Source organism: Isoptericola sp. NPDC019571 (genome assembly GCF_044389385.1).
In the GTDB taxonomy this organism is placed as follows: Bacteria; Actinomycetota; Actinomycetes; order Actinomycetales; family Cellulomonadaceae; genus Isoptericola; species Isoptericola nanjingensis.
This window is the reverse complement of record NZ_JBIRXZ010000014.1, coordinates 1-57,671: the sequence shown is the minus strand read 5'-3', so window position 1 is coordinate 57,671 and position 57,671 is coordinate 1. Positions and strand designations below refer to the sequence as shown.

Below are 57,671 nucleotides of genomic sequence, written 5' to 3'. Positions count from 1 at the left end.
GTCGCGATGGTCGTTGAGGTCCAGCCGGCCGCTCGCGGCGGGCCTCAGCTGCCAGTCCGTGCAGGCCTGCAGCAGCCGGGCGTTGAGCGGGTCGAAGGTCGAGAGCGCCGCGCGCACGACGGCGGACGCGCGCCCGGTCGGGTCGGCAGCGAGCTCCGCCGCGAGGCGCCGCTCCCCCTCGGCCCGACCGCGCTCGGTGAGGGACCAGCCGCCGGTCCCGGCGAACTCCGCCCAGGTCACGTGGCCGAACGCCTCGAGGTCGAGCAGGTGCTCGCGGGCGACGTCGACCGTGAGCCCCGACCGCCTTGCGACGGCCGCGGCGTCCGCCGAGCCCCGCACGCGGACGGCGTGCAGCACGAGGAGCCCAGGCTCCGACACGCGGCTCACGGCGCCTCCCCCGCTCCCGCGGACCTCGCGACGAGCCGGTCGAGCCGCTGCTGCACCGCCTGCGGGGAGCCCAGCCCCAGCGCACCCGCCATCCGCCCCCAGGTGTGACCGGCGGCGCGCGCGGAGAACAGGGCCGCCGTCTCGAGCTGCTCGGCCTCGGCGCGCGCGGCGGGCACCAGCGCGAGGGCCGCGAGCGCCCCCGCGGCATCCTCCTCGGCGGTGAGCGTCCCGCCTGCCGAGCGCCACAGGTAGTGCCGTACCAGGTCCGTCGCCGACGGCGGCACCGCGCCCGGCTGCCACGGGCGCGAGGTCAGCTTGTCCGCGCCGAGGCCGAGCAGCACGCGCCGGGCGCGCGCCTCGGCGTCGGCGTCACCCTGGTCGCGCTCGTGGTCGGCGGCCTGGCCGGCGGCACGGTCGGCGGCACGGTCGTCCGGGCGGGTCTTGCGTTCCATCCCGCGACCGTGCACCATCAACGAACTGTTGTCAATGATGTGTTGATGTCGCGCCATGGCGGCGGCGAGGACGAAGGTCAGGGGACGGAGGTGCGGCATGGACACCGTCGTGCCGCTCGACGCCGCGACGGCGGCGCACGGCGCCAAGGCGGCCGGCCTGGGCGCGCTGCGGCGGGCCGGGCTGCCGGTACCGGTCGGTGTCGTCGTCCCGCCCTCGCTCGAGGATGTCGACCTGCGGGCCGCCGTCGACGGGGCGCTCGACGCGCTGGGGCGGCGCTCGGCCGTGGCCGTGCGGTCGTCCGCGACGGACGAGGACGGGCCCAGGGCCTCGGCTGCGGGCCAGTACGAGACGGTGCTCGGCGTCACCGGCGCGAGCGACGTCGTCGCGGCGCTGCTCGCCTGCCGAGCGTCGGCCGCCGGGCCGCGGGTCACCGCCTACCGGGCGGCGACGAGCGGCGCACCGGCTGCCGGAACACCCGCCGCCGACGTCGCCGTCGTCGTGCAGCGGCTGGTCGACGCCCGCGCGGCGGGGGTGCTGTTCACCGGCGGCGGGCGCACCGTCGTCGAGGGCTCCTGGGGGTTGGGCGAGAGCGTGGTGCAGGGCACCGTCGACCCCGACCGGTGGACCGTCGTCGCCGGGCGCGTCGTCGAGCACCGCACCGGCGACAAGCGCACCCGCGTGGACCGCTCCCCCGGCGGCACCAGGACCCGCGACGTCCCGGCGGCGGACCGCGACCGCCCCTGCCTCGACGACGACGCCGTGCTGCGCCTCGCCGCGCTCGGGCGACAGGTCGCCGACCTGCGCGGCGGCCCGCAGGACGTCGAGTGGGCGGTGGACGATGCCGGCACGGCCTGGCTGCTGCAGGCCCGCCCGGTCACGGCCGCCCTCCCCGTCGACCGCTGTGAGCGGGAGACCGGCCCTGATCGAGGGGCAGGACGGGGCCAGGCTCCCGCTCACAGCGACGACGGGGTGCTGCGGGGCACCGGGGCGAGCGGCGGCCGGGCGAGCGGGCCGGCGCGGGTGGTGCGCGGACCGGACGACTTCGGCGCGGTCCGGCCCGGCGACGTGCTGGTGTGCCGCGAGACGGACCCCGCGTGGACGCCGCTGTTCGGCGTCGTCGCCGCCGTCGTCACCGAGACGGGTGGGCTGCTGTCGCACGCGGCGATCGTCGCGCGCGAGCTGCGGCTGCCCGCCGTGCTCGGCGTGCCCGCGGCGACCGACGCCCTGCGCGACGCCGGCGCGGTCGTCGTGGACGGCGACGCGGGGACCGTCGCGCGCCCGTGACCTGGGCACGGGCTGGACATCCCGTGGACGCCCGCGCGCCGTCGTGGAACCATCCCGCCATGACCACGACGACGCCGGCGACGCCGCCGGCGCTCCCGGCCACGCCCGGGCCTCCCGTCGAGCACGCCCTCGACCCGTTCACGCCCGACCGGCCGCCGGCGGCGTGGGGCCTGCGGGTGCTGGCGGCGCTCCTCGACTCCGCGCTCGTGGCGGCGGTGGCCTTCCTCGCGACGGGCGCCGCGCCGACCCTCGCCGCGCTCCCGGGCCTGGGCGAGCCCGGCGGCGACGGCGGCGCGGGGTGGACCGCGGGGACCCTGCTGGCGCTCGGGGCGCTCCAGGCGTACACCGGCATGACGCCCGGCAAGCGGGTGGCCGGCGTTGCGGTGGTCGACGACCGCTCCGGCCGGCCGATCGGGCTGCCCGGCACGGTGCTGCGCTGGTTCGCGCACGTCCTCGACGCGATCGTGCTGATCGGCTACCTGCGCGCGGCGTTCCGAAAGGACGGCCGCACCTTCGCCGACTCGCTGCTCGGCACCGTCGCGGTGCGCACGACGAGGCCCGAGCCGCACCCCCTCGTCGCGCGACTCCGCACGGCTCGCGACACGCACGCGCCGTGGCTGCGCTGGCCGCACCGCGTCACCGCCGTCGCCGCGTTCGTGCTCTGCGTGCCCGCCGCCGGGATGAGCCTGCTGGTGGGCGCGGGCTCTCAGACCGAGGGGCCCGTCGTCGTCGGGTCCTGCCGGCTCACGGACGAGAGCGTCGACGTCTCGGCGTCGGCGACGATCGTCGCGCAGCGCGCGGAGAGCTGGGAGTCACGGCTGGGCATCCACCGCAACGCCACGACGACGTGGCGCCTCGGCGCGCGGTGGACCGTGCCCGCCGACTGGCCGACGCAGCCCACCGGCACCCCCACCCTCGAGGCCCGCGCCGCCGACGACGAGCCCGCTACGACCGTCCCTGACGACGGCGACCCGCTCTGGGCCGACGGATCCTGGCCGGAACCGGCGCAGGACGCGGCCGGCGGCACGCCCACGACGCTCCGGTCGGAGACCCTCGTGACGCACGACGAGCTCGCCGAGGGGTGGGCCGCCACCGTCCTCGACGGGGTCGGCGAGTGCGGCACGGCACTCACCCTCCCGTTGGACCCCGACCTGGCGCCGTGACGCGACGTCAGGGGCGGAACCTCGTCTGCCCGTGCGGCGACTTGGCGAACGCGAGCACCTTGTCGGTGACGACCCGGTAGACGAGCGCGCGCTGGCCGTGCGGGTCGAAGGACTCGTCGTCGTTCTCGAAGTCCCAGGCGTCGCCGTACTTGGCGCGGAAGCCGTCGGCGAGCCGGCGGAGCTCCGGCTCGCCGGTCGCGCGGACGACGACGCCCTCCACGACGACGTCGAGCCCGGCGTCCCACTCCGGGGACCCGATCGTCACGGCCACATGCGGGCTGTGTGCGAGGTTGTGGGCCTTCTGCTCGCCGGGGCCGGTGCAGAAGACGAAGCCGTCGTCGGTCCACAGCCCGACGAGCGGCGTGACGTGCGGGCGGCCGTCCGCCCGGACGGTGACGAGCCGGTACAGGGTCGCGGCCGTCAGCGCGGCCTCGACCTCCGGCCAGGGGGTGGGCGCGGTGGCCTCGCTGAAGCGGGCGTCGAGGGTTCCGGTGGGGGTCATGACAGGACAGACCCGCCGGGCCGACGGAACTCGTCGGCCCGGCGGGTCCGGGATCCTGCGGCGGTCGACTCAGCGGCTGTGCGCCGACACGTCGCCCATCGTGGTGGTGGCGCGGATCGCGACCTGGACGTCGCCGCCGCTGTTCGTGATCGAGTTGTTGATGCGGCCCAGCGTCGTGCCCGCGTCGAGCGACGCGGTGACGCCGGACGCGACGCCCACGGTCACGTCGCCGGCCTGGGTGCTCAGGTCGAGCGCACCCTGCACGGCCTCCTCCACGCGGAGGTCGCCCTTCGCGGTGCTCAGCGTGCCGGGGCCGGTGAGCCGGCCGACGGTGATGTCGCCGGCCTGCGTGGCGAGGCGGGCGCTCGCCGCCTCGTCGATCTTGACGTCACCGTGCGCGGTCTCGACGACGACGGCGCCCAGGCGCCCGACGCCGCGCAGGGGGGCGCTCGCCGCGGTGACCTCGACCGCGGACCCAGCGGGCAGCTGCACCGTGACCTCGACAGAGCCGGAAGGCCCGAAGGCCCGGTGCCCGTCGGGCGCCGCGACGCGCAGGACGCCGTCGGCGTACGCGACGGTGGTCTGCTCGGCGGCCTCGACGTCGCGGCGCTTCGAGGCGTCGGCGGGCCGCACCTCGACCGCGGTGTCGGACCGGTCGGCGGCGACGAAGGTGAGGCGCCCGGCCGGGACGTCGACGACGGCGGAGACGGGGGCGGGGGTGGCGAAGTTCTGCATCGTTCTCAGCTCCTGCGATGGTCGGTGCGGTGACTTTCTGACATGCGAAACGCTACGTTGCGTTCGTAGATCGGGCAAGAGCAATGTTGCATCAGACGACCGTTTGCGCAGGTCACAATGCCACTATCGTTGCACCAGGCCTGAAAATCAACGCAACCACCGCGCTTGAGCCCGTTGCACCTGACTCGAAGTGAACGTAACGTGGCACCCGGCCCGACCCCGGGCCCGACCCCAGGAGGACGCCATGCCGGGAGGCCGGCTCACCGCCCAGGAGCGCCAGCAGATCGCGCTGGGCCTCGCCGACGACCTCGCGTACGCCGAGATCGCCCGCCGGCTCGACCGCCCGACGTCGACCGTCACGCGCGAGGTGATGCGCAACGGCGGCCCCGGCGGCTACCGCGCCGACCTCGCGCAGCGCGCCACCCAGCAGCGCGCGCACCGTCGTCGTCCCGCCTCGCCGCGCGCGACGTCCGGCTCGGGGGCCGCGACCGACGACGCGGCCCTGCGGGAGTACGAGGAGACGTTCACGACGCTGCTCATGCAGTCCGGCCTCCCCCGCATGTCCGCGGCCGTGCTCACGCGGCTGTACGTGGCGGACTCGGGCAGCCTCACCGCGGCGGAGCTGGTCGAGAGGCTGCAGGTGAGCCCGGCGTCGGTGTCCAAGGCGGTCGCGCTGCTGGAGAACCTGGGGCTGATCCGCCGCGAGCGCGAGGACGGGCGCCGCGAGCGCTACGCCGCCGACGGCGACGCCTGGTACCAGTCGATGATCGCCGCCGCGCGCTCCAACGCCGCGCTCGCCGCCACCGCCCGGCAGGGGGTCGACGTCCTGGGCCGCGACTCCGCCGCGGGCGCGCGCCTGGAGAACATGGCCCGCTTCATCGACTTCGTCGCCGACAGCATCACCCGCGCGGCCGAGCAGGCCCGCGACCTGCTGCACACCGGCCCGGCTACTTGATCGCGCCCATCGACAGGCCGCGCACCAGCTGCTTCTGCGCGATCCACCCGGCGAGGATCACCGGCAGCGACGCGAGCAGCGCGGCGGCGCAGAGCCGCGCGAGGAACAGGCCCTCGCTCGTCATCGTCGAGACGATGAAGATCGGCACGGTGGCGGCGCGCGACGCGGTGAGGTTGAGCGCGAAGAAGAACTCGTTCCACGCGAAGATCACGCAGATGAGCGCCGTCGCGGCGATGCCGGGCGCGACCATCGGGATGAGCACGGACCGCAGCGTCTTCATCAGCCCCGCGCCGTCGACGGCGGCCGCCTCGAGCACCTCGGCGGGGATCTCCTGGAAGAACGACCGCATCATCCACACCGCGATCGGCAGGTTCATCGCCGTGTACAGCACGACCAGTGTCCAGATGTTGTCGAGCACCTTGAGCTGCCCGGCGATGACGTAGATCGGCACGATGACGGCCACGACCGGCAGCATCTTGGTGGAGATGAAGAAGAACAGCACGTCACTGACCTTCTCCACCGGCCGGATCGACAGCGCGTACGCGGCGGGGATGCCGAGCAGCAGCACGAGGACGGTCGAGACGCCGGTGGCGATCGCCGAGTTCGCGACGTACGTGCCGGACTCCCCGACCACCGCCTGGAACTGGTCGAGCGTCGGGGTGAAGAACCACGTGGGCGGGTCGGACGACGCCTGGTTCTCCTGCTTGAACGCCGTCATCGCCATCCACAGGACGGGGAAGAAGAACCCGAGCGCGAGGATCCAGGTGAGGGTGGTGAGCAGCCCCCCGGTGACGCTGCTCCGGCCTGAGCGGCGCGCGGCCGCGGACGGGGCGACAGGCGTGCGCGGGGCCGTTTCGGTGGCGGTCATGCTCACTCCTTGACGTCGAAGCTGCGGAAGATGAGCCGCAGCGCGGCGGAGGCGACGATGATCGTGGCGATGACGACGACGACGCCCATCGCGGCGGCCTGCCCGACGTCGAAGCCGAGGAAGGCGCGCTGGTAGATGTAGAACGGCAGGTTGGCGCTGGCCGTCCCGGGGCCGCCGGCGGTCATGAGGTAGATCTGGTCGAACGTGTTGACCACGTAGATGATCCCGAGCAGCACGCCCAGCTCGATGTACCGGCGCAGCTGCGGCAGCGTGATCGACCCGAAGGTGCGCCACCAGCCGGCGCCGTCCATCGCGGCGGCCTCGAGCACGTCCTTCGGCTGGGCCTGCAGCCCGGCCAGGACGAGCAGCATCATGAACGGCGTCCACTGCCACACCAGGGCCATGAGGATCGCGACGATCGGGTACGTGGAGGTCCAGTCGACGGGGTCGATGCCCACCAGCCCGAGCGTCCAGTTGAACAGCCCGTACGTCGGGTTGAGCATCGCCATCGACCACAGCACCGAGCTGGCCACGGGCATGATGAGGAACGGCGTGATGAGCAGCGTGCGCGCCACGCCCCGGCCGCGGAACGGCCGGTCGAGCAGGATCGCGAGCACGATGCCCAGCACCATCGCGACCAGCACGCAGCCGAGGGTGATGACCACCGAGTTGAGCGCCGTCTGGCGGAACACCGAGTCGCGCGCGATGTCGAGATAGTTCGAGAGCCCGACGAAGAGGTCGGAGTCGGGGCGCAAGAGGTTCCGCGAGTGCAGCGAGTACCAGATCGTCACGAGGAACGGGATCTGCGTGACGACGATCGTGAAGACCAGCGCCGGCAGCAGCGGCCCGCGGCGGCGCCACCGCTCGGCGCGGGAGTACCGGTGCTTGTCCGCGCGGGCGGCGCGCTGGGCCTGCGCGCGCCGCAGGTTCCCGGCCTGCGTGGTGACGGCGGTCATCGCTCGTTCTCCCTGCGGTACGTCTCGGCGACGGTCTCGGCGTACTGCTGCGACTGCTCCAGCGCGTCCGCCACCGACTTCTGCCCCGCGATCGCGGCCGACATCTGCTGCCCCACGCGGGTGCCGAGATCCTGGAACTCGGGGATGCCGACGAACTGGATGCCCGGGTACGGCACGGGCGCCACCATCGTCTTCTCCTGGGTGGCCTCGCTCATCGCGGTGAGGGTCGCGTCGGCGTACGCCTCCGAGACCTCCGCGTACTGCGGGATCTCGTACGTGGACAGCCGGCTGCCGGGCGGCACCCGCTCCCAGGAGAGCGTGGAGCCGACCAGCGTGATGTAGTCCTTGTCGGTCATCCACGACACGAAGTCCCAGGCGGCGTCCTTGTGCTCGCTGGTGGACGGGATCGCCAGGGACCAGGAGTACAGCCAGCCGGCCGCGTCGGTCTCGCTCACCGGCGCGGGCACGTAGCCCGTCTTGCCCGCCACGGTCGACGACGCCGGGTCCTCGATCGACGAGACCATCGACGTCGCGTCGTACCACATGGCCGCCTGGCCCTGCGCGAACCGGGTGAGGCAGTCGCCGAAGCCGGAGGTCGCGGCGCCAGGCTGCCCGTACTGCTGCACGGTGTCGACGTACGTCTCGACGGCCTCGCGCACCTCGGGCGAGTCGAGGCGGGCGTTCCCGCCCTCGTCGAACCACTGCCCCCCGTAGGTGTTCATCACGGTCGTCATGGGGGCCATGACCTCGCCCCACCCGGCCAGCCCGCGCAGGCAGATGCCCGCGAAGTCCTGCGACGGGTCGTGGAGCTCGGCGGCCAGCTCGCGGACGTCGTCCCAGGTGGGACGGTCCGGCATGGTGAGGCCCGCCTGCTGGAAGAGGTCCTTGCGGTAGGCGAGGAACGACGACTCGCCGTAGAACGGCACCGAGTAGAGGTCGCCGTCCACCGACAGCGCCTCCCGCACGCTGGGCACGAAGTCGTCCGGGTCGTAGCCCTCGGTGGCGTCGGCGTACGGCTGCAGGTTCTCGATCCAGCCGTTCTCGGCCCACATCGGCGTCTCGTAGTTGGAGATCATCACGACGTCGAACTCCCCGCCGCCGGTGGCGACGGACGCGGTGATCTTGGCGCGGGCCTCGTTCTCCGGCAGGGACACGAAGCGCACGTCGATGCCGGGGTGCTCCTTGCGGAACTCGTCCTGGAGGGAGATCGCGTCCTGCATCTGCGGGTTCGAGACGATCGCCACGACGATCTGCTCGCCGTCTCCCCCGCCGACGGCGCCCGCCCCCGCGCAGGCGGCCAGGGAGAGCCCGAGGACGGCGGCGCCGGCCGCGGCGGCGAGCCTCCGGGTTCGTGGTCGGAACATCGCTGTCCTCACGTCGTCGGTCCTGTCGGTGTATCTCGACGAGCTCCGGCGCGCACAGATGAGATGCGGCGCTGCGCTCATCTGTATGGACAGTAGTTCGTGATGCTCACGTGAGCAAGGACCGAGCGCTCAGAGTGGCGCGGCGGCCCGACCTGCGAGGAGGATGATCCCGTGACCGACGCCGAGCACGCCCGCCTCCTCGTGGAGGTCAGCCGCGACTACTACCTCGACAACCGCTCCAAGGTCGACATCGCGTCCGCCCGCGGCATCTCCCGCTTCCAGGTGGCCCGGCTGCTCGCCGAGGCGCGCGAGAGCGGCGTCGTACGGATCGAGATCTCGCCGCCCGCCCACCTGGACGCCGGCCGCGCCCGGCGCCTGGCCGAGCGCCTCGGCGCGCGCGAGGTCGTGATCGCCGGCGCGGCCGGCACCCCCGGCGCGACGCGCGAGTCGGTCGCCCGTGCGCTCGCCGGCGTCGTCTCCGCGCACGTGCGCGAGGGCGCGACCCTCGGCGTCTCCTGGTCCCGCACGATCGAGATCGCGGTGCGCCACCTCGATCCCCTGCCCGCGTGCGACGTCGTGCAGCTGGTCGGCGCGCTGCCGGTGGACGGGTCGGGCGACTCGCTCGACATGATCCAGGGCTTCCGCCGGATGCCGGGCGTGCGCACCTGGCCGGTCTGGTCGCCGCTGCTCGTGGCCGACCCCGGCACGGCCGCCGGCATGCGCCGGCAGCCCGAGATCGCCGCCGCCCTCGACCGCGCCGACGGCCTCGACGTCGCCGTCGTCGCGATCGGGGCGTGGACGGCCACCGGATCCACCGTGTTCCCCCAGGTCACGGGGGACGAGCGGCGCGCCGCCACCGCCGCGGGGACCGTCGCCGAGTGCTCCGGACGGCTCTTCGACGCCGAGGGCCGCCGCGTCGTCACGCCGCTCGACGCCCGCGTGGTGGGCGTGACCTTCGACCAGCTCGTCCGCACCCCCGAGGTCGTCACCGCCGGCTACGGGCGCGAGGCCGCGCCCGGCCTGCGCGCCGCCGTCGCGGGCGGCATCGCCACCACCGTCGTGTGCGACGACGCCGCCGCGGGCGCGCTCGAGGAGCTGGTGGACGCGTCCGCCGGGTAGCGCCGCCGCTGTCCCGATTGCGGGCATGACCTGCGCCGTCGAGCCTGGGGGTGACCGAGGAGGCCACCATGACCGAGTCCGGCGAGCACCAGCCCGAGCGTCGCGCACGGGCGGACGACGACGCCACGCACGACGTCCCCGACACCCCGCGCGCGCCGTCCGACGCGCCGAAACCGTCCTGGGGCCGGGCCCTCAAGGGCACGGTCCGTGAGTTCGGGGCCGACCAGTGCACCGACCTCGCCGCCGGGCTGACGTACTACGCCGTCCTGGCGTCCGCGCCCGCGCTGCTGGCGCTGGTGTCGCTGCTGGGGTTCGTGGGGAACCCCGAGAGCGCCCTCAAGTCGATGCTGAGCACCCTCGAAGAGTTCCTCCCCGAGGACATGATCGGCATCGTCGAGCCGCTCATCGAGAACGCGGTCGGCAACACGGGCGCGGGGATCGCCCTCGTCGTCGGTCTCGTGCTCGCGCTCTGGTCGGCGTCGGGGTACGTCGGGGCGTTCGGCCGCGCGATGAACCGCATCTACGACGTCGAGGAGGGGCGCCCGGTCTGGAAGCTGCGCCCGGCGATGTTCGCGCTGACCCTGGTGGTGCTGATCATCGCCACCGTCGTGGTCGCGAGCCTGGTGCTCTCCGGGCCGATCGCCCGGTCCGTGGGCGAGGCGATCGGCCTGGGGGACGTCGCCCTCACCGTGTGGGGCATCGCGAAGTGGCCGGTGGCGCTCCTGCTCGTCGTCGTCGCCGTGGCGATGCTGTACCACTTCACCCCGAACGTGAAGCGGCCGCGGTTCCGCTGGCTGAGCGTCGGCGCTGTCGTCGCCATCGTCGTGACCGCGATCGCGTCCGCGGCGTTCGGCTGGTACGTCGGCAGCAGCTTCTCCAACTACGGCTCGTACGGCATCCTCGCCACGTTCATCGTGCTGCTGCTGTGGCTGTGGATCGTCAACCTCGTGCTGCTGTTCGGCGCCGAGCTCGACGCCGAGGTGGAGCGCAGCCGCGAGCTCAACGACGGCATCGCCGCCGAGGAGAACATCCAGCTCCCGCCGCGCGACACCAAGGCCAGCGACAAGAAGGCCGGCAAGCGGCGCGACGCCGTCGCCGAGGACCGCGCGGTCCGCGAGGCCGCCGCCCGCGACCGCGCGGCGGACTGAGCGCGGCCGACCGAGCGCGGCCGGCTGACGGACGCCTCCGGGGCTCAGCCCGCGACGAGGCCCTCGACCGTCGCGCGGGCGCCGAGCGTGTGCAGCGAGTCCAGCGCGGCGGTGTACGCCTCGACGAACCGCGGCTCCGACGCCAGGTCGCCGAAGAGCTCCTCGTCGCGGACGAACACCAGCGGGTCCTCCCGGTTCCTCGCCGCCGCGGCCTTCAGGCGGTCCGCGAGGCGGTCGACGATCTCGATGGGCTCGCCCTGCTCGTCCACGGCCTCGTCGTACCGCGCCCACGCGGCGACGACGGCCGCGGACCGGTGCACGTCGCCGCCGGAGGCGAGGTTCGCCCGGATCACCGGGACGAGCCACTTGGGGATGCGGTCGGAGGACTCGGCGCACAGGCGGGCGAGCGTGTCGCGCACGTGCGGGTTGGCGAACCGCTCGATCAGCGTGGCCTCGTACTCCTCGAGGTCCACGCCCGGCACGGGCAGCAGCGTCGGGGCGCCCTCGCGCGCCATGTAGTCGCGCAGGAAGCGCACGAACGTCTCGTCGGCGCAGACCTCGTGCGCGTACCGGTACCCGGCCAGGTAGCCCAGGTAGCACAGGGCCTGGTGGCTGGCGTTGAGCAGGCGCAGCTTCATCAGCTCGTACGGCTCGACGTCGTCGACGAGCTGCGCGCCGACCTCCTCGTACGGCGGGCGCCCGTCCGCGAACCGGTCCTCGACCACCCACTGCGTGAACGGCTCCGCCACGACCGGCCACGCGTCGTCGACCCCGAACCGCTCGGCCACCATGGTGCGGTCGTCGTCCGTGGTGACGGGAGTGATGCGGTCGACCATCGAGTTGGGGAACGGGACGTGCTCCTCGATCCACCCGGCGAGCTCCGGGTCCTTGAGCCGCGCGAACGCGGCGAACATGCGGTGCGCGACGTCGCCGTTGCCCTGGATGTTGTCGCAGCTCTGCACGGTGAACGGCGGGACGCCGCGGTCCCGGCGGCGGCGCAGCGCCTCCGTGACCAGCCCGAACGTCGTGGCGGGCACGGCGCCGGGCTCCAGGTCCGCACGCACGGCCGGGTCGTCGGCGTCGAACTCGCCCGTCACCGGGCTGACGTTGTAGCCGCCCTCCGTGACGGTCAGCGACACGATGCGGATCTCCGGGGAGGCCATCGTCGAAAGCACCGCCTCCGGGTCGTCCGGCGCGAGCAGGAAGTCCACGATCGAGCCGATGACGCGGCCCTCGAGCGTGCCGTCGGGGTGCTTGAGCACCAGCGTGTACATCCCGTCCTGCGCGGCGAGCGCGTCGCGCATGCGGGCGTCGTGCGGCAGCACGCCGACGCCGCAGATCGCCCAGTCGAGCGCCTGGCCGGCGTTCATCAGCCGGTCCAGGTACATCGCCTGGTGCGCGCGGTGGAACCCGCCGACGCCCAGGTGCACGATGCCGGCGCGCAGGCGGCTGCGGTCGTACTGCGGGACAGCCAGGTCGTCGCTCGCGAGCGACTCCACGGTCTCGGCGCTGAGTGCGGTCATGGTGCGTCCTTGCTCCGTCGGGTACGGGAAGGACCAACGTAGCAAACGAGCACTGCGATGGTCACAGATGAGCGCGGGAATGCCATCACCGCGGCCGGTGCCCCGTCCGCGCGTCGACCATCCGCGCGCCCGTGAGGACACAGGCGAGGCCGCGCCGGTCGCCGGTCGCGACGACGCCGACCAGGGCCGCGAGCGCCACCACGTTCTGCAGCGCCCCGGCCCACGCGTTCGACGCGTCGCCGGGCGGCACCGCCTCCACGATCCCCAGCACCCCGTACAGGCCGAGCACGAGGTACCCGCGGGCGAGGCGCCGCGCGAGCGGACCGCGTCGCAGCGCCCCCGCGCCGTCGGGCCATCGCGGCTCCAGCCACACCGCCCGCTGCCCCAGCGACGCGCCCGAGCCGACCCACGGCGGCAGGAGGAAGACCACGACGGCGGGCACCACCGTGCCGAGCAGCACGTCGGGCCACGTCGTCGCCGACGAGACGTCCCGACCGGTCGCCAGCACCCCCACCCGGTAGGCGAGCTGCAGCGCCGCCCCCAGCGCGAACGCGGCGAGCAGGTCGGTGACCATCCCCAGGACGCGGCGCCAGAACGTCACCGGCCGCGGCTCCAGGCGCGCGGCGGCGAGCTCGCGCGCCTGCGGCATCCAGCGCAGCACGACGGGTGCGACGAGCGCGCCGAGCAGGCCGCCGAGCGTGTTGGTGAGCACGTCGTCCACGTCGGCCACGCGGTAGGAGCACGGGATGATCCCGAGGATCCCGGTGTACTGCACCGTCTCGATCGCGACCGACGCGACGAGCGCGCTCAGGGTGGACCCGGCCACGCCCCACCCGAGGTATCGCCGCGCCAGCACGCCCCACGGCACGAAGAGCAGCACGTTGAACGCCACCTGCAGCACCGCGGCGCTGCGCAGCGTGGCCAGCAGCCCGAGGCCCGCCGTCTCCCGGCGGACGTCGTCCAGCGAGTGCAGGGGCACCAGCTCCGCGCCGGGGACCCCGTGCGCCGCGCACCACGCGGCCAGGTCCCCCGACGGCAGCGGCAGCAGCGTGTACGCGAGCAGCGTCACGACGTACACCGCGAGCGCCGCGGCGCCGAGCACCCGCCGCGCGTCGAGCCGCCCGTATCGTCGCTGCTGCACCAGCAGCACGGGGATCAGCACCCCGAGGAACACCAGCACCCCGAGGCCGACGCCCACCGCGGCCGGCCATGTCCATCGATCGATCACGCCGCCGACGGTAGGCGGCTACGGCTGGGTCAGCGCGCTCAGATCGCCGATCGTGCCGTCGAACACGTTCATGTCGATGTGCTCCTCCTCGCCGGCGTAGCCGGGGAGCGTGTCGCGGTCGGAGTACTGCCAGAACTCCCAGTCGCGGCGCGGCAGGTCGGGGGTGGAGGCGACGGACCGGATCCACAGCGGGTACCGGTCGTAGTCGTCACCCAGGTAGTCCGCCCGGATCTGCTGCGTCGTGTAGAGGATCGGCGGCACGCCGTAGTGGTCCTCGAGCGCGTCGAGCATCGGGTCGAGGATGCCCCGGAGCTCGTCGACCGTCGGCGGGTCGGCCGCGAAGTCGCCGTAGTACTCGACGTCGACGACGGGCGGCAGGGTGCCGCTCTCGGCGGGCACGACGTCGATCATGTGCGCCGCCTGGTCGGCGCCGGGGCTCTCGAAGGAGAGGAAGTGGTAGGCGCCGACGAGCAGGTCGGTGGCGCGGGCTCCCTCCCAGCTCGCCGCGAACCGCTCGTCCTCGTGGGCGGAGCCCTCGGTGGCCTTGATGAACGCGAAGTCCAGGTCCTGGTCCGCGAGCACGGGCCAGTCGATCTCGCCCTGGTAGGCGGACACGTCGACGCCGCGCACGGCGTACCGGTCGGCAGCCAGGCGGTTGGGCCAGAGCACCCCGTTCCACACCAGCAGCGCCAGCACGCCCAGCAGCACGACGACGGCCCCGACGGCGACCGCCAGCGCACGACGACCCCGACCTCGCCCTGCTCGCTCGCCGCTCATCCCGCTGATGATCCCCGATCACGCCCACGCCGGGCCACCACCGGGCCGGTCGGACGGCGCGCGCCGCGACGCGGCCCGCGGAATGATGCCCTCATCCGAGGTGAGGAGACGCATGACCGACGCCACCGACCAGGCTGCGGCGCCGCCGTCGACCACCTCCCCGGCGCTGCGGCTGCTCCGCACGGCGAGGCGTGCCCCGTTCACGCTCGGGATCGTCGCGCTGATGCTCGTGCTCGGCGTCGTCACCGGCGCCCTGTGGTCGCCGTTCGAGGACCACCCGTGGTTCGCGAACGTCGCGTTCGGCGCCCCGGCGTTCGCCGACGGACGGTGGTGGACGCCCGTCACGGGCTCGCTGTTCGCCCTCGAACCGTGGGAGTACGTGGCTGTCGCCGGGGTCTTCCTCCTGCTCGTCGGCTGGACGGAGCTCCGCCTCGGGACCCGGCGCGCGGTCGTCACGGCGGTGACCTGCCAGCTCGTCGGCGTCGTCGGGACCGCCGGCGGTCTCGCCCTCCTGGCCCGGACGGGCTGGGACTGGGCGGAACGTCTGGCGCAGGTGCTCGACGTCGGCTTCAGCGCGGGGGTCGTCGGGGCGGTGACCGTGACGGCGTTGAGCCTGGCACCGCCGTGGCGCTTCCGGGCGAGCGCCCTGATCGCGATCTACGTCCTGGCCGCCCTCGTGATCTGGGGCGGGATCGCGGACGTCGAGCACGTCGTCGGCTGGGCGGCCGGGCTCGTCGTCGCCCGCCCGGTGCTGGGAGCGAGGCTGGGGCGCGGCACACGCGCCGGGCGCCTGCAGCGCGACCGGGCGACGGCCGCCGGCTACTTCGCGATCTCGGCCCTGATCGTGGTGCTCACGAGCTTCGCCGCCGGGCCCAGCGAAGGACCGCTGGGCGAGGTCGCCAGCAGCGGCTGGCCGACGGGTGTCCTCGCCGTCGCGGTCGACCTGGTCCTCGCCGTCGGCCTGCTCCGGGGCAGGAGGTCGTGGTGGCGGCTGGCCGTGGCGCTCACGCTGCTCGGGGTGCTCGGCGAGGCGCTCTTCGCGCTGGCCGCGTCCCTCGCGCTGCCCGAGGAGCTGCCGCTCGTGCTGCTCATGCTCCTGCTGGACCTGGGTGCGCTGGCGCTGCTGGTCGTCCGGCGGTCGTCGTTCCGCGCCCGCCGGCACGCGCGGCCGTCGGCGGGGGCCCGGCTGGACCAGGACGACGCGCGCGCGACGCTCCGCCGGCTCGGGGCGGGCCAGCGGCTGGCCTGGATGACGACCTGGGACGGGCTCGAGCGGTGGACGCCCGAGGGGCAGGACGGGTACGTCGCCTACCAGGCGCACGCCGGCGTCGTCGTCGTCCTCACGGACCCGGTCGGCGACGGGCCGGACGGCCGTGCGGAGCTGGTGGACGCCTTCGTGGGGGCGGCGTCGACGGCGGGCGCGGGGTCGTGCTTCTTCTCCGCGAGCGAGGAGGTCGCGGAGATCGGGCGATCGCGCGGCTGGACCCTCGTGCCGGTGGCCCAGGAGGCCGTGATCGACCTGCCGGGCCTGGAGTTCCGGGGCAAGAAGTGGCAGGACGTGCGCACGGCGCTCAACCAGGCCGCGAAGCAGGGCATGGAGCACCGGCTGGTGCGACTGGTCGACGAGCCGCCCGAGACGCTCGCGCAGGTGCGGGCGATCTCCGAGGCGTGGCTCGGCGACAGCGACCTGCCGGAGATGGCCTTCACGCTGGGCGGGGTGCGCGAGGCCCTCGACCCGGAGGTGCGCGTGGGGCTCGCGGTGGACGGCGAGGGTCGGGTGCACGGCGTGACGAGCTGGCTGCCCGTGCACGCACCGGACGGGCAGGTCGTCGGGTGGACGCTCGACGTCATGCGGCGCGCACCGGACTCGTTCCGCTACACGATGGAGCTGCTCATCGCGTCCGCCCTCACGACGTTCCGGGACGAGGGCGCCCTGGAGGCATCGCTGTCCGGCAGCCCGCTCGCCCACGGCGACCTCCCCTCTCCCGGGGGCCTCGACGCCGTCCTCGACCGCCTCGCGGAGCGCCTCGAGCCCCTCTACGGGTTCGAGTCCCTGCACCGTTTCAAGATGAAGTTCCAGCCACGGAACGCTCCGCTCTACCTCGTGGTGACCGAGCCCGCGACCCTCCCCCTGGTGGGACTCGCCCTCGTGCGGTGCTACCTGCCCGACGTGCACGCGCGCGAGCTGGTCGCGGCCGCCCGGTCGTCCCGCCGCTGAGCGCGCGGCGCACGGCGTCGCCCGTCACTTGATGCCCGTGGTGGCGATGCCGCGGACCAGGAACCTCTGACCGAAGAGGAACACGAAGAACACGGGCAGCAGCGACACGATGGACATCGCGAACATGGCTCCCCAGTTGCTCTCCCCCTGCGAGTCGACGAACAGCCGCAGCGCGACCGGCACGGTCATCATGTCCGTGTCGGTGAGGTAGATGAGGGCGCTGAAGAACTGGTTCCAGGTGCCGATGAACGTGAAGATCGCCGTCGTCGCGAGGGCCGGCGTCATCAGCGGCAGGATGATGCGCAGGAAGATCCGCGCATGGCCGGCGCCGTCGATCCGGGCGGCCTCGTCCAGCTCCTTGGGCAGCCCCCGGATGAACTGGACCATGAGGAAGATGAAGAACGAGTCGGTCGCGAGCATGTTCGGCCCGACCAACGGCCAGAACGTGTTCACCATGCCGAGCTGGGAGAACAGCACGTACTGCGGCACCAGCGTGACGTGCCCCGGCAGCATGATCGTGATGAGCATGATCGCGAAGAGCAGCGTCTTGGCGGAGAACCGCATCCGCGCGAACGCGTAGGCCGCCATCGAGCACGAGACGAGCGTGCCGAGCACGGACCCGAGCACCACGACCGCCGAGTTGAGCATGTAACGGCCGAAGGGGTGGCTGAGCGCGTTCCACCCGTCCGGGTAGTGCGACAGGTCGACGTCGCTCAGCCACAGGCCGGGCTGGCTGAAGATGAGGTCGTCCGGCCGCAGGGACGAGACCACCATCCACAGCAGCGGGTAGATCATCACGGCGCCCGTGACGATCAGCACGAGGTGCTTGAGGACGCTCCGCACGGGGTGGGAGGAGCGCCGACGTCGCGCGGCGACCGGCGCGGGCTCCTGGGGGGCCGGGGCCGTCTCGACGTCCCGCTGGATGGTGTCAGTCATCGTAGTAGACCCAATACTTCGAGGCGATGAAGTTGACGGCGGTGAGGGCGCCCACGATGAGGACAAGCAGCCACGCCATCGCGGAGGCGTAGCCCATCTCGAAGTCCTTGAACCCCGTGTTGTAGAGGTACATCGTGTAGAAGAGCGTCGAGTCGGACGGGCCGCCGATCCCGCCCGAGATGATGAACGCCTGGGTGAACGACTGGAACGCCCCGATCGTCTGCAGCACGATGTTGAAGAAGATGATCGGGGTGAGCATCGGCATGGTGATGCGCCAGAACTGCTTGGCCTTGGTGGCCCCGTCGACGGCGGCCGCCTCGTAGTACATGGTCGGGATCTGCCGCAGCCCGGCGAGGAAGATGATCATCGGCGACCCGAACGTCCACACGTGCAGCAGGATGATCGTGCCGAGCGCCGTGTCCGGGCTGGAGATCCAGCCCATCCCCTCGATGCCGAAGAGGCCGAGCACCTGGTTGACCAGGCCGGTCGTGCCGAAGATCTGGCGCCACAGGATGGCGATGGCCACCGACCCGCCCAGCAGCGACGGCAGGTAGAAGACCGAGCGGTAGAAGGACAACCCGCGCATGCCCCGGTTGAGCGCCACCGCGATGAAGAGCGCCACGGCGAGCTGGAGGGGCACTCCCACGACGACGTAGGTGAGGGTCACCCGGAGCGACTGGTGGAGGCGGTCGTCGGTCAGCATCCGGAGGTAGTTCTCCAGGCCGACCCAGTTCGGGTCCTCGAGCAGGTTGTAGTCGGTGAACGACAGGTAGAACGACGCGATCATCGGGCCTGCCGTGATGACCACCAGCCCCAGGAGCCACGGGAGCAGGAAGACCAGGGCCGCCTTGTTGTCCCGTCGCGCCGCCTTCCGCTCACGCGGGTCCAGGGGGCGACCGCCTCGCTTCAGCTTCGAGAGCTCGGTGATCGCGCTCATCCGGACGAGCCCGTCTGCGCTGTGGAACGATTCATCGCGTGGACCTCCTCGACCACGGAGCGCTGCGCACCAGCGCGCAACTTTTGGGGTAACCGTTGACCACAGTATCGAACTCTTCGTAGTCTGGGAAGCGCCTTCCCGCTCGCCGACGCCGACCGTCGCGAGCCTTCCAGGGGACGGGCTGCTCGTACAGGGAGGTACGACCCCATGCAGAGACTCAACTTCAGGACGACCGTCGCGACGGCCACCGCCGGCCTCGTCGTGCTGACGACCGCCGCGGGCTGCGCCGTCGACCAGCCCGGCGCCGACGCCGCCCCCTACGACCCCGACGAGGAGGTGACGATCACCTTCGCATGGTGGGGCGGGGAGGAGCGCAACCAGATCACGAAGGAGGCGATCAAGGGGTTCGAGGAGGATCACCCGAACATCACCGTCGATACGCAGAGCAGCGACTTCGGCAGCTACTGGGACATGCTCGCGACGCAGGTCGCCGGCGGCGACGCCCCCGACCTGATCACGATGGGCGGCTCCTACCCGAGCGAGTACGCCGGCCGCGGCGCGCTGCTGGACCTCGGCACGGTGTCCGACTACCTCGACACCTCCAAGGTGCCGGCGGACACGCTCAAGATCGGCGAGATCGAGGGCACGCAGTACACCGTCCCGTCCGGCGTCAACGCGCTGGCGGCCTTCCTCAACCCGGCCGTCTTCGAGGAGGCCGGGGTCGAGCTCCCGGACACGTCGACGTGGACGTGGGACGACTTCGCCGCGATCACGCAGCAGCTGTCCGACCAGAGCCCGAAGGGCACCTACGGCACCGTGCCGTTCGCCAACTCCTCGCTGCTCGACGCCTGGGCCCACCAGCACGGCGAGGCCATCTTCGCCGAGGACGGCACCGTGGGCGTGAGCCCCGAGACCGTGTCCGCCTGGTTCCAGCTCTGGTTGGACGCCCAGAAGAACGGCGCCACCCCCGAGGCCAGCATCTTCGTGGAGGACTCGACGGCCGTGCCCGAGCAGTCGCTGTTCGGCACCGGCAAGCAGGGGATCGCCTTCGCGTGGAGCAACTTCAAGGCGGACGCGCTCGGCGACTCCGTCGTCGAGGCGAACCTCCCCGGCGAGGCCGAGGCGGTCGGCAACCGCGTCGGCTCCACGATGGAGTACGCCATCACCTCGAAGACCGCGCACCCCGAGGCCGCGGCGATGCTGCTCGACTACCTCGTCAACGACCCGCGCGTGGTCGACGCGGTCGGCACGGACCGCGGGGTCCCGGCGAACGCGGAGGTGCGCGACCACCTGCGCGAGAGCCTCAGCACCGTGCAGCAGAAGGAGGTCGACCTCATCGACGAGATCGCCGCGTCCGACGCCGGCGCGCGGATGCCCGCCCCCGAGGGCGCCAGCAGCACCGGGGACATCTTCACCCGGCTGATGCAGGACGTGCTCTTCGAGCGGACGACGCCGGACGACGCCGCCGAGCAGTTCATCTCCGAGGTCGAAGGCTCGCTGAAGTGACCGCCCCCGGCGTCGCCCTCGTCGGCGGCCACGGCTACGCGACCCGCCACCTGGAGCACCTGCGGGGCGCCGAGCGCTCCGGCCGGGCCCGGCTGCTCGGCGTCGCGGACCCTCGCCCGCCCGAGGACGACGCCGGCGGCGTCCCCTGGTTCGACTCGCTCGCCGACCTGCTGGACGCCGGCGTCGAGCCCGACGTGGTGGTGATCTCGACGCCGCCGCACACCCATGCGCCCCTCGCGCTGCGGGCGATCGCGGCCGGAGCGGACGTCTACGTGGAGAAGCCGCCGGTCGCGTCGTGGGCGCAGTACGTCGAGCTCGAGCGGGCCGCGCGCGACGCCGGCCGCGTCGTGCAGGTCGGGTTCCAGAGCCTGGGTTCCGAGGCCCTGGGGATCATCGAGGACGCGCTCCGCGCCGGCGAGATCGGCGACGTGCTGGCCGTCGGCGCCGTCGGGACGTGGTCGCGCACGATCGGCTACTACGACCGGTCCCCGTGGGCGGGCAGGCGCGTCCTCGACGGCGTCGACGTGGTGGACGGCGTGTCGACCAACCCGCTCGCGCACGCCGTCGTGACGGCGCTGCGCCTGGCCGGCGCCCGGCGCGCGGACGACGTGCTCGACGTCGACGCCGACCTCTACCGCGCGCACGCGATCGACGCCGACGACACGTCCGTCGTCCGCGTCCGCACGGCCAGCGGCGTCGCCGTGACGCTCGGCCTGACGCTGTGCGCGCAGGAGCAGACGGCCCCGGTGATCCGCGTGCGCGGCACCCGCGGCACGATCGAGCTGAGCTACACCACCGACGAGCTCACGGTGGACGGCGTCGCCGGACGGCGCACCCTCACCGCGGGCCGCGCGCACCTGCTCGACGACCTGCTCGTGCACCGCGCGACGGGCGCGGACCTGCTCAGCCCCCTGGCCGACTCCGGCGCGTTCATGCGCGTGCTCGAGGCAGTGCGGGTGGCCGATGCGCCCCGCCAGATCCCCCCGGAGGCCGTGACCTGGACGGGCTCGGGCCGCGACCGGCGACCGGTCGTGCACGACGTCGACGCGATCCTCGCGCGGGCGGTCGTCGCGCAGGCGACGCTCGCCGAGCTGGGCGTGCCGTGGGCGCGGAGGCGACCCGCCCTCGACGTGCTCGACGTGGGCGGCGTGCCGGTCGCCGAGCTCCGCGACGGCGCCGACGTGGCGCCGATCCTCTCCCCGCGGCCCTACCTGCACCCGGTCTCCACCCTCGACGGCGTCGTCGTGACCGACCACCTGCCGGCCGACCACGCCTGGCACCTCGGCGCCGGCCTGGCGATCCAGGACGTGGGCGGCACCAACCTCTGGGGCGGCCGCACGTTCACGGCGGAGGACCGCGAGTACGTCTGGCGGGCCGACCACGGGCACGTGCGCCTCGACCGGCACGCCCGCCACGGCGGCGTCGCCGAGCAGTCGCTGACCTGGTGCGACCCCGCGGGCGCCGCCCTGCTGACGGAGCACCGCCGGTGGGAGGCGGCCCCCTCCCCCGACGGCTGGTGGCTCGATCTGCGGACCGAGCTCCGCAGCGCCACCGGCTCCCCAGTCTCCCTCGGCGGCCCCGGCAGCAACGGCCGGGCCGGCGGCGGCTACGGCGGCTTCTTCTGGCGCATCGCGCCCTGCACCGACGTCCACGTGCGGACCGCGGACGCCGACGGCGAGCAGGCCGTGCACGGCACCACGTCTCCGTGGTTGGCCTGGACCGCCACGTTCGCCTCGGGGCCCGCCACGCTCGTCGTCGTCGCCGCGCACGACGACGACACGGACCCGTGGTTCGTCCGCTCCGCCGGCTACCCCGGCGTCGGCCTCGCGCTCGCGTGGGATCGCCGCACCACCGCGCCGGTCGACGAGCCCCTGCGCCGGCGCGTCCGCGTGCTCGTCGCCGACGGCGTCCTCGACGACGACCACGTCGCGCGGCTCGTCGCCGACACCCTGGCGCGCGACCTCGCGCCCGCACCGCTCGCCGCCCGACCCGCCTGAAGGGGCCCCACCGTGCACTCCCAGCCCATCGACCGGCGCGCGCTCGTGCGCCGGCACGACATCGTGCAGACCGCCCTGGACCCGCGCAGCCCCGTGACCGTCGGGAACGGCGAGCTCGGCTTCACCGTGGACCTCACCGGCCTGCAGTCGATGCCCGGCGAGTACCCGGTGCACAAGCGGGGCCACGAGCCCGACCGCGACGACCCGGGCACGCTCCTCGGCACCCAGACCCAGTGGGCCTGGCACTCGATCGCGGGCGAGCGGGAGTACGCGCTGGAGGAGACCACCCGGCGGTACGAGGTCGACGGCCGGCTCGTGCCGTACGTCGAGGAGAGCCGCCGGGACACGCCGGGGTACGACGCCACCCGGTGGTTCCGAGCCAACCCGCACCGCCTCGACCTCGGCCGCATCGGCTTCGTCGCGGTCACCAGGGACGAGGACGACGGCGAGCCCCTCGTCGCGCTGCGCCCGGCTGACCTCACGGGCACCCGCCAGGTGCTCGACCTGTGGTCGGGGACGGTGGACAGCGCGTTCTCCCACCGCGGCGTGCCGGTGCGGGTGCGGACCTCCGTCCACCCGACCCGCGATCGGATCGGCGTCACCGTCGCGTCCGCCCGGGCCGCCGGGCTCGCCATCGCCGTCGACTTCCCCTACGGCTCGTCGGACTGGCACAACGCCGCCGACTGGGACTCCCCCGACGCCCACTCCACGTCCGTGACGCCCGTGCCCGGCGGGTGGCTCGTGGAGCGGCGGCTCGACGACTCGACCTACCGGGTGCACGTCGCCGCCGCCGGCGCAGAGCTGACGCACGTCGCGCCGCACCGCGTCGTCCTGCGGCCCACGGCCGACGACGTCGACGTGGCCGTCGAGCTCACCACCGACGGGCAGGGCGACATGGTGCTGCTGCCCTCCCGGGCCGGGCACGCGGACACCGCGGCTGCCGCAGGCGACGCCCAGGAGGTGCACCGCGCCGCGGCCGCGCACTGGCGGGACTTCTGGGAGTCCGGCGCGGCCCTGCAGCTCGCGGGGACCGACGACCCGCGCGCCCGGGAGCTCGAGCGGCGCGTCGTGCTGTCGCAGTACGTCACGGCCGTGAACAGCGCAGGGTCCCTCCCGCCGCAGGAGACCGGGTTGGTGTGCAACTCGTGGCGCGGCAAGTTCCACCTCGAGATGCACTGGTGGCACGCCGCGCACTTCCCGATGTGGGGCCGCCCCGAGCTCCTCGAGCCGAGCCTCGGCTGGTACCGGCACGCCCTGCCGCTGGCCCGGGACACCGCGCACGCCCAGGGCTACGCCGGGGCTCGCTGGCCCAAGCAGCTCGGCTCCGTGCTGCGCGAGACGCCGAGCTCCATCGGCGTCCACCTCGTGTGGCAGCAACCGCACGTCGTCTACCTCTCCGAGCTCGTCCACCGGGTCACCGGCGACGACGCGTTCCTGCGCGAGCAGGCCGAGGTCGTCTTCGCGTCGGCGGAGTTCATGGCCGACTTCGCCCAGAGGGGGACGGACGGGTTCACGCTCGGCCCGCCGCTCGTGCCCGCGCAGGAGAGCTACGCGGCAGAGCGAGCCCGCCTGTCGAACCCGCCGTTCGAGCTGGCGTACTGGCGCTGGGCGCTGCGCACCGCCAACGCGTGGCGCGAGCGGCTGGGCCTGCCGGTCGAGGAGCGGTGGGCCGAGGTCGCGGAGGGCATGATGGCGCCGCACGTGCGCGACGGCGTCTACACCGGCGTCGACGTCGAGCCGTACACGATCCGGACCGACCACCCCTCGATGCTCGGCGCGCTGGGCATCGTCCCCGACGTCGGGCTGATCGACGCCGACGTCATGCGCGCCACCTACCTGGACGTGCTGCGCGACTGGGACTGGACGTCCACCTGGGGCTGGGACTACCCCATGATGGCGATGACGGCGACGCGCCTCGGCGAGCCCGGCTGGGCCGTCGACGCGCTCATGGACGCGGCGGGCAAGAACGTCGTGCTGCCGAACGGGCACAACCACCAGACGGACTCGCTGCCCCTGTACCTGCCGGGCAACGGCGGCCTGCTCGCCGCCGTCGCGCTCATGGCGCGCACCCACCTCGACGGCGGGGCGGGGTTCCCCGCCGGCTGGGACGTCCAGCTGGAGGGGTTCCCCGCCACGGTCTGACGCCGGTCACCGCCGGCCCGGGCGGCGCCTCACGGCGAGCCGGGCAGGGTGACGGCCCGCAGCGGGGCCGACGGCTCCGACGTGCCGGCCGCGTTCACGGCCACCACCCGGTAGGTGTACGCGGTGCCGGGCTCGAGGTCGCGGTCGTAGGTGGTGTGCACCTTCGCGACGCCGACCTCCTGCGGATCGCCGCCGGCCTCGGACCGCAGCACGCGGTACTCCGTCGCGCCCCCGCCCGAGGTCCAGACCAGGCCCGTGGACGTGGCGCCCTGGAGCCCCACGCGCAGGTCGGTGGGCGGCGCGGGCACGGGCAGCGGCACGGTGAGGCTCGCGCTCCGCTCCGACTCGCCCAGCTCGTTGACCGCCGTGACGGCGTAGTCGTAGGACGCCACGGAGGCGCCGATGGTGTCGTCCTCGTACGCCGGCTCGGTGGTCGTGCCGACCAGGGCGAACGCGCCCCCGCCGTCACGGCGGTACACCTGGTACGTCTCGGCGCCCGGCACGGGCTCCCAGCCCAGGGCGAACGCCGCGGCCGACACCTCGGTGGCCTGAAGCCCTCCCGGGGCCACGACCGGGTCCAGCGGGCCCGACGTCGCGGCCGTGACGGCAGAGGACGGCTCCGACTCCCCGCCCGGGGAGACCGTCGTCACGGCGTAGCGGTACGACGACGACGGCTCGGCCGTGTCGTCGGTGTACGACGGGTCCGCCACGTGGCCGAGCAGCTCGAGCTCGCCGCCGTCGGCCGGTGCGCGGTAGACGCCGTACGCGGTGGCGCCGTCGACGGCGGACCAGCCCAGGTCGACGGAGTAGCTCCGGGCGGCACCGACGGCGAGGTCGCCCGGCGCGGGCGCCGTCGTGGGCCCCGAGGTCACCAGCGCGCTCACCGCGGCCGACGCGTCCGAGGCCCCGCCGGGTCCGACGGCCGTCACCTGGTACCGGTACGGCACCCCGGCCTCGACGTCGGCGTCACGGAACGAGGTGTCCGCGGTGGTCCCGACCACCCGCATCGCCGGCTCGGACGACGACGCCCGGGCGACCAGGTAGGCGGTCGCGCCGGCGGAGCCGGTCCAGGAGAGGTCGACCCCGAGGCCTCCCGCGGCCCCCGACGACTCGGCGCCGAGGTCCGCCGGCGCGGCGCTCACGGGCTCGTCCGCGCCCGGCACGGGGTCCACGGCGACGACGTAGTTGAGGACGGTGCCGCCCGCGTTGGCCCCGGTGACCACGTGCGACCCGGCGGGGAACCGCGCCTTGAAGAGCTTCCACGACCCGCCGTGGTCGTCGGCGACGGTGAGGTCCGTGGCCTCGTAGCGGTCGGTCAGCCAGGCGGGGCGCGGGGAGATGCGCGCGTCGTGCGCGACCCAGACGTCCGCGTCCACGGGCAGGAAGAAGGAGAGCAGGTCGTCGTTCGTGGCGGCGCGCGACTCGACCGCCGACCGGACCCACTCGAGGCCCTGGATCTCCGTCGGCACCGACGTGAACCGGTAGGCCTTGCTGCCGGTCGTCCGGTCCCCGGCGACGAAGTCGCCCACCTGGAGGTCCTGCTGGATCGACCACAGCGCGGCGTTGGCGGCCCCGTTGGTGCTCGAGTCCGTGACGACGGCGCTGCGGATCGCGTCGCCCTCCAGCGGCGCGGCCGGCGCGGCCTCCGGGGCCTCCGGCGCCGGCGGCTCGAAGGCGTCGCCGGACCATTCCACCGGGGTCAGCGGGTAGCCCTTCGGGAAGCCCGGCGCCGCGAGCTCGTTCAGGTACTCCTCGAGGTTCGTGTACCCGTCGCCGTCGTCGTCGCCGTTGCGGTCCTCCGGGTCCGCCGGGTCGAGTCCCCGCGCGAGCTCCCAGTCGTCGGCCATGCCGTCCCGGTCCGCGTCCGTCGCCGGGGTGCCCTCGTCGAGCTCCGGGTACCCGCCGACGTCCGACTCGTCCCCGATGATGGCGCCGGTCTGGTGCCGCACCTCGTCGGCGACGCGCGCGTCCACCGCGTCGCGCGCGACCGAGGCGCCCGCGTGGTCGAGCGTCAGGTCGAGCGCGCGGCGGGGGCTCTGGGTGTGCACCGGCGGGTACTCGAAGCGCTCGGGCACCCGGACGGCCGGGCGGGCGGCCTCGATCATCCCCGAACCGGTGTCCCGGCCGTTCAGGACCCCGTCCCGGTTGCTGTCGATCCGGTTGTCGTCGAGGAACACCTGGTAGTTCTCGTTGCCCCGCACGACCGCCGCGGTGGGGTTCGCGGAGTTCACGCCGGCGACGAAGTAGTTGCCCACCACGTTGCCGTACCCCTTGGTGCCGGACTCGCCGCCGGCCACGTAGGGGAAGTCGCCCCAGTTGTAGACGACGTTGTTCACGAAGTCCATGACGCCCTTGGTCTTCGGGTTCCGGTCGTTGTTGTGGGCGTAGAGGTTGTGGTGCATCGAGATGGTGTTCATCTCGACGAGCCCGCCCATGGAGTGGGTCAGCCGGCCCTCCGACATGATCGACCACTGCACCGTGATGTTCTTCGACCGCGGGTCGTCGTAGTCCTTGCTCTTGATCGAGAGGACCTCGTCGCCCGCCCAGGAGAACGACGAGTGGTCGACGATGACGTCCTGCGAGTCCTCGATGTACATCGCGTCGTCCGTCGAGGCCGAGCCGAGCCGGAACCGCATGTTCCGGATGACGACGTCGCTGCACTCGACGAACCGGACGGTGTTCCCCTTGATGGTCACGCCGTCGCCGGGCGCCGTCTGGCCGGCGATCGTGATCCCGTGCTTGTCGCGCGCGACGATCTGCGGGATCGTCACGTCCCCCGCGACGTCGAAGACGATCGTCCGCGGCACGTCGCCCGCGGTGGTGAGCGCGTCGTGGAAGGTGCCCGGGCCCGTCAGCTCCTTGCTCGTCACGTGGTAGACCTCGCCGCCACGTCCTCCCGTCGCGGCGTACCCGAACCCCTCCGCGCCGGGGAACGCCGGCAGGGCGTCCTCGCCCGCCGACGCCGGTGCCGCGGGGACCAGGACGGCCAGGGCCGCCGCCAGTCCGGCGGCGGCCGCCACCGCGGATCGTGCTGCTGACCGTCGTGCCCTCATCGTCCGTACCTCTCTGTACGTGCGCAACATTGTGGGAATGCGGTTTCCTGAACGTAGCGCCGACGTCCGTGCACGTCAACAGGAACGACGAGGGGTGAGGAAAGGGTGGGAGGGCTTGCGGGTCAGAGACCGGACGTCGTCGAACCGCGCGGCACGAGCTCGCACGGCATGGCGACGACCCCGGGCTCGAGGCCGCCGCCCGCGAGCGCACCGTGCAGGAGCCGCGCCGCCTCGCGGCCCATCTCCTCGAGCTTCATGTCGACGCTCGTGGTGCTCGGGTCGGAGTTCCACACCAGCGGGCCGAAGTTCTCGTAGCCCACGACCGCCACGTCCTCGGGGACCCGCACGGACTCCCGCCGCAGACGGTCGATGACGCCCAGCGCGATGGCGTCGGAGTCGCACACGACCGCGTCGACGGCGCCGGCCCCGACGTCCTCGAGGATGCGGAGCATCGCCGCCCGCCCCCACAGGGCGGTCCGCGGGCCGTCGGCCAGGTCGGCGACGAGCCGCAGCCCCTGGGCCTCCATGGCCTCGGCGACGCCGGTCCTGCGGTCGGCGGCCACCCGGTACTGCGGCCGGCCGCTGACGTGCGCGATGCGGGTCCGCCCGAGCCCCGCGAGGTGCTCGACCTGGAGGCGGCCGCCCTGGGCGTCGTCCACGACCAGCGAGGCGTCCCGCGGGTCCCGGGACCGGCTGTGCACGTAGACGACCGGGACGGGAAGGTCCTCGCCGACCGGGTCGCGCTCCTCGGTGCGCCCGCCCACCACGATCAGCCCGTCGACCCGGCGGTCCAGCAGGGCGTTGAGCTGGTGCCGCTCGCGCAGCCGGTCATCCCGGGCGTTGCAGAGATGCACGAACGAGGAGTACGAGCTCAGGCCGTCCTCGAGCCCGTCGAGGATGGGCAGCGAGAACCGCGACTCGAGGTCGGCGGCCAGCACCCCCACCGACGTGACCGGCTGCCGCCCGGGCCCGCTGCTGGCGACGAAGCCGAGCTCGCGCGCGCTGTCCAGGATGCGCCGTCGGGTGGCGGCGGAGATCCTGCCGCGACCGTTGATGGCCTTCGACGCCGTCGACATCGACACGCCTGCGGCCTCGGCCACGTCCGCCAGCCTCGCACGATGTCTGCGCACGCCAACGCTCCTTTTCGTCCACGCACCACCTGGAAGCGTTCCCGCTGAGGACCCGACCGTACTGCACACGGGAACGCGCAGCCGTCCGACCGCCGGGGCCGCGTCCGGGAACACCAGGCGCCGCTTGCGCGTTATGTCACAAGATTCACCCGCACCATGAGGAGCACTCTTGCGACGCATCCCCCGAAAGGTCGAGGTCGAGCACGAGCCGGGGAAGTTCACCCGGTACCTCCGGCACGACAACGGCGAGGGCTTCGTCTCGCCGCACGCGAGCGTCCACCCCGACGCCACCATCAGGCCCGGCGCGTACGTCGAGGCCGGCGCCCGTGTGGGCGCGCACGCCAAGGTGGGCCGGTTCAGCTGGGTCGACGTCGACGCCGTCGTCGGGCGCGGAGCCCGCGTCGACGAGAACGTGCACGTCGGCGTCCGCGGCGTCGTCGGCGACGACGCCCGGGTCGGCTCCGGCACCCGCCTCGGCACCGACAGCCGCGTCCCGTCCGGCGTCGTCGTGCCGCCCGACGCGATCGTCCCCGACGGCGAGACGGCGCACGGCGAACGCCGGCGGAAGGACTTCGGCACGGCCGCCTGACCTGCGCCCCCGCGCCTCCCACGACACCTCGACGTCCCGCCGACCGGCCTCGCCCGGCCCCGGCGGGACGTTGCTATGGTGGCCGGTTCATCGACCCACCTGGAGGCGAGTGGAGGTGAACTCCCGTGGCCAAGAACTCGAAGAAGCAGCCGGCGCTCTCCCTCAAGGAGAAGCGGGCGCAGAAGCGCGAGAGAACTGCCGAGACCACCGTCAAGGCGCGTAAGCGATAGACCGTTCGCGAGCGGGCCGGCCGTCCCCCGACGGCCGGCCCGTTCGCGTTCCCGGTGGCACGGCGGCGCCCGCGCGGGATGATGCTCGGGACCGACCCGAGGAGAACCGTGCCCCACCATGACCCCGAACCCGCCACGGAGACGGCGCGGCCCTCCGGCGACGGCGTGCTGCGGCTCGGACGGATCGGGTGGGCGGTCGTCGGCATCGCCGCGGCCGCGGTGGTGGTCTACGCCGCCGTGTCGGCGATCAGCGGGCTCGCCGTCCCCCTCGTCGTCGCCGCCGTGCTCGGCGTGCTGCTGCACCCCCTGGTCGACCGCCTGGAGCGGCTGGGGCTGCGGCGCGGCCTCGGCTCCCTCGCCGTGCTGGTCGCGTTGGGCGCGGTCCTCGGGGGCGCCGTCTGGGTCACGGCCGACGGCGTCGTCGACCAGGGAGCGGAGATCACCGACCGGCTGGGCAGCGGCCTCGACACCCTCCAGCAGCAGCTCGCGGGCACGACGCTCGACCTGTCCGGCGTCGACCTGAGCGAGACGACGAGCTCCCTGGCAGGCGGCGTCGCCAGCCTGTTCGGGAGCGTGTTCTCCAGCGCCGCGGCGTTCGTCGTCGGCACGTTCGTCGCCGTCTTCTTCCTCTTCTACGTGATGGCGGACTGGCCCCGCATCGAGGAGTTCGCGGCGCGCCACTCGTCCGTCCGCGGCACGCCCGGCCGCGTCGTCGTCGACGAGGCCACGGCCACGCTGCGCCGCTACTTCGGCGCGCTCACGACGTCGAGCCTCGTCACCGCGGTGCTCATCGGGCTGGGCGCGGTCCTGCTCGACGTGCCGCTGGCGTTCTCGATCGCGCTCGTCACCTTCGTGACCTCGTACATCCCGTACCTGGGCGCGATCTTCTCCGGCGCGTTCGCCGTGCTCATCGCCCTGGGGTCGCAGGGCCCGACGTCGGCGCTGATCCTGCTCGCCGTCATCCTCGTGGTGCAGAACGTCGTGCAGACGCTGATGCTCACCAAGCTCTCCTCCGACCAGCTGCGGCTGCACCCGATCGTCAACCTCGGCTCGACCATCGTCGGCGCCGTGCTCGCCGGCCTGCTGGGCGCGATGCTGTCCGCGCCCGTGACCGTCATCGTGCGCGACGTCCTCGGCCACGCCCGCAGGACGGACGCGGCCGAGGACGTCACCGACCTCACGACGGGCTGACGCCCGGCGCGTGTCAGGGGGTCGTCTGCTTGCGCCCGCCCATCCCGGCGACGATCGAGACGCCGATCACGGCCAGGACGATCTGGAAGAGCAGCTCGATCCAGTCGATGCCGCCCGTGTCCTTGACGTCGAACAGGCTCGCGATCCACGTGCCCAGCAGGGCGGCGACGATCCCGATGAGGATCGTCACGAGGATCGAGATGTTCTGCCTCCCCCGGACGAACAGCCGGCCCAGGGCGCCGATGATGGCGCCGATGATGATCGCGGTGATGATGCCCGAGATGGTCACGGTGGTGCTCCCTCCTCGACGACGGCGCAGGTCGCGCCCGCAACGAAGGTACGGCGGACCCCCGCTGCTCGCCCCCCGAACGCCGACGGCGCCGACCCTGTGACCAGGGCCGGCGCCGTCGCGGGCGTCCGTCGGTGCGGGCGTCAGTCCTGCTGTCGGCGCCGGATCCCGACGAGGATCACCCCGCCCGCGACCAGCAGGACGGCGAGGCCGACCCACAGGGCGATGTCCGCACCGGTGGTCGGGAGCCAGCCGCCCCCGCCGGTGTCGCCGTCGCCGCCCGGGGGCGGTGGGGGCGGGTCGAACGTGTTCGTCACCGTCAACGACGCCGGGTCGGCCGCGATGGTCACCGCGCCCGGGTCGCCGTCGCCCACGGTCGAGACCGTGGACGACGCCGCGCCGCCGTCGTCCGTCTCCGTCACGACGCACTCCGCGCCGATCGGGAGCCCGGCGTAGGTGACGGTGTCGCCCGCCGCGATCTCGCGCGCCGCGCCGCCCGGGATCTCGATGTCCTCGCCCTGGAACGTGCAGGCGAGGGTCACCTCGAACGGCCCGACGTCGTACGCGTCACCCTCGAAGTCGACCACCTTGTCCACCGCCAGCGAGCCGACGTCGAACGTGTTGGTCACGGTGACCACCGCCGGGTCGGCGTCCGCGCCCGGCACCACGACCTGGCCCGGGTCGCCGTCCTCGACCGTGGTCGAGATCGTCGTCTCGGCCGCACCGGCGGCGTCGGTCTCGGTGACGAGGCACTCGGCGCCGACCGGCAGCCCGTCGTACGTGGCCGGTTCGTCCGGCGTCACCGTCCGCGTCGCGCCGTCCGGCACCTCGATGTCCTGCCCCTCGAACGTGCAGGCGAGCGACACCTCGAACGGTGCGGTCACGAACTCGGCGGCATCACCGTCCACCACCTTGTCGACCTCGATCGAGCCGAGGTCGTAGGTGTTGGTCACCGTGGTCTCGACCGGGTCCTCGAACGTGGCGTCCCCGTCGATCGGCACCGGGTTCGGGTTGATCGACGACGAGGTCGCACCGCCCTCGTCCGTCTCCGTGACGGTGCACGAGTCGTTGTCCTGGAGCCCGAAGTAGACCGCCGGGAACCCCGGTCCGAACCGCCGGTCCGGGCCGCCCGGGATCACCTCGACCGGGCCGGTCGCGGGGTTTGTGCACTCGAGCGTCACCGCGTACGGCAGGTCGCCGTAGGCCTCCTGCACGGCCGCGATGTAGTCCGGCACGTCCTCGATGGACTCCGGCGGCTCGGGCAGCTCCGGCATGTCCGGAGCGAAGTCCGCTCCATCGCCGTCCACCACCTTCTGCACTAGCAGCGGGGCCGTGTCGAAGGTGTTCGTCATGCCCACGGTCACGGTGGTGGGCTCGCCGTCGGTGGCCGGCGGCACGGTGATGTCGGCCGACGGCGGGTTTTCCGGGTCGCCGCCCGGGAACTCCACCGGCTCGGCGTCGTCCACCGTGACGGTGGTGGACGACGCCCCGAACGTGTCCGTCTCGGTGAGCGTGCACTCCGAGCCGACCGGCAGCCCCTCGTAGACCGCCGGGTCGCCGGGGACGAACTCACGCGTGTCGCCGCCGGGAATCGTGAGCTCCACGGGGTTGCCCTCGTCGTCCTCGCCGTAGGTGCACGCGAGAGTCACCTCGAACGGCCCGGGCCCGTACAGCGCCCCGAGCCCGGCGAGGTCCTTGTCCACCTCGATCGTGCCGACGTCGAACGTGTTGGTGATGACCACCTCGGCGGGCTCGTCGGAGTCCACCGTCACCTCGTCGGGCACGACGACCGCGCCGGTGGCGCCGGCATCATCGGTCTCCTCGATCTCGCACACCGCGCCCTCGGGGAGATTCGCGATCTGCGCGTCGAGCGGCCCGGCGCCGCCCAGCACCACCGTGCTGTCGTACACCGTCTGCGGCCCTGTGCCGTCACCGTCGTCGAAGGTGCACACCACCTCGATGTCGAACGGCCCGGTGCCGTACTCCTCGGCGCCCTCGCCGTCGACCACCTTCTGCAGGTTGATCACGCCGACGTCGTAGGTGTTGGTCAGGGTCACGGCGTTGCGCGGCTGCCCGACGATGTCGCCCGCGAGCGTGAGGTCTGCCGAGACGCCGTCCGTCACGACCGGCTCGCCGAGCGGGCCGTGCTGCACGGTGATGGTCGTCGACGACGCGTTGCCCGCGCCCGTCTCCGTGACCGTGCACTCCGCCCCCACGGGCAGGCCGTCGAACTCGACGGAGTCCCCGTCGTCCAGCTCGAACGTCATCGGGTCGTCCGGGCCGTAGCCGTCGGCGTACACGGGCTCCCCGAGGAACGTGCACTCGACCGTGCCGTCGAACGGGCCGAACACGATCGGCTCGCCGTCCTGGTCCACCGCGTCGCTGACGACCTCCTTGTCGATGACGATGCTCGACAGGTCGTAGCGGTTGATCGCCGTGATGGTGGTCGGGTCCTCCGGGTCCTCGCTGTCGATCGTCACGGTGCCGACGATGAGCTCGCTCTGCCCGGCGTCCGCATCCTCCGTGATGGTGCACTCGGCGCCGTACGGCAGGTTCGGCACGATCGTCGGCGTGCCGGGGACGACCGTGATGGGTATCGGGTCGAGCTCTTCCTCCACCCAGGTGCCCACGCCGGACGTGCACTGCACGTTGAGCTCGAACGAGTCCGGCGCGTACTGCGCGCCGTCGCCCGTGACCAGCTTGTTCACCTCGAGCGGGCCCGACGCCGTCGCGACGCCCACCTTGGTGCCCTCGGCGGACAGGGAGTTGATCCGGTCACCAGCCTGGGTCACGACGACCCCGGACGCCGCGGCCGAGTTGAAGGCGATCGACCGGTCGCCGGCCTCCGGCACCTCGGGCGGAGTGGTCGTCGTCCCCTCCAGCGCGAGCGAGCTGCCGGGCCGGAAGAGGTTCCCGTCGGCCATCGTGATCACGGCCTTGAACGCGGTGATCTCCTCGTACGTCTCGTCGGGAGTGTCCGGGGTGAGCTCCGCCCACCCGCCGGCGGTCGGGTCGTCGGAGCAGACGGGCTCGTCCACCGGGTCGGTGAGGTCTTCCGCGCAGTAGTCGTCGACGAGCGTGTAGTAGAACGTGGTCGTGCTGCCCGCCGGCGCGTCGACCACCTCGGGCGGGAAGTTCGGGTTGAGGATCGGCTCCCACTGCGACCCGCGCGCCGAGCTGCTGGTCGGGTCGGACGCGGTGTCTCCCGGCGTGGGCATGCGGTCGTAGATGACCACCTTGTCCATGGGCAGGTTGCCGACGTTGTCGACGCGGATGCGCCAGGTCTCGTCATGCCCCGGCGGGATGACCGGGGTGCAGGGGTAGGCGTAGAACTCCGGGTCGCCGGCCGGCTCGACCGGCTCACAGTCCTCGGCGCCCACTCCGCCCGGCGGCGGCTGACCGGGGTCCACGATGAAGCCCAGCGGGTACTGGTCGTCCGTCGCCTTGACGTACTTCGACTCGGCCAGCACACCCGACGGGATCGGCGTCACGTCTGCGTCCGCCTCGCACGCGCCCGTCTCCTCGTTGATGCGACCGGGGATGGTGGTCCCGTCCTCACCGGACTGGGCCTGGCAGACGTCCCACGGTCGGTCGCCGGTCACGCCCGCGGTGTTGTTGACCACCGTGTTGGCGGGCAGCGTCGTCCGGAAGATCACCTGCACGGTGATCGTGTAGACCTGGCCGACCTCGAGCACGGTGCCCTCAGGGAAGGTGAAGGTCAGCCCGGCGATGTTGCCGTCGCGGTCCACGGTCACGTCGTCCGGGTCCGTGGGCATCTGCGGCCCGTTGGGCTGCCCGGGAGGAGCCGTGCCCGGCTCGGTGAGCGCGTAGCCGTACGGCTCGGCGACGTCCGCGAGCCGGAGCTGGGGTCCGTCCGGGTCCGTCGGCATCGGGTCGTCGATGATCACCGGGTCGTAGATGGGCCGGTTCCCGACGTTCGTGACCGTGATGTTCATCGGGAACGCCGTGCCCGGCGGCTCAGTGCCGTCCTGGATATCGGAGTTGAAGTCCTTGACGATCTTCACGCCGTTCTCGGCGTGCTCATAGTTGATCGTCGCGGTGGCGTCGTCCTCGCCGCTCACCGGGATGGGATTCTCCGGGTCCTCGGGGTTGAAGACCAGGTCGGCGCCCGTCACCGTGGACGTCACATCGTTGGTGGCGACGCCTGGCGCGTCCTCGCCCGGCGCCGGGTCGTTCGCCTCCAGGTCGGTCGGCACCAGGGTGTCCGGGTCGGAGCGCAGCGTGTCGCGCACCTGCACCGTGAGGTGCACCCGCTGGACGGGGTTGGCCGGGTTCTCCCAGATGCTGCCGTCCGCCTTGGTGAACGTGAACCGCAGGCCGACCACGGCCGTCGGGTCCACGCCGGCGGGGAGCGCGAAGGCGCCGGAGGGCACCCCGTTCGTCCACGTGCAGCCGTCGAACGTGTCGCTCGCCTCGTCGTACGTCCCGCCCGTGCAGGCGTCCACCTGCACCTGGTCGATCGGGCCGGTGAACGTCGTGTCGGCGAAGTCCACGAAGTCGTACTGGTTCCAGAAGCTGCCGTCCACGTCGGTGAGCGTCATCTCCACGGCACGGGACGGGCCGGTCGGCTGCCCCGTGATCTCGAGGACCGAGGTCGGGTTGGTCTCCGCGTCGGAGCCCGGTTCGGTGATCGTGGCGGGGGTGAACGACTTGGTCTCCTCCATGGTGATCTCCGCGTCGCGGAGCTCTACGTCCGCGGTGTCCCACGCCACGGGATCGTCGGCCGTCGTGCCCCCCGGGTCCGAGACCTGGGCGCCCGCGCTGTTGGGCACGGGGTTCGGGTCGTGGTCCACGGTGATCCGGTCACCGGTGTACCGGTCGAACTCGCGCAGCTTGAGGGTCATCTCCAGGACGCCCTGGTTGTTGCCCGACTCGGTGGAGGCGATGCGCCCGTCGAAGGCGACCTCGACGCCGATGACGTCGGCGAGGTCGTCGACCGTGAGCGCCTCGGCGCCGGCCTCGTCGTAGTCGGTCGTCGTCCCGTCGACGGTCGTCAGGGTCACCGTGGTCGTCTCGGTCCCCTCCGGCGGCACGACGTCGATGATGTCCGTCAGCGTGAACGCGTCGAACGGGTTCGTGCCCGGGGCGACGAGGGGTTCGACGACGTTGTCGTCGTTGGCGTACGACGGTTCGGCGATCAGCAGCTGGTCCACCCGCGCCACCGAGTTGTTCGACCCGGTGATGGTCACGTTCGTCGTCGGGAAGTCCTCGTACGGCGTACCCTCCGGCGGCACCGACAGCGGGCCGCCGGTCCACGCCTTGTCGATCCCGACGTTGATCGGTTCATCGATGATCAGGACGTCGTCGGCGTCGGTGTCGGTGCGGGTGACCGGGTCGCCGCCGTCCGGCGGGTTGAAGGTCGCCGTGCCCCGCGCGGTGTTCGTCACCAGGCCCGGGTCGTCCGGGTTGTTGTAGATCTCCCCCTGGTCACGGCCCAGCGCCGGGCCGCCGCTGCGACGGTCGTCGCGGAGCTGGAAGGTCAGGTCGAGGTGGCGTCCGTCCGCCTGCGTGGAGCGGGCCACGCCGTCGCCCTGGGCAGGCACCGTCGGGTCGGCCGGGAACTGAGCGCGGCTCGGCGACTCCGTGTACGTCAGACGCACCGACGTCGCGCTCTCCTGCTCGTCGGCCGTCAGCGTGTAGCCCGGGAAGGTCCCGTCGCAGGCCGTCGGGCAGGGGTCGCCCGACGCCTCGACCCACGCGCCGTCGATGAACAGCTCGACGCTCTCGATCTGGTCGTACTGGATCAGCGGGTCGACCGATCCGTCGATCGCCTCGACGCGCGTCAGGTTGAAGGCGTCGTAGTACGAGTCGGCGATCGCGGGGTCGTCGGCGGCAACCGGATCGGCGATGTCGCTGATCACCATCGGGTCCACGTTCTCGAACCCGTTGGTCGACCAGGTGATCTGTGCGGTGATCTCGTCCTGGGTGCGGGCCCGCAGCGTGTAGGGCTCACCGGTCTGGCCGTCCGGGGCGAGGAACGTCTTGTCCATGAAGTCGAGGTCGCCCGGGCCCACGGGCACCGGGAACGGGTCGACGGTGTCGCATCCCTCGACCGGGTCGGTCGGCGCGACCGTGCCCGAGGACGCGCTGGAGGCGCCGCAGTTCTCGATCGGGTCGTCGGCGTCCTCCGGGCCGGTGTAGGCCGCGATGAAGTTCGGGGACACGCTGGTGCCCGGCGGGATGCCCTCGCCCGTGTTGTCGTCATAGACGAACTGCACGCCCTGGGCGTCGGCCGGCAGGTCGCAGTTGACCGTCGCGGCGCCATCGGTCGGCCCGCAGCCGGGCGCCTCGACCCACTCGGAGCCGTTCCAGTAATTGATCGTGAGCGTCGTTCCGGCGGGCACATCCGTGGAGCGGACCGAGGTCGGGACGAAGTTGTCCCAGAACTCGCCCGGGTTGCTGGGGTCGGTCGGGTCCTGGACGACGATCTGGTCCGCGTTGGTCGTGGACCCGTCCTCGCCGAACGGCAGGAGCTGGGTCGGCAGGCCGATGACGACCGTCTGGCCGGGCAGGGCCGGGATGGTGGACGGCGAGATCGACTTGGTCGTCTCCGTCGCGAGGCGGTCCGTCAGCGTCTCGAGCGTGTCCTCCGCCGTCTCGGAGTCGTTGGGGATCTCGGCCGTGATCTCGTTGGGGTGCAGGACGTTGTCCTCGTCCTGGTCCGGGTCGGTGTCCGCCGTGAACGGGATGGTCGCCTCGGCTCCGGTGACGATGTTGCCGGTGTACTCGACGGAGAACCCGACGACCTCGCAGCCGGCCGGCGGGTCCGGCAGCGTGTCCTCTGCCTCGGCGGGGATCGGGTCGGTCGTCGTCCCGTCCGCGCAGGTGAACGTGACGCTGGCCGCATCGGCGTCGTTCGGCCACACCACGCCGGCACCGGCGCCGTCCGTCCCCCACCCGGTGAACGTGATCGGGTCGTCGCCCTCGAACGGGCTGTCCGTACCCGGCGACGGCTCCGTGATGGTCATCTCCGTGGTCGGGTCGCCGTCGTTGGTCGCGCCCAGGGTGACCGTCGTCGGGTCGCCCGCGCTCACGACGGCGGGGTCGAACGACTTGGTGGGCGTCACGCTGTTGTTCGGCGGGGTGATGACGTAGGTGTCGCTGGCGGCCGTCGGGTCGGACTCCTCATCGCCGTGGATCACGTTCGACGAGGTCGTGTTGGTGATCGTCGTCGTGTCGGTGAGGTCCGTGACGGCGTCGGTCTGCTCGACGTCGATCGGGATGGACGCCGAGCCACCGATCGCGATGTCGCCGTCGAACTGCACCGTGAAGCCCTCGACGTTGCAGTCCGCCGGCGGGTCGGGCAACGTGTCGGGCGTGGTGGTCGTCTGCGGCTCCGCGGGCCCGTCGGCGCAGGTGAACGTCACCGTGGCCGACTCAGCGCCGTCGGGCCACACGACGTCACCCCAGCCGGTGAAGCCGAGGTAGACGAACGGGTTCGGGTCGGTGCCGTCCGTGGGCTCGACGATCACCAGCGAGTCCACCGGGTCGTTGGACGTGTTGGTGCCGCCGATCGTCATCGTCGCGGGCGTGCCGGGGCTAGCGATCGCGCCGTCAGGCTCGATCGACTTGGTGGTCTCGGAGTCGAGGACCAGCGGCACCTCCGGGACGATGTCGTCGGTCGCCGAGTTCGGCTCCGAGTTGTCCGAGTCGACGGTGGCGGTGTTCGTGATCGACTCGCCGTTCATGCTGTACGGGATGTCGTCGGCGATCACCGCCGTGATGAGGATCTGCGACTGCTGCCCGTTGTCCACGCTGTCGGCCGTGTAGGTCACCGTGTCGGTGTCCGTGTCGACGTCGATCGCCGGGTTGACCGTCCCGGCGCCCGGGCTCTGGATCGACGCGCTGACGAGCTCGACGTAGTCCGGCAGCGGGTCCGTCATCGTGGTCGGCACGCAGGGGTCGTCGTTGGGGTCCGAACAGGACACCGTGACCACCCACGTGACGGTCTGGCCCGGCTCGTACGGACCGGTGCTCGTCTCCACCTTCTGGATACCCCACGACGCCGCGGACGCCGACGTCGCCGGGATGATCGCCCCCGCGAGCCCCAGCGCGAGCACGCCGAGAACGGACCAGCCGCGCCGGAGCCTGCCCCCTGCGTGCGCGACGCTGTGCCTGCCGGCGTGACGGGCCACACCTCGACCCGTTGAACTGCGACGATCCACCATCAGTGCCCCTCCACACATCGGTGCAAACCGCCCGCGCGCGACGCTGTGCGCGAGCACCACCAACGACGATGTCAGACATCGGGCGACTTGGCTCGGCGAACGACGGTTCCTCACGATGGTCTCCAAAGCCCGGTTTTCCGGGCCTCGGTCTGCGCTCGCGAGCGGCGCGCCGTGCGGCGACAGTCGAGGTGAGAGCGTCGGAGCGCGACGAAGGAGTCGACATGGGCCGGGCGAGGACACGACACGGGCGTACGGTGCCGGGCACGACGGCGGCACTGGGCGCGACGGCGCTGCTGCTGGCGGGGTGCGGCGAGGCCAGCACCGACGCGATGGGGGACGACACGACCCAGACCTGCCAGGACCTCTCCGCATACACGGACGCCCTGCGAAACCTCGCGGGCACCCTGGGCCCCGACGCGACGGTCGCGGAGGTGCAGGCGGCGCGCGATCAGGCGCAGGAGGCCCAGGAGACGCTGGAGGAGAGCATCTCCCAGGTGAGCGACGACCGCACGGACGACATCGCCCGCTCGTGGGACGCCCTCGTCACGGCGTTCGGCCAGGTCGACGACGACGCCACCCTCGCCGAGGCGGCCGATTCGCTCAAGGACGAGGCACAGGGCGTCGTCGACGCGACCTCGTCCGTGCGCGAGGACCTCGACTGCAGCTGACCGCCTACCCCTCGCGGCCCGGCCGGAAGCGGTAGAGCAGACCGCCGACCAGCGTGAGCAGCGCGGCGAGCGCGAGCAGGGTGCCCACCCACCCGGCGCCGGTCTGCGGCAGGAAGTCCGGCGGGGTCGTCCCCCCTGCGTCCGGGGGCTGCGGCGCGGGCGCAGCTCCGGGCGGTGTCACCGTCGTCGTGGTGGAGCACCCGTCGTCGCTCGTGCAGGAACCGCCGGAACCGTCGGGCGTCACGACGTTCGTCACGGTGCCGTCGCCCTCGTCGGGGTCGTCGATCCGCAGCGCGTACGTCACCGTGACGGTGCCGTCGACGTCGAGCGGGCCGCGCCACTGCAAGGTCGGCGCGGTGTACCCGAGCTCGCCCGCACTCGCCGACGGCGTGCCCTCCGGCGTCGCGTCGTCGAGCACCTCGGTGAGGTCGTCGGTGAAGCCCGCGGGCACGTCGTCCGTGAACGGAGCCGCGCCGGTCGAGGACACCGTCACCGTGTAGGTCACGACGTCGCCGGGACCCGCCTCGGTGACGTCCACCGCCTTCGCGACCTCGAACGCCCGGATCGGCGTGATCACTTGGCAGCCGGCCGGCATCTGCGGGATCGCCGTCGAGACGCCAGCGGACATCCCGCCGCCGTCCGGCATCACGACCGGGCAGTTGGACTCCTGCGGCCCGAGCACCGCGTTGGCCAGCGTCCCGTCCCCGGACAGCGGGTCGTTCACCGTTACCGAGTACGTGACGGTCGCCGTCTCCCCCGCCTCCAGTGCACCGGACCACGACAGCTCCGGCTCCGCGTACGACACGTCACCCACGTCCGCGACCGCGTCTCCGTCGTACGTCGCGTCGTCCAGCACCTCGGTCAGGTCGTCCGTGAAGAACGCCGGGTCCTCGGCCGTGTAGTCGGCGGTGCCCGTGTTGGACACCTCGATCGTGTACGTGACGGTGTCACCCACCGTCACGGGCCCCGAAGGGTCCGCCGTCTTGAGGATCTCCAGGTCCTTGACCGGGTCGGGCTCCACGCAGTCGGGATCGGCGGTCGCCGGGTCCGGTGCGAGGTCCGTGCAGTTCGACTCCTCCGGACCGACCACCACGTTGTACAGCTCGCCGCCGCCCGTCGGCGGGTCGACCAGGGTCACGGAGTAGGTGATCGTCGCGACCTGCCCCGGCTCGAGCGCACCGCTCCAGCTCAGCGTCGGCTCCGCGTACGACGTCGTCCCGACGTCCGCGCTCGCGTCGCCGTCGTACGTCGCGTCGTCCAGCACCTCGGACAGGTCGTCGTCGAACGACGCCGGGTCGTCGTCCGTGTACGCCACCTGGCCGGTGTTCGTCGCGGTCACCGTGTACGTGATCGTGTCGCCGGGACGCGCTCCCTCCGCGCCGTCCGACGACTTGACCAGGCGGAGGGCTTGCACCGGCACGTCGGTGGTGCAGCTCGGGTCGTCCGACCCGTCCGCGCAGCTCGACTCCTCCGGGCCGACGACGGCGTTGGTCAGCGTGCCGTCGCCGGACACCGGGCTGTTCACCGTCACCGAGTAGGTGATCGTCGCCGTCTCGCCCACGGGCAACGGGCCGGACCACGACAGGGTCGGCTCGGCGTACGTCACCTCGCCGACGTCCGCGCTCGCGTCGTCGTCGTAGACCGCGTCGTCCAGCACGTCCGTCAGGTCGTCCGTGAAGGACACCGGCTCGACGGCCGTGTAGTCCGCGCCTCCCGTGTTCTGGACGGTCACGGTGTACGTCACCGTGTCGCCGGCCAGCACCCCGCCCGCGGGGTCGGCCGACTTCGTGATCTCCAGTGCCCGCACCGGCACCGGCACATGGCAGTCCTCCTCCGTGCCGTCGTCGCAGTTGGACTCCTCGGGCCCCACCACGGCGTTGTCCAGCGTCCCGTCCCCGGACACCGGGTCGTTCACCGTGACCGAGTACGTGACCGTCGCCGTCCCGCCCGCCGGCAGCGCACCGGACCACGACAGCGTCGGCTCGGCGTAGGACACGTCGCCGACGTCCGCCGTCGCGTCCTCGTCGTACGTGGCGTCGTCCAGCACCTCGGACAGGTCGTCGGTGAACGTCGCCGGGTCGGCGTCCGTGTAGTCGGCCCCGCCGGTGTTCTCCACTGTCACCGTGTACGTCACCGTGCCGCCGGGCAGCGTCTCGTCCGCCGGGTCCGCCGACTTGGTGATCTCCAGCGCCCGGACGGGCAGCTCGTTCGTGCACTCCGGGTCCGCGGGGTCCTGCTCGGGGTCGCAGTTCGACTCGGGCGGCCCCACGACGGCGTTGTCCAGCGTCCCGTCCCCGGACACCGGGTCGTTCACGGTGACCGAGTAGGTGACCGTCGCGACGTCGCCCGGCGCCAGCGCGCCCTGCCACGACAGCACAGGCTCCGCGTAGGACACCGCACCGAGGTCCGCGGTGGCGTCGCCGTCCCAGGTCGCGTCGTCCAGCACCTCCGTGAGGTCGTCCGTGAACGACGCCGGGACGTCCGCCGTGTACGCGACCTGGCCGGCGTTCTCCACCGTCACCGTGTACGTCACCGCGTCGCCGGGCAGCACCTCACCGGTCGGTTCCGCCGCCTTGGTGATCTCCAGCGCGCGGACCGGGTTCGGCTCCACGCAGTCCGGGTCCTCACTGGCCGGGTCGGTGCAGTTCGACTCCTCGGGCCCGACGACGACGTTCCGCATCTCGCCGTCGCCCGTCGGCGGGTCGTCCACCGTCACCGAGTACGTGATCGTCGCGACGTCCCCGGGTGCGAGCCCCCCGCTCCACGACAGCACGGGGTCGGCGAACGTCGCCGTGCCGACGTCCGCGGTCACGTCGCCGAAGGTCGCGTCGTCCAGCACGTCCGACAGGTCGTCGTCGAACGTCGCCGGGTCGGCGTCCGTGTACGTCGTCTGTCCGATGTTCTCCACCGTGATCGTGTAGGCCACCGTGTCGCCCGGCAGCGCCTCGCCCGTGCCGTCGGACGACTTCACGACCTGCAGCGCGCGCACCGGCACGTCAGTGCCGCAGGCAGGATCGTCGCTCCCGTCCGCGCAGCTCGACTCGTCCGGGCCGACGACGGCGTTGGTCAGCGTGCCGTCACCGGTCAGCGGGTCGTTCACCGTCACCGAGTATGTGATCGTCGCGACGTCCCCCGGCGCCAGCGCGCCGGACCAGGACAGCTCGGGCTCCGTGTAGCTCACCTCGCCGACGTCCGCGCTCGGCGTCCCGTCCCAGGTCGCGTCGTCGATCACCTCGCTCAGGTCGTCGGTGAACGTCGCCGGGTCGTCGTCGGCGTACGGCGCACCGCCCGTGTTCTCCACCGTGACCGTGTACGTCACCGTGCCGCCCGGCAGCACCTGGTCCGCGGGAGCAGAGGTCTTCGCGATCGTGAGGTCGCGCACCGGCACGTCCGTGCCGCACCCGTCCTCCGTGCCGTCGTCGCAGCCCGACTCCGGCGGACCGACGACCGCGTTGGACAGGACCCCGTCGCCGGAGACCGGGTCGTTCACCGTGACGGAGTAGGTGATCTCCGCGACGTCACCCGGCGCCAGTGCCCCCGACCACGACAGCACGGGCTCCGCGTACGACACCGCACCGACGTCCGCGGTGGCGTCGCCGTTCCACGTGGCGTCGTCCAGCACCTCGGTGAGGTCGTCCGTGAACGTCGCCGGGTCCAGAGCCGTGTACGGCGCGCCACCCGTGTTGGTCACCGTCACCGTGTAGTCCACCGTCTCGCCGGCCAAGACCTCGCCCGCCGGGGCGGAGATCTTGGCGACGGCGAGTGCCCGGACCGGCACGTCGGTGCCGCACCCGTCCTCCGTGCCCTCGTCGCAGCCCGACTCCGGCGGGCCCACGACGGCGTTGGTCAGCGTCCCGTCGCCCGTCGGCGGGTCGCCCACCGTCACCGAGTAGGTGATCGTCGCGACGTCCCCGGGCGCGAGCGCCCCGGACCACGACAGCTGCGGCTCGGCGTACGTCACCTCCCCGACGTCGGCCGCCGCGTCGTCGTCCCAGGTCGCGTCGTCCAGCACCTCCGTCAGGTCGTCGGTGAACGTCGCCGGCTCGTCGTCGGTGTACGGCGCCTGGCCCGTGTTCTCCACCGTCACCGTGTACGTCACCGTGCCGCCGGGCAGCACCTCGCCCGCCGGGGAGGAGACCTTGGCGATCGAGAGGGCCCGCACCGGCACGTCGGCGGTGCACTCCGGGTCGTCCGAGCCGGGCGCGCAGTTCGACTCCGGCGGACCGACGACGGCGTTCGCTAGCTCGCCGTCGCCCGTCAGCGGATCGTCCACCGTGACCGAGTACGTGATCGTCGCGACGTCGCCGGGTGCGAGAGCTCCGGACCATGCCAGCTCCGGCTCGTCGTACGTCACCTCGCCGACGTCGGCCGCCGCGTCGTCGCCCCACGTCGCGTCGTCCAGCACCTCCGTGAGGTCGTCCGTGAACGACGCGGGGTCGTCCGCCGTGTACGTGGTCTCGCCGGTGTTCTCCACCGTCACCGTGTACTCGACGGTGCCGCCGGGCAGCACCTCGCCCGCCGGGTCGGCCGTCTTGGTGATCTCCAGCGCCGGGACCGGCAGGTCGTCGTTGGTGAACGTGCACAGCACCGCCGCGCCGACGCCGTCCGCGCCGGCGGGGGGCATCGTGAACTCCCCCTCCGTGCCGTCGCCGGAGGCGACCACGGAGTCGTCGATCTGGTTCACGCACTCCCACGCGGTGGTGTAGTTCGCGAGGTCGGTGGTACCGGCCGCCGTCTCCGTGACGGTGTACGTCTCACCGACGAGGGCCATCAGCGGGCCGCCGTACTCGCCCTCCTCGTCCTGCACGCCGAGGTCCGTGCCTGCCGTGGTACCAGTGTTGCCCAGGCCGTCCTGAATCCCGCCGCCCGACAGGCTCACGGTGAACTGGTCGGTGTCGGCACGGCGGTCCACCACGTCCTTCTGCACCTGGATCGTGGCGGGCGTGGCGCACGACGCGAGGTCCACGCTCTGGCCCGACGGCGACAGGGCCGGCGTCGCGACGGCCTCCCCCGAGCTCGGGTTCACCTGGTAGAGGGTGGTGCCACTGCCCAGGTAGACGTACCCCTGCACGTCCACCGCCAGGCCGTTGATGGGCTCACCCGTCTGGGCAGTCCCGATCTGGCGGGAGTCCAGGGCCAGGGGCGAGCCCTGCGTGGTCGACGGCAGCGGACCCGAAACCACGTAGATCGCGTTGGCCGCGTCGCCCGCCGACAGGTACAGGTTGCCGAAGCTGTCGAAGGCCCAGTCGCCGTTCTGCCCCGGCGGGTCGTCGAGCGCCACGGCGGCGACCTGACCCAGGTACGTCTCGGTCGCCGGGTCGAAGGCGTAGACCTCCGCCGTGCTCCCCGCGACGTTGCCGAAGTAGTACACGCCCGTCGCGCGGTCCACGGCTCCGTGCGTGGCGTTGAAGTTCGGACCGGCCGGATAGGACTGTGTGGTCTCGGTCGCGGAGTCGAACACGTAGACGGTCGAACCGGAGTGCGTGAAGGCGTACCGCCCGTCGCCTGAGATCCCCAGCGCGTTGTTGGTACCGGAGATGCCGTCCATCGTGTGCTCGACGGCGAGCGCACCGGTCGCGGTGTCGACGCCGTAGATCGCGTGCGGGCCGCCGCCCTGCGCCGAGTACAGCGCGTCGCAGACGAACGGCTCGTTCTCGACCGTGACGGGGTAGTCCTCCACCTCACCGCCCGAGACCGCACCGGTCGGCGACGGGTCGGCGACGTCGCCCGCGAACAGCCGGAATCGGGCGTACGCGTCCCCGGGCACCGTCGCCCCGGGGAAGGTGAGGTCGTAGTCCTCCGTCCCGGAGCCAGCGGGGACCGCGACGGTGACACGTTCGCCCGCCTCGAACGCGCCGTCGGCGTCGAGGTCGACCCAGCCGGCGAGCGTCGCCGCTTCGTCGCCGTTGTTGGTCGCCGTGACCGTCACCGTGGTCTCGACGCCCGTCGTCATCGTGATCGGGCCTGCCACCGCACCCTCGTCGTCCACCCCGGCGGCGTCGTCGCCGTCGGCGGCCGTGCCCGGCGCGCCGTCGTCCTCCGGGTCGACGGTGTTCGCGTCGCCGAGCATCAGCGGCGCCGTGTTCGTCGACGCGTCGTAGTCGACGAGGCCGTGCCGCGCGCCGTCCTCGGACAGCGACGTGCCGTACGTGTCCGGCGCGTCACCGAGGTCCATGAGGACCGGGGCGGAGGCGCAGCGGGCGCCGTCGTTGTTGCTCGTCGGGCCGGGGCCGTAGGCGAAGAAGGTGGCGGTGCTCGGGTCCGTCGTGGAGACGCGCCAGATCTGCCCCGTCTCGTTGTTCGCCCCGTACAGGTAGCCGGGGCTCGAGTACGTGGCGCCGAACGGAGAGCTGTTCGCCTGGTTGCCCACCGCCGGCACACCGTCGGGGGCGACGAGGGCACCGAGGGCGCCCACCTGGACGTAGCCGACAGCAGGGTTCGCCGGGTCGAACGCGTAGAGGAAGACGTTGTTGTTGTTCGCGTTCGTCCCGAACGAGTACAGCCGCCCGTCGTCGGGGTTGAACACCCAGTCCAGCCCCGCGTTGATCGGGGCGGCCGGTGCCGGCACGGCACCTCCGTCGAGCACCTGGAGGAACGCCGGCGACTCCTGGTCGACGTCGATGGCCATCCACGGGCGCGTCGCCGTCTGGCTCGAGGACGACACGTAGAGGATGCCCTCGGGGGAGACGTCACCGATGGGCACGCCGTTCGGGAAGAGCTGGTCGAACGTGAAGGACACGTTCGAGTAGTCCGGGGAGCCCAGGTTCTCCACCGTCGCGTAGTCGGGCGCGACGAGGTAGATCTGGTCCGTCGGGTTGTCCATGCCGAAGAACGCGTCCGCGAGCTCGCTGTACCCGACCCCGTTGTACGCGATGCCGTCCAGGGCCGGCTGGTCCACCAGCTCGCCGGTGACGAGGTCGATCTCGGTCGGCGTGGCCGACGGAGACCCCTGGAACAGGAATGCCGGCGTGGGGCACGCCCCCGCCCCGACGAACGGGGTGAAGGTCACGGTGGTCTCGCCCGGCAGGTTGACCCCCGTCGTCGGCTCCACGTCGTCCGGGCCGTTGGTGTACTCGCCCGGCGTGCGCGAGGTGACGTCCACGCTGACCGTGCAGGACTCCTCCCCCGCGGCGAGCACGCCGTTCGTCACGGCGACGGTGGTGCCACCCGCGGGCGCCGCGACATCGGCGTCGCAGTCGGTGTCCACGGCGGACGGGCGGGCCACCTCGAGCCCGGCGGGCAGGTTGTCCGTGAACTCCCAGCCGTCCTTCGCCGCCAGCTCCGAGGTGTTGGTGACGGTGAACGTGAGCGTGGAACGGCCGCCGACGATGGTCGACGTCGGGGAGAACGCCTTGTCGAGCTGCGGGCTGACGTCGAGCACCTGGATGTTGTCGTAGGCGCCGTCGTTGCCGTTCGCGGCACTGTTCTGGTTCCGCATGCGCACGGCGAGCGTCGACCCCGTGACCAGCGTCGACCCGTTGGCGGCGAACGTCCCCGCGCGCACGGTCTGGTTCGCGCCGTTCGGCGTGGGCACACCCGTGTAGGTGGTGCCGCGGGAGTCGGTGCACACGTTGATCGGCGCGCTCGAGACGGGGATCTCGGCGGCGGCGTCGTCCAGGAGGTAGAACCGCAGCAGTGGTGCGGAGACGCCGCAGTTCATCGCGCCGGCGTCGACGGAGAACGTCACGAAGCGGTTCGCGACGGGGAGCGTGATCGGCGACGACTGGAACTGGATCTGCGCCCCCGTGGCCGAGTCCGCCGTGTACGAGGCCGCCGCCCCGTTCGTCGTCGGAGGGACCCCGCGCAGCTGACCGAGCGCGTGCGGGATGGCCAGCATGCTGTTGTAGACCCCTGCGGCGTTGGGCACGTCCGTGCAGTCGTTCGCGTTGCGGGGGCTCGTCCAGTCGACGATGAACCCGTTGCAGTTCGGCCTGTTGGCCCAGAACGCCGCGGCCGAGTAGGTGGTGCCCTGCGTGCCCGTGTAGTCGGTGAGCAGGATGTTCGACCCGTCGGGCGTGTTCTCGAAGTCCTCGGTGTACAGCACCTGGGGGTCGCCGGGGACACCGGGGTTCCCGGGCTCGGCTGCGGCCTCCGGCGCGGAGGCCACCGGCAGCGCCACGGTGACGAACGCACCGCCCAGCGCGAGCCCGCCGGCCAGCACCCCGGACACGGCGGCGCGGCCCCTGCCCGCTCTCGCCCTTCGGAATCCCACGATCCACGGCCTCCTACGGCTGCGACGTGTCCGCCCGCGCACGCCGTCGTGCACAGGCACCCTCGTCGAAGGTGCCAGAGAATCCTCAGGTCCGCGCGCGGGACGAGCCCATCCCGGTCGCGGCCCGACGGCCCCTGCGGCAGGGTGCTGACGTGCACCCGAACCCCGGTCCCGGCCCGGCTCCCCGGCACCGCAACCTGCCGAAGCCGACCCCGCGCGACGTCGTCTCCGGCTTCGTGACGGGCCTGTTCTCCATCCCCGAGGGCATGGCGTACGCGACGGTCGGCGGGTTCTCCGCGCCGATGGGCCTGTGGTCGGGCGCCGTGCCCACGGTGATCGGCTCGATCTTCAGCCGCACGGTCCTCATGGTCACCACGCTCACGAGCGCGATCGCGCTGTCGGCGCAGAGCATCCTCGTCGGCGCGGGCCTCGACCCCGGCGACCTCGGCTCCGTCGCCGCGCTGACCGTGATGGTCGGGCTGTGGATGCTGCTGCTGGGGGTGCTCAGGCTCGGGTCGGTGATGTCGTTCGTGTCGACGGCGGTGATGACCGGGTTCACGGCGGGCATCGCCGTGCAGATCGTGGCCGGCGTGGTCAAGGACGCCACCGGCTACACCCCTGAGGCGCACAACACGGTGGGCAAGCTGGTCGAGGGCGTGCTGCACGTCGGGGAGTGGGACGGCGCGACCGTCCTCGTCGCGGTCGCGACGGTGGCCGTGTGGGCGGGGCTCCAGCTGGTCAAGCCGCTGCGCAAGACGGCGACGCTGGTCTCGCTCGTCGTCGTCACCGTGGTCGTGGCGCTGCTGGGCACCGACGTGGAACGGGTGAGCGACATCGCCGCCATCCCGCGCTCGCTGCCGCCGTTCACGCTGCCGGACCTCGGCGCGATGCCGGAGCTCGTGTCCGGCGGGCTCGCCATCGCGCTGATCGCGCTCGCGCAGGCGGCGGGGATCGGCGCGGCGGTGCCCAACCCGGACGGCTCCCGCACCGACGTCTCGAAGGACTTCACCGCGCAGGGCCTCGCCAACGTGGCGGGCGGGTTCTTCGGCGCGCTGCCCACCGGCGGTTCCCTCTCGCGCACCGGCGTCGCGACCAGCGGCGGCGCGCAGACGCGCTGGGCCGGCATCTTCGCGGGCGTGTGGCTCATCGTGCTGGTGCTGCTGCTCGGCCCGCTGGCCGGCGAGATCCCGATGGCGGTCATCGGGGGCCTGCTGCTCGTCATCGGCGGCGAGCTCATCGTCGGGCGGTGGGCCGACATCGTGCTCGTCTTCCGCACGTCGTGGCTGTCCGCGGCGGCGCTGGTCGTGACGTTCGCGGCCACCACGCAGCTGCCGCTGCAGCAGGCCATCTTCCTCGGCGCGGGCCTGTCGATCGTGCTGTTCGCGGTGCAGGCGGCCAAGCGCGGGCGGCTGGTCCGGTTCGTGCCGACCGGCGACGGCGACTTCCGCGTCGAGGACGCCCCCGCCGACCTGCCCAGCGGCCAGACCACCGTGCTGCACTACGTGGGCACCGGGTTCTTCGCCGAGGTGAACCGCCTCGAGGAGGAGTGGCCGCACACCGCGCACACCCAGGACGCCGCGCTCGTCATCTCGCTGCGCGGCTCCGCGGGCATCCCGTCGACCACGTTCCTCAAGTCGCTCGACCGGCTGCTGGACCGCTGGCACGAGCACGGCGTCGACGTGGTGGTGTGCGGTGTGCCGGAGGACCTGCGGCAGCGTTTCGAGACCGGCGGCGTCAGCGGACGCCTGCGAGACTCCGTCGTCCCGAGCGGCGACACCCTCCTCGGATCGGTGCGCGAGGCGTACGACCTCGCGGAGCGTCGACGCATCCGCCGGGCGGCGTCCGCCGACGGCTGAACCCTCGCCGCGCGGTCCCGCGCGAGCGGTGCCATCGTGGCGCCATGCCTACCGCACCGAAGCCGGCCACGCCCACGATCATCGCCCAGCAGCAGGCCCTGCTGAACGGTCTTCCCTTCACCGACCGGCAGGACTTCGAGGACGCCACGCGCGGTCTGATCGGCCGGCGGACGCCGAACGCGATCACGAACGACACGGGCGACGTCGTCTGGGACAACGACACCTACTCGTTCCTCACCGGCGACGCGCCGGACAGCGTGAACCCGAGCCTCTGGCGGCAGTCGCAGCTGGTCGCCGAGCAGGGCCTGTTCGAGGTGGTCGAGGGCATCTACCAGGTGCGCGGCTTCGACCTCTCCAACGTGACGTTCATCGAGGGGGAGACGGGCGTCATCGTGCTCGACCCGCTCATCTCCACCGAGACCGCCGCCGCGGCCCTCGCCCTGTACCGCGAGCACCGCGGCGACCGCCCCGTCACCGGGATCATCTACACCCACTGCCACGTGGACCACTTCGGCGGCGTCAAGGGCGTCACCACGCAGGAGGACGTCGACGCCGGACGCGTGCCCGTCGTCGCGCCCGCGGAGTTCACGGAGCATGCGGTGGCGGAGAACGTCTACGCGGGCACCGCGATGGGTCGCCGCGCCGGCTACATGTACGGCGCTGCGCTGGCTCGCGGCCCGCAGGGCGCGGTCGGCGCCGGCCTCGGGCAGACCACGTCGACCGGCACGGTCACCCTCATCACCCCGACCCTCGACGTCACCACGACGGGGCAGGAGGAGACCGTCGACGGCGTGCGCATGATCTTCCAGATGGCGCCCGGCACTGAGGCCCCGGCCGAGTTCCTCGTGTACTTCCCGGACCACAAGGCCCTGTGCGCGGCGGAGGATGCCACGCACACGCTGCACAACCTGCTGACGCTGCGCGGCGCCGTCGTGCGCGACCCGCATGCCTGGGCGAACTACCTCACCGAGACGATCGACCTGTTCGGCGCCGACCTCGACATCGTGTTCGCCTCCCACCACTGGCCTATCTGGGGCAACGAGCGCGCCGTGACGTTCCTCGCGGAGCAGCGCGACCTGTACGCCTACCTGCACGACCAGACGCTGCGCCTGCTCAACCAGGGGTACACGGGCATCGAGATCGCCGAGCAGCTGCCCCTGCCCCCGGCGCTCGAGAACGCGTGGCACGCCCGCGGGTACTACGGCTCCGTGAGCCACAACGTCAAGGCGATCTACCAGCGGTACATGGGCTGGTACGACGGCAACCCCGCCCACCTCTGGCAGCACCCGCCCGTCGAGCAGGGCAAGCGGTACGTGGAATTCATGGGCGGCGCGGACGCCGTGGTGGAGAAGGCGCGCGCCTCGTACGACTCCGGCGACCTCCGCTGGGTCGCGGAGGTGCTGTCCCACGTCGTCTTCGCCGAACCCGGCCACGCGGCGGCGAAGGAGCTGCTGGCCGACACGTTCGAGCAGCTCGGTTACGGGGCGGAGAACGGGACCTGGCGCAACGTCTACCTCTCCGGCGCCACCGAGCTCCGAGCGGGGAACTTCGGTACGCCCACGCAGACCGCGTCGAAGGACATCGTCGACCACCTCACCCCGGAGATGCTGTTCGACGCCCTCGCGATCCAGGTGAACGGACCACAGGCATGGGACCACTCGGTCACGGCGGACGTCGTCCTGAACGACACGGACACGCGCTACCGGCTCCGGCTCTCCAACGGTGCCCTCACCTACAGCTCCCGGCCCCAGCGCGACGACGCCGACGTGACCATCACGGCGACGCGGGCGAATCTGCCCGCGCTGGCGGGGGGTCTGGACCCGGCTCGCCTCGCCGGTTTCGGCATCGAAGTCAGCGGCGACACGGACGCGCTGGCGAGGGTCCACGGGATCCTCGACCCGGGCGACCCGGACTTCGCCATCGTCACGCCGTGATCTAGGACCCAACGGTTCCCAGGAGGGGGCGGGCGGGGAGCACCCGGTCGATACCGACGATGAGCAGCCCGAGGACGTAGAAGGCGCCGCCGTAGAGCACCAGGTTGAGCCCCAGCCCGCCCCACCCGAGGGCGTCCACGTCGATGAACCCGTACGGGTAGTCGCTGCCCGGGCTGAGCTGACCGCGCAGCAGGATCGCGCCGAAGTACAGCACGGGGAACAGCATCCACAGGCCCGCGTCGCGCAGGCGGGCGCGGCGGTGCGGGTCGAACAGCAGGAAGTCCAGCACGACGGCGATCGGCAGGGCCCGGTGCTCGACCTGCCCGTCCGTGAGCCCGAGGAAGACGGCCGGGGCGTCCGGATCCTCCGGCGCGAGGACCAGCCACGCGACCAGCCCGGTGATGGCCGCGGCGAGCGTGACCAGTCCCTTCGCCCCGACCGGCGGTGGCTCGCGGCGCCGCAGCGTCGTGACGGCGGCCCAGCCGAAGACCGCCACCGCCAGGAAGCTGGTGAGGTTGGTGAAGTAGACGAAGCCCTCGACGTCGCCGTCGCGCCAGATGGCGCGCGTGCCGACGAGACCGAGCGCGACGACGACGAGCCGGAACAGGCCCACGAGCACGAACATGGCGGTAGTGAAGCAGACTCCGCGCGCCCGCCCCGTCAGAAGACGACGACCGCCACCAGCCCGGCGAGGCCGAGCAGGGCCGTGCCCGCGCACATCACGACGATCCGCCGCCCGTGGCGGAGGCGCGGCTCGGCCGTGTCGAGGTGCCGGTGGGTGTGGCGGGCGTGCCGCTGGGCGAACCACCACAGCGGAGGCGTGAGCACCAGCCCGACGGCGGCGGCGAGGAGGAACGACGTCGCACCGTCCACGCCCGGCAGCGTCTGCCACGCCACCGCGCACGCCGCGGTGAAGGAGAGCAGCGTGCGTCGCCACGCGAGCGCCGTCCGCTCGGCCTGGAGGCCGCGGTCGCGCTCGGGGCCGACGAGCGGCGGGTCGGGGCGGTCGGTCATGTCGGCGCCGTCACGTCAGTACAGCAGCAGGGCGAGCAGCACGAGGATGCCCACGACGGTGATGGTCACGACCAGCACGAACCCGGTGATCGCGCCCGGCAGCGGGCCGTGCTCCCGCATGGCGCGCTCCGAGCGGGCCCACTCGACCGCCGCCGCGACCGGCACGACGGCGCCCGCCACGAGCAGCACGATCGCAGACGTGAGGCGCAGGTGCGGCTCCATCGGCAGGTCCAGCGCCTCGAGCGCCGTGCCGCCGGCGATCAGCCCCAGGGCCGTCCGGAGCCACGCGAGGATGGTGCGCTCGTTGGCCAGCGAGAACCGCGGGTCGGGCTCCGAGCCCCTCTCGTAGACCCAGCGTGGGAAACGCTCGCGGCTCACGTCGACGTGCCTCCTTCGTCTCTGCGGGTGCTGCCGACATCCTCCCGCAGGAGGAGCGGGGGCGCTCAGGGCGGGTCGTTGACGAACCGGAGCTTCACGCGGACGTCGTCGAGCGGCACCACCAGCGTCGACCCGTGCGGCGACCACCTGTCGGGGACGAGGAAGAGGGCGTCTCCGCCCTCGACCAGCAGCCGCAGGCCGCGGTAGCGGTACCGGTACTCGCCGTCCCCGGCCGCGAGACCCTCCTCCACCACTGCCGGGTCGCCCACCTGCAGTTGCTGCGGGGTGTCGACGACGACGGCGGGCAGGCTGCCCAGGTCGCGGGCGAGCGCCTTGGCCTGACCGCGTCCCGTCCACTCGGCCACCGTGCCGGTGGCCCAGAAGAGCGCGGCGACCACCGTGAGGACCAGCAGCAGGACGGCCGTCCGTGCGGGGTCGGTGCCCGTCGTCGGCCCGGCGTCCGGTCCCGTGCCCCGCCTGCGGTGGGACCAGGTGAGGCCGTACGCGAGGCCCGCCGACCCGACGCCGATCACCAGCGGGGTCACCAACGGGTACGGGACCCAGGCCGCGAGCGCCGGATAGGCCACGACCAGCGTCACGCCGACCGCCAGCACGACGGCGCCGCCGACCGTCAGCCCGAGCGTCCAGCGGTGCGCCACCGGAGCCGGGGCGCCGGCGAGCCTCCGCCGCAGCGCCGCGTCCGCGAGCACCAGCCCCGCCCCCACGAGCAGCACCGCGAGCATCGGCACCAGGAGTGGCTGCGGGCTGCGCATGACGAACTCCTGCGTGCTGTACCCGAGCAGGTCGACGTCCACGCCGAAGTACAGGTACTGCGCGCGGGTCGTGACGTAGCCGAAGTAGAACAGGATCGCCGTGACGAACGTCGCCGGGGCGACCACCGTGCCCAGCACCGACCAGACGCGCGCCAGGACGCTCGGTTCGTGCGCCGGCGGTGACGGCTGCTGGGTCACGGAAGGACCTGTTCCTCGGTGGGCTCGTCGGCGGGCTCGTCGGCGGGCTCGTCGGCGGGTTCCTGCGTGACCTCCTCCGGCGTCTCGGTCACCTCGTTCTCCGGCGCCTCGCTCGGCTCCCCGGTCTCCGGCTCGCCGGACTCCTCCGTCGGTGCCTCGGAGGACTCGTCGCTCGCCGGGTCGCAGTCGTACACGACGTCGTCGGGCGGGTGGCACATCGACCACACGGTGTGGAGCGTCATCGCCGCCTTGAACTCGTCGCACTGCCGCTGGGTGGGGCAGGTGGCGCTCGCGGCGAACGAGACGTCGACCAGCTCCGTCGCGGGGTCGGGCGGCCGCACGGCGACCCAGCACGAGATGTCGCCCGGCGCGAACGGCTCGCCGACGCAGGGCGGCTCACCGCAGTCGGAGCTCGCCAGCGCAGCGCCCGCGGTCAGGACGGACACCCGCTCGATCTCCACGGTCACGCCCTCGGGCACCCCGTTCGTCTGGATCGAGGCGAGACCGCACCACGCGTCGCCGACGAGCACGAAGTCCTCACCGCCCATGAGGAGGCCGGGGAGGTCGGCCTGGGCGGCGCCGCCCGCCTGCGGCAGCGGTTCCTCGAGGTCCTCGCCCGCATCGTTCCCGTCGCCGTCGTCGTCCCTGCTGCCGCCGTCGCCCTCGTCGCCGGGCCGCGCGGCCTCGGACGTCGTCGCGGGCGGCTCCGTGGCGCCCGCGTCCGCGTCGGGCAGCTCTCCGCCGTCCCCGCACGCGGTCGTCGCCAGGACCAGCAGGACTGCCAGAGCGCCCAGGCCTCGTCTCATCTCGCCCTCCCGGAAGAACCGGGCCGCGTCGTCGCGGTCAGAGGACTCCGCGGTGCCGCGCGTCGTCCTACCCGTGGAGAGAGCGCGCGATCTGCGCTGATACCGCGTTCCGACCTCACCGCCGTGTCGGCGCCCGTCGGTAGCGTGCCCGGCATGCGCGCCGACTTCCTCGCCCTGCACCGCCCCGGCGACCCGCTCCTGCTGCCGAACGCGTGGGACGCCGGGTCTGCGCGGATCCTCGCCGCCCTCGGTTTCGCCGCCGTCGCGACGACGAGCAGCGGGTTCGCCGCGACGCTCGGCCGGCCCGACGGCGCCGTCACCCGGGACGAGGCGCTCGCGCACGCCGCCGCGCTCGCGGCCGCCGTCGACGTGCCCGTGAGCGCGGACCTGGAGAACGGCTTCGCCGACTCCCCCGCCGACGTCGCCCGCACCGTCGCGGACGCCCGCGACGCCGGCGTGGCCGGCGCCTCCGTCGAGGACGCCACCGGCCGGGACGACGAGCCGGTGTACGACCGGGGCCTCGCCGTCGAGCGCGTGGTCGCCGCGGCCGAGGCTGCCGGCGACCTGGTGCTCACGGCCCGCTGCGAGAACCACCTGTACGGGCGGGACGACCTCGCCGACACGATCGCGCGGCTGCAGGCCTACCAGGAGGCCGGCGCCCACGTGCTGTACGCGCCGGGGCTGCGCGACGCCGCCGCGATCGCCACCGTCTGCCGCGAGGTCGACCGGCCCGTCAACGCGCTGCTCGTCGCGGGCGGTCCCACGCCCGCCGAGCTGGCCGACGCCGGGGTCGCGCGCATCTCCGTCGGCGGCACGTTCGCGTGGAACGCCCTGTCCGCCCTGGTCGACGCCGCCCGCGAGCTCCAGGCCGGCGGCGTCGGCTTCCTCGACCGCACGGGGCCGGCGCGCGACGTCATGGGTGCGGCGTTCCGCTCCTGAGCAGGGCCGGGGGCGCCGTCCGCAGGAGGGTGCATCCGGGGCCGCGCCGACGGGCGAAGAGCAGGCAGGTGCACCCGCACCTCGCGGCCGCCCGAGGCCGCGCCCTGTGGACCCGAAGGAGTCGATGACGATGAAGCTTCGAAACGCTACCCGGACCGCCTGGGGTGCCGTGTGCGTGGCCGCCCTGGGCCTGCTGGGCACCGCAGCCGCGACCACCGCCACGGCGGCCCCGCCCGCGGGGACGACCAGCCTGGCCGCGGTGCTGGCTTCCGACGGCGACACCTTCGACCGCAACTGGTACGACTTCGACGTGGTCGACCAGGCGGTCGCGGCGGTGCTGGAGGCCAAGCCGGACAGCCCTGTCGCCGTACTGGCCGACGGCACGGTCCCCCTCACGGCGTTCCTGCCGAACGACCGTGCGTTCCAGCTCCTGGCGTTCGACCTCACCCACCGCTGGGAGCGCACGGAACAGGGCGTGCTGCGCCGGGTCGTGGCCGCGGCAGGGGTCGACGCCGTCGAGCAGGTGCTGCTCTACCACGTCGTGCCCGGCGCCACGATCGACGCCCGGCAGGCGCTGCGCTCCGACGGGGCCCGCCTGACGACCGCGCAGGGTGCGACGTTCCGGGTCGACGTCCTGAGCCGGTGGGTGCCGCTGGTGCGGCTCATCGACCGGGACCGCAACGACGTCGACCCGTTCCTCGTCCGGAGCAAGCTCGACCTCAACAAGGGCAACGTGCAGATCGCCCACGGCATCAGCGCGGTGCTCCGGCCGCTGGACCTCTGACCGCGAGCGCCGAGGGCCTCGCCGGGATGCCGGCGGGGCCCTCGCGCTTGTCCGCATATCTGCTAGCAAGGCTAGAAATATAAATCTCAACCAGATTGCATCCGCGGACGGCTCCGAGCCGGAACAAGAGGTGTCAGCACGGACACGGCCCGAGGGCCACGACACCGGGAGGCACCATGGAACGCACCGCACGGCGCAGCGCCGCACTCGTCGGGGTGACCGCCTTCGCAGCACTGGGACTCTCCGCGGTCGGGCTCGTCCCGGCCGCCGCCGCGGCCGAGGACGGCGCGGTGCTGTCGGTGATGCACGGCGTCCCCGACACCCCCGTCGACGTGTGGGTCGACGACGAGCTCACCGTCGACGACTTCGAGCCCGGCGATATGGCGGGCCCGCTCGACCTGCCCGCGGGGACGTACACCGTCGCGATCACCGCGCCCGACGCCGAGGACACGAGCGACCCCGTGATCGGGCCGGTCGACCTGGAGCTCGAGGCGGGCGGCAACTACACCGCGGTCGCCCACCTGGACGCCGACGGCGGCCCGACCGCCACGCTCTTCACCAACGACATGTCGGCGACGGCGGCCGGCGAGGGCCGCCTCACCGTCCGGCACGTCGCCGCGGCGCCGGCCGTGGACGTCCTCGCCGGCGGCGAGCCGGTGATCAGCGGGCTGGAGAACCCCGACGAGCAGAGCCTCGACCTCCCGGCGGGAACGGTCTCTGCCGCCGTGGCCGCGGCCGGCACCACGGAACCGGTGCTCGGGCCGACGGACGTCGAGGTCGCAGAGGGGGTCAACACCATCGCGTACGCCTGGGGCAGCCTGGACGACGGCACCCTCGCGCTGGCCACGCAGACGGTGGACGGGCTCCACTCCTCTCCCGACGGCGTGCCCGCCGGGATGTCCGGTCTCGCGGCCGACGCCACGTCCGGGTTCGAGGCCCCCAGCAGCGGGTTCAGCACCGCCGCCCTCCTGGTCGGCAGCGCGCTGGTGGTCATGTTCCTCGCGATCGCGGGATACGAGCTCGTCCGGGCGGCACGGCTGCACGCGCGCGAGCACGCTCACCGGCCGGGCTCGACCCGCCGATGACGTCGCACGCACGCTCCGCCGTGGTGGGGGGGGGGGGGCCCCCCCCCCCCCCCCCCCCCCCGGGGGGGCGCGCCCGGCCCCGCCCCCCCCCCGGCCCCGGCCCCCCCCCCGACCCCCCCGCCCCCCCCCCCGCCCCCCCCCCCCCGGCGGGCGGC

39 protein-coding genes (1 of these 39 running past the window's edge) are annotated in these 57,671 nt (G+C 72.9%); 17 read left to right on the top strand and 22 right to left on the bottom strand.

The window, feature by feature from the left end:
* On the bottom strand, positions 1-387 hold the 5' portion of the coding sequence (locus ACH443_RS19710; protein WP_430591269.1) for a transcriptional regulator. It extends 267 nt beyond the left edge of the window; the window shows 387 of its 654 coding nt (coding positions 1-387); the start codon lies at positions 385-387; its stop codon lies off the left edge, out of view.
* The gene (locus ACH443_RS19705; protein ID WP_430591268.1) at positions 384-839 is read right to left on the bottom strand and encodes a DNA-binding protein; all 456 of its coding nucleotides are present in this window, start codon (positions 837-839) and stop codon (positions 384-386) included. The genes ACH443_RS19710 and ACH443_RS19705 overlap by 4 nt, the downstream gene beginning before the upstream one ends.
* Before the next feature lie 97 nt (positions 840-936).
* Here ACH443_RS19705 and ACH443_RS19700 point away from each other — a divergent pair, with 97 nt between their 5' ends.
* Both ACH443_RS19700 and ACH443_RS19695 read left to right on the top strand, forming a co-directional pair.
* The gene (locus ACH443_RS19700; protein WP_430591267.1) at positions 937-2,124 is read left to right on the top strand and encodes a PEP/pyruvate-binding domain-containing protein; all 1,188 of its coding nucleotides are present in this window, start codon (positions 937-939) and stop codon (positions 2,122-2,124) included.
* 59 nt (positions 2,125-2,183) lie between these two features.
* Complete coding sequence (locus ACH443_RS19695; RefSeq protein WP_430591266.1) at positions 2,184-3,287, top strand: RDD family protein; 1,104 nt, start codon at positions 2,184-2,186, stop codon at positions 3,285-3,287.
* Between the two features lie 7 nt (positions 3,288-3,294).
* Here ACH443_RS19695 and ACH443_RS19690 read toward each other — a convergent pair whose 3' ends face one another.
* Both ACH443_RS19690 and ACH443_RS19685 read right to left on the bottom strand, forming a co-directional pair.
* Positions 3,295-3,789: a pyridoxamine 5'-phosphate oxidase family protein gene (locus ACH443_RS19690; RefSeq protein ID WP_430591265.1), complete on the bottom strand. Its 495-nt coding sequence runs from the start codon at positions 3,787-3,789 to the stop codon at positions 3,295-3,297.
* Between the two features lie 69 nt (positions 3,790-3,858).
* Positions 3,859-4,524: a DUF4097 family beta strand repeat-containing protein gene (locus ACH443_RS19685; RefSeq protein WP_430591264.1), complete on the bottom strand. Its 666-nt coding sequence runs from the start codon at positions 4,522-4,524 to the stop codon at positions 3,859-3,861.
* Positions 4,525-4,768: 244 nt separating this feature from the next.
* On the opposite strand from ACH443_RS19685, the gene ACH443_RS19680 reads away from it, so the two are divergent.
* Entirely contained in the window at positions 4,769-5,479 is a 711-nt protein-coding gene (locus tag ACH443_RS19680) for a MarR family transcriptional regulator (RefSeq protein WP_430591263.1), read from the top strand.
* On the opposite strand, the gene ACH443_RS19675 is transcribed toward ACH443_RS19680, so the two are convergent.
* The 3 genes from ACH443_RS19675 to ACH443_RS19665 are packed head-to-tail and all read right to left on the bottom strand — an operon-like array spanning position 5,472 to position 8,667.
* Positions 5,472-6,347: a carbohydrate ABC transporter permease gene (locus ACH443_RS19675; protein WP_429762993.1), complete on the bottom strand. Its 876-nt coding sequence runs from the start codon at positions 6,345-6,347 to the stop codon at positions 5,472-5,474. The two genes, ACH443_RS19680 and ACH443_RS19675, sit on opposite strands and share 8 nt — an antisense overlap.
* A gap of 2 nt (positions 6,348-6,349) precedes the next feature.
* Positions 6,350-7,303 carry a carbohydrate ABC transporter permease gene (locus tag ACH443_RS19670; RefSeq protein ID WP_429762992.1) on the bottom strand — a complete coding sequence of 318 codons (954 nt, stop codon included), beginning with the start codon at positions 7,301-7,303 and terminating at the stop codon, positions 6,350-6,352.
* Entirely contained in the window at positions 7,300-8,667 is a 1,368-nt protein-coding gene (locus ACH443_RS19665) for an ABC transporter substrate-binding protein (RefSeq protein WP_430591262.1), read from the bottom strand. The genes ACH443_RS19670 and ACH443_RS19665 overlap by 4 nt, the downstream gene beginning before the upstream one ends.
* A 171-nt stretch (positions 8,668-8,838) precedes the next feature.
* Here ACH443_RS19665 and ACH443_RS19660 point away from each other — a divergent pair, with 171 nt between their 5' ends.
* On the top strand, positions 8,839-9,786 hold the full coding sequence (locus ACH443_RS19660; RefSeq protein WP_429762990.1) for a sugar-binding transcriptional regulator: 948 nt from the start codon (positions 8,839-8,841) through the stop codon (positions 9,784-9,786).
* Positions 9,787-9,854: 68 nt separating this feature from the next.
* Positions 9,855-10,934, top strand: a complete 1,080-nt coding sequence (locus tag ACH443_RS19655) for a YihY/virulence factor BrkB family protein (protein ID WP_430591261.1) — start codon at positions 9,855-9,857, stop codon at positions 10,932-10,934.
* 44 nt (positions 10,935-10,978) lie between these two features.
* Here ACH443_RS19655 and ACH443_RS19650 read toward each other — a convergent pair whose 3' ends face one another.
* The 3 genes from ACH443_RS19650 to ACH443_RS19640 form a co-directional block, all read right to left on the bottom strand.
* On the bottom strand, positions 10,979-12,457 hold the full coding sequence (locus ACH443_RS19650; protein ID WP_430591260.1) for a mannitol dehydrogenase family protein: 1,479 nt from the start codon (positions 12,455-12,457) through the stop codon (positions 10,979-10,981).
* Positions 12,458-12,542: 85 nt separating this feature from the next.
* Positions 12,543-13,685 (bottom strand): VanZ family protein, encoded by a 1,143-nt coding sequence (locus ACH443_RS19645; RefSeq protein WP_430555505.1) that lies wholly within the window; start codon positions 13,683-13,685, stop codon positions 12,543-12,545.
* Between the two features lie 18 nt (positions 13,686-13,703).
* Entirely contained in the window at positions 13,704-14,462 is a 759-nt protein-coding gene (locus ACH443_RS19640) for a GH25 family lysozyme (RefSeq protein ID WP_430591259.1), read from the bottom strand.
* Between the two features lie 112 nt (positions 14,463-14,574).
* Between ACH443_RS19640 and ACH443_RS19635 the strand changes: the two genes are divergently transcribed.
* Complete coding sequence (locus ACH443_RS19635; RefSeq protein ID WP_430591258.1) at positions 14,575-16,680, top strand: bifunctional lysylphosphatidylglycerol flippase/synthetase MprF; 2,106 nt, start codon at positions 14,575-14,577, stop codon at positions 16,678-16,680.
* A 24-nt stretch (positions 16,681-16,704) separates the two neighbouring features.
* On the opposite strand, the gene ACH443_RS19630 is transcribed toward ACH443_RS19635, so the two are convergent.
* On the bottom strand, positions 16,705-17,475 hold the full coding sequence (locus tag ACH443_RS19630; protein ID WP_429763213.1) for a carbohydrate ABC transporter permease: 771 nt from the start codon (positions 17,473-17,475) through the stop codon (positions 16,705-16,707).
* A gap of 133 nt (positions 17,476-17,608) precedes the next feature.
* Positions 17,609-18,553, bottom strand: coding sequence for a carbohydrate ABC transporter permease (locus tag ACH443_RS19625; RefSeq protein ID WP_429762983.1), 945 nt, complete (start codon positions 18,551-18,553; stop codon positions 17,609-17,611).
* 207 nt (positions 18,554-18,760) lie between these two features.
* On the opposite strand from ACH443_RS19625, the gene ACH443_RS19620 reads away from it, so the two are divergent.
* From ACH443_RS19620 to ACH443_RS19610, 3 genes are read left to right on the top strand one after another with little or no spacing between them, the layout of a single operon-like run.
* Positions 18,761-20,059, top strand: coding sequence for an ABC transporter substrate-binding protein (locus tag ACH443_RS19620; protein WP_430591257.1), 1,299 nt, complete (start codon positions 18,761-18,763; stop codon positions 20,057-20,059).
* Entirely contained in the window at positions 20,056-22,056 is a 2,001-nt protein-coding gene (locus ACH443_RS19615; RefSeq protein ID WP_430591256.1) for a DUF6807 family protein, read from the top strand. The genes ACH443_RS19620 and ACH443_RS19615 overlap by 4 nt, the downstream gene beginning before the upstream one ends.
* A gap of 12 nt (positions 22,057-22,068) precedes the next feature.
* Positions 22,069-24,198: a hypothetical protein gene (locus ACH443_RS19610; RefSeq protein WP_430591255.1), complete on the top strand. Its 2,130-nt coding sequence runs from the start codon at positions 22,069-22,071 to the stop codon at positions 24,196-24,198.
* A 29-nt stretch (positions 24,199-24,227) separates the two neighbouring features.
* Here ACH443_RS19610 and ACH443_RS19605 read toward each other — a convergent pair whose 3' ends face one another.
* Entirely contained in the window at positions 24,228-27,218 is a 2,991-nt protein-coding gene (locus ACH443_RS19605; RefSeq protein ID WP_430591254.1) for a fibronectin type III domain-containing protein, read from the bottom strand.
* 155 nt (positions 27,219-27,373) lie between these two features.
* Complete coding sequence (locus tag ACH443_RS19600; protein ID WP_430591253.1) at positions 27,374-28,381, bottom strand: LacI family DNA-binding transcriptional regulator; 1,008 nt, start codon at positions 28,379-28,381, stop codon at positions 27,374-27,376.
* Positions 28,382-28,550: 169 nt separating this feature from the next.
* Here ACH443_RS19600 and ACH443_RS19595 point away from each other — a divergent pair, with 169 nt between their 5' ends.
* Positions 28,551-28,970 carry a transferase gene (locus ACH443_RS19595; protein ID WP_429762977.1) on the top strand — a complete coding sequence of 140 codons (420 nt, stop codon included), beginning with the start codon at positions 28,551-28,553 and terminating at the stop codon, positions 28,968-28,970.
* 338 nt (positions 28,971-29,308) lie between these two features.
* The gene (locus ACH443_RS19590) at positions 29,309-30,391 is read left to right on the top strand and encodes an AI-2E family transporter (protein ID WP_430591252.1); all 1,083 of its coding nucleotides are present in this window, start codon (positions 29,309-29,311) and stop codon (positions 30,389-30,391) included.
* A gap of 13 nt (positions 30,392-30,404) precedes the next feature.
* Here ACH443_RS19590 and ACH443_RS19585 read toward each other — a convergent pair whose 3' ends face one another.
* On the bottom strand, positions 30,405-30,680 hold the full coding sequence (locus tag ACH443_RS19585) for a GlsB/YeaQ/YmgE family stress response membrane protein (protein WP_430591251.1): 276 nt from the start codon (positions 30,678-30,680) through the stop codon (positions 30,405-30,407).
* 143 nt (positions 30,681-30,823) lie between these two features.
* A complete protein-coding gene (locus tag ACH443_RS19580; protein ID WP_430591250.1) occupies positions 30,824-38,761 on the bottom strand; it encodes a DUF5979 domain-containing protein in 7,938 nt (2,645 codons plus the stop codon).
* A 362-nt stretch (positions 38,762-39,123) separates the two neighbouring features.
* On the opposite strand from ACH443_RS19580, the gene ACH443_RS19575 reads away from it, so the two are divergent.
* Positions 39,124-39,537 (top strand): hypothetical protein, encoded by a 414-nt coding sequence (locus ACH443_RS19575; RefSeq protein ID WP_430591249.1) that lies wholly within the window; start codon positions 39,124-39,126, stop codon positions 39,535-39,537.
* Between the two features lie 4 nt (positions 39,538-39,541).
* Here the strand turns inward: ACH443_RS19575 and ACH443_RS19570 are convergent, their stop codons facing one another.
* Positions 39,542-47,707, bottom strand: coding sequence for a GEVED domain-containing protein (locus tag ACH443_RS19570; RefSeq protein ID WP_430591248.1), 8,166 nt, complete (start codon positions 47,705-47,707; stop codon positions 39,542-39,544).
* 113 nt (positions 47,708-47,820) lie between these two features.
* Here ACH443_RS19570 and ACH443_RS19565 point away from each other — a divergent pair, with 113 nt between their 5' ends.
* Together ACH443_RS19565 and ACH443_RS19560 are read left to right on the top strand one after the other, a co-directional pair.
* On the top strand, positions 47,821-49,605 hold the full coding sequence (locus ACH443_RS19565; protein ID WP_430591247.1) for a SulP family inorganic anion transporter: 1,785 nt from the start codon (positions 47,821-47,823) through the stop codon (positions 49,603-49,605).
* Positions 49,606-49,649: 44 nt separating this feature from the next.
* Positions 49,650-51,539 carry an alkyl/aryl-sulfatase gene (locus ACH443_RS19560; RefSeq protein ID WP_430555517.1) on the top strand — a complete coding sequence of 630 codons (1,890 nt, stop codon included), beginning with the start codon at positions 49,650-49,652 and terminating at the stop codon, positions 51,537-51,539.
* 1 nt (position 51,540) lies between these two features.
* Here the strand turns inward: ACH443_RS19560 and ACH443_RS19555 are convergent, their stop codons facing one another.
* The 5 genes from ACH443_RS19555 to ACH443_RS19535 all read right to left on the bottom strand — a co-directional run bounded on the left by ACH443_RS19555 (position 51,541) and on the right by ACH443_RS19535 (position 54,708).
* Positions 51,541-52,164, bottom strand: a complete 624-nt coding sequence (locus ACH443_RS19555; RefSeq protein ID WP_430591246.1) for a Pr6Pr family membrane protein — start codon at positions 52,162-52,164, stop codon at positions 51,541-51,543.
* 35 nt (positions 52,165-52,199) lie between these two features.
* Positions 52,200-52,553, bottom strand: coding sequence for a DUF202 domain-containing protein (locus tag ACH443_RS19550; protein WP_430555519.1), 354 nt, complete (start codon positions 52,551-52,553; stop codon positions 52,200-52,202).
* 15 nt (positions 52,554-52,568) lie between these two features.
* The gene (locus ACH443_RS19545) at positions 52,569-52,931 is read right to left on the bottom strand and encodes a YidH family protein (protein WP_430591245.1); all 363 of its coding nucleotides are present in this window, start codon (positions 52,929-52,931) and stop codon (positions 52,569-52,571) included.
* A gap of 65 nt (positions 52,932-52,996) precedes the next feature.
* A complete protein-coding gene (locus ACH443_RS19540) occupies positions 52,997-53,902 on the bottom strand; it encodes a hypothetical protein (protein ID WP_430591244.1) in 906 nt (301 codons plus the stop codon).
* The gene (locus ACH443_RS19535; RefSeq protein WP_430591243.1) at positions 53,899-54,708 is read right to left on the bottom strand and encodes a hypothetical protein; all 810 of its coding nucleotides are present in this window, start codon (positions 54,706-54,708) and stop codon (positions 53,899-53,901) included. The genes ACH443_RS19540 and ACH443_RS19535 overlap by 4 nt, the downstream gene beginning before the upstream one ends.
* A gap of 153 nt (positions 54,709-54,861) precedes the next feature.
* On the opposite strand from ACH443_RS19535, the gene ACH443_RS19530 reads away from it, so the two are divergent.
* From ACH443_RS19530 to ACH443_RS19520, 3 genes are all read left to right on the top strand, one after another.
* A complete protein-coding gene (locus ACH443_RS19530; RefSeq protein ID WP_430555521.1) occupies positions 54,862-55,647 on the top strand; it encodes an isocitrate lyase/phosphoenolpyruvate mutase family protein in 786 nt (261 codons plus the stop codon).
* Positions 55,648-55,777: 130 nt separating this feature from the next.
* Positions 55,778-56,431 carry a fasciclin domain-containing protein gene (locus ACH443_RS19525; protein ID WP_430555522.1) on the top strand — a complete coding sequence of 218 codons (654 nt, stop codon included), beginning with the start codon at positions 55,778-55,780 and terminating at the stop codon, positions 56,429-56,431.
* 176 nt (positions 56,432-56,607) lie between these two features.
* Positions 56,608-57,516 carry a DUF4397 domain-containing protein gene (locus ACH443_RS19520; protein ID WP_429762961.1) on the top strand — a complete coding sequence of 303 codons (909 nt, stop codon included), beginning with the start codon at positions 56,608-56,610 and terminating at the stop codon, positions 57,514-57,516.
* Positions 57,517-57,671: the final 155 nt, after the last annotated feature.

Coding starts and splice junctions, on each gene's coding strand:
- ACH443_RS19705 (WP_430591268.1), bottom strand. CDS start 839: ATGGAACGCAAGACCCGCCCGGACGACCGTGCCGCCGACCGTGCCGCC.
- ACH443_RS19700 (WP_430591267.1), top strand. CDS start 937: ATGGACACCGTCGTGCCGCTCGACGCCGCGACGGCGGCGCACGGCGCC.
- ACH443_RS19695 (WP_430591266.1), top strand. CDS start 2,184: ATGACCACGACGACGCCGGCGACGCCGCCGGCGCTCCCGGCCACGCCC.
- ACH443_RS19690 (WP_430591265.1), bottom strand. CDS start 3,789: ATGACCCCCACCGGAACCCTCGACGCCCGCTTCAGCGAGGCCACCGCG.
- ACH443_RS19685 (WP_430591264.1), bottom strand. CDS start 4,524: ATGCAGAACTTCGCCACCCCCGCCCCCGTCTCCGCCGTCGTCGACGTC.
- ACH443_RS19680 (WP_430591263.1), top strand. CDS start 4,769: ATGCCGGGAGGCCGGCTCACCGCCCAGGAGCGCCAGCAGATCGCGCTG.
- ACH443_RS19675 (WP_429762993.1), bottom strand. CDS start 6,347: ATGACCGCCACCGAAACGGCCCCGCGCACGCCTGTCGCCCCGTCCGCG.
- ACH443_RS19670 (WP_429762992.1), bottom strand. CDS start 7,303: ATGACCGCCGTCACCACGCAGGCCGGGAACCTGCGGCGCGCGCAGGCC.
- ACH443_RS19665 (WP_430591262.1), bottom strand. CDS start 8,667: ATGTTCCGACCACGAACCCGGAGGCTCGCCGCCGCGGCCGGCGCCGCC.
- ACH443_RS19655 (WP_430591261.1), top strand. CDS start 9,855: ATGACCGAGTCCGGCGAGCACCAGCCCGAGCGTCGCGCACGGGCGGAC.
- ACH443_RS19650 (WP_430591260.1), bottom strand. CDS start 12,457: ATGACCGCACTCAGCGCCGAGACCGTGGAGTCGCTCGCGAGCGACGAC.
- ACH443_RS19640 (WP_430591259.1), bottom strand. CDS start 14,462: ATGAGCGGCGAGCGAGCAGGGCGAGGTCGGGGTCGTCGTGCGCTGGCG.
- ACH443_RS19635 (WP_430591258.1), top strand. CDS start 14,575: ATGACCGACGCCACCGACCAGGCTGCGGCGCCGCCGTCGACCACCTCC.
- ACH443_RS19630 (WP_429763213.1), bottom strand. CDS start 17,475: ATGATCTACCCGCTGCTGTGGATGGTGGTCTCGTCCCTGCGGCCGGAC.
- ACH443_RS19625 (WP_429762983.1), bottom strand. CDS start 18,553: ATGAGCGCGATCACCGAGCTCTCGAAGCTGAAGCGAGGCGGTCGCCCC.
- ACH443_RS19620 (WP_430591257.1), top strand. CDS start 18,761: ATGCAGAGACTCAACTTCAGGACGACCGTCGCGACGGCCACCGCCGGC.
- ACH443_RS19560 (WP_430555517.1), top strand. CDS start 49,650: ATGCCTACCGCACCGAAGCCGGCCACGCCCACGATCATCGCCCAGCAG.
- ACH443_RS19555 (WP_430591246.1), bottom strand. CDS start 52,164: ATGTTCGTGCTCGTGGGCCTGTTCCGGCTCGTCGTCGTCGCGCTCGGT.
- ACH443_RS19550 (WP_430555519.1), bottom strand. CDS start 52,553: ATGACCGACCGCCCCGACCCGCCGCTCGTCGGCCCCGAGCGCGACCGC.
- ACH443_RS19535 (WP_430591243.1), bottom strand. CDS start 54,708: ATGAGACGAGGCCTGGGCGCTCTGGCAGTCCTGCTGGTCCTGGCGACG.
- ACH443_RS19530 (WP_430555521.1), top strand. CDS start 54,862: ATGCGCGCCGACTTCCTCGCCCTGCACCGCCCCGGCGACCCGCTCCTG.
- ACH443_RS19525 (WP_430555522.1), top strand. CDS start 55,778: ATGAAGCTTCGAAACGCTACCCGGACCGCCTGGGGTGCCGTGTGCGTG.
- ACH443_RS19520 (WP_429762961.1), top strand. CDS start 56,608: ATGGAACGCACCGCACGGCGCAGCGCCGCACTCGTCGGGGTGACCGCC.